Source organism: Hominiventricola aquisgranensis (genome assembly GCF_040096225.1).
Taxonomy (GTDB): Bacteria; Bacillota; Clostridia; order Lachnospirales; family Lachnospiraceae; genus Hominiventricola; species Hominiventricola aquisgranensis.
This window is the reverse complement of record NZ_JBBMFC010000009.1, coordinates 1-57,671: the sequence shown is the minus strand read 5'-3', so window position 1 is coordinate 57,671 and position 57,671 is coordinate 1. Positions and strand designations below refer to the sequence as shown.

The following is a 57,671-nucleotide window of genomic DNA, read 5'->3' as shown; positions in this document are numbered from 1 at the left end:
TAGAAAAATTACGGAAACCGCCATTGTCAAACGCAGCTATAATTTTCACACCCGTACTCTTTGCAATTTCATCAAACATATTCTGGGAATATGCTCCATCTAAAAACTCATAAAATTCTGCTCTATTTTCAAATGCATACGGTATTGTAAACACTTGAATATTAGGATAATAGTTTGATAAATCTGAATCACCTGCAGTACTACATTCAATAACTCCCTGCATACATTGTAAAAGTATTTCGGATGCATTTCCAAGTGAGCTATTTGTATAAATATTTACCGCTATTTTCCCCTCTGAGGCAGACTCTACATAATTTTTAAATGCCAGCTGTGCTGCATAATTAAAATTCATTACTGCATTAGTACCAATTGTTGTATACTCTGTTGAACTGCATGCAATGCTGATTGAATACTCCGCTGTTTTGCTCTCTGCTGGCTTCTCCGCAGCTGCTGCAACTGGCACACTTTGATAAATGAACAATATTACCATTGTCAATAACAGCGCCAATAATTTTTCCGGTTTCCTTTTCATGAGTAATAATCCCCCTTTTCTTGTCTGATGTCAGACATGTTTTGTTTTTTTATTATTTAGTAATTTCTAATATTTTTTCAATATCATCAACTACCTCATAAATATGTTCATACATAAGTTGTTCTGCTGATTTCTCATCCCGATTCTGAAATGCCCTGATAATTTGTCGATGACCTTCAGCTGCTTTTTCAAAATATTTCGTTAATACAAATCCCTTAATACGATATTCCGTATATGCGCTCTCAAATCGATTGTAAATATCTTCAAGAAGCACCATATTTGCAGTTTTTACAATCAAACGATGAAATGCCTCATCATATTCCAGTCGAGTTGTTATATCTGTTGCACTTGTGGCTTCATATGCCTGATTGATGGAAATAAGTTTTTCAATAACGTCATCTGTCACTTTTACTGCCGCTTTTTTTACAGCCAAACATTCTAAAGCGACACGTATTTCCACCAGATCCCTAAAAACTTCTTTCTTCGAGTGATACCACTGATCTATACCTTTAGATCTGGCATCTGTTGATAAAACGAAACTTCCTTTGCCTTTTACAATTTCAATCAGATTCTCTGCCTGAAGCATTTTTAGTGCCTCGCGTACAGATGAACGTCCGACCGAATATTCCTCAGAAAGCATTTTTTCACTTGGAAGTTTGCTTCCTTCACCATATTCTCCATTTTCGATTTTCTTTTTTATGTTTTCAACCAAATACGATGCAACTGAATTCCAAGAACTATATTTCATTTATCCCCTCTATCTTGTCTGACATGTGACATGTTTGTTATTAGCAGTATACCATACATAGAGCATTATTCAATCCATAAACATCACAAAAAACTTTTTCTTTTTTGTGCAAATTTCACGACAGCTATATATGCTAATTATCCCTCACATTTCCCGTTCCAGCCGGTTAATATTTTCAATTTTTCCGATCACCACGATCACATCCTCCGGCTCAAACTGATAATCCGGTGAGATCTCGATCATGGTATTATGGCCCTTCTGGATCGCGATAATATTCAATCCGTACTTTTTACGGAAATTACTGTTCATGATCGTCTCTCCGCACAGTTTATTCGGCACCAGGATCTGACGGATCTCCACACTGTTATCCAGCATAATATAATCCAGGAAATTGCTGCTGATCAGACGTTTTCCAAGGCGGATCGCCATATCCTTTTCCGGATAAACGACTTCCGCTCCGATTTTGCGGAGGACTGCTCCCTGTTCCGGGCTCATGGCCTTGGAGATGACCTTGGGCACTCCAAGCTCGAGCACGCTCATGGTGATCAGAATGCTTGCGTCGATCTGCTCACCTATGCACACCGCCACCACATCACAGTTCTGGATCCCTGTCTCCTTCAGGCTTTCCATATTGATGGTTTCTGCCACAAATGCATAATCCGTGTACTGGCGGATCGCCTTTACTTTATCTTCGTCCCGGTCAATGGCGATCACATCCTTGCCCGCCTCTGACAAAGTGATTGCCAGTGCGGTACCAAAACGGCCAAGGCCAATCACTCCAAAAGAACCTGCTGTCTGTTTATTTTTCATTTTCATCTTCTCCTCTATCCAATCATTACGGATTCCTCCGTATAACGTGTCTGCCGTTCCGGTCTGGTCACCCAGATCGTTACCATCGTCATCACACCCAGACGGCCAGTAAACATGATCAGGATCAATACCACTTTCGCCGCAAATCCAAGTTCCGGTGTGATCCCTGTGGAAAGTCCTGCCGTACTGAAAGCAGACACGACTTCAAACATGATCTGAACAAAATCAAACTGAGGTGCAAGCACGCACATCAGAAATGTGCCAATACATACCAGCGCCATGGATGTGATTACCAGCATTCCTGCCCGGAAGACATTTTCTCTGGGAATGCTCCTGTGAAATGCGCCTGTCCTCCGCTTGGAAAATTCGCTGCGGATCGCCTGCAACAACACAAAGAAGGTACTGGTCTTCACGCCACCTCCGGTAGAACCTGAAGATGCTCCGATAAACATGAGGATCATAATGACAAATAATCCTGCATTGGAAAACTCTCCCAAGGAGCAGGTGGAAAAGCCTGCCGTTCTGGCTGACATACTGTGAAAAAATGCCTGCATCCAGGTAAGATGATCTGTCAGCTTCAAAAGTAGTGTTCCGCTCAGTAAAAGTCCTCCACTGGTCACCAGAACCACCTTCGAATGCAGTGTTAATTTCTTAAAACTGCGGTTTCTGGCTACATCCAGAATCACCGGGAATCCAATACCACCTACGATGACCAGCGCACTGGTCACAATGTTCAAGAACATATCATCCCCATAGGGGATCAGATTCTGAAGCCCGCCCAAGATATCAAGTCCTGCATTGTTAAAGGATGCCACTGAATGAAATACACTGATCCCCACCGCATGTAAAAATGGATAATCTCTCGAAAAAACCAGAAAGCTCAAAAGTGCACCGGCCAGCTCAAATCCAAGTGTCATACAGAGCACCGCTTTCACCAGCTTCACCACACCTTTGTAGTTGTCTACATTCAATGCTTCCTTGGCCATAGTACGACTCTTGAAGCTGACCTTTTTACCCGCTGCGATCACAAGGCCTACACCCACAGATGATACTCCCAGACCTCCGATCTGGATCAGCAGTCCCATGATTGCCTGCCCAAACACAGTAAAATGATCTGCCGTATCAATAGTCACAAGTCCCGTCACACATACCGCACTGGTAGCTGAAAATAATGCATCCACCGGCTTCACCGTAACACCCTGACGCACAGACCAGGGCGTCAGCAACAGGCAGGTTCCTATCAGGATCACCATAGCAAAACCCATAGCGATCAATCGCCCTGGAGGCTGTTTTTTTATAAATGTTTTCATCATTTTGAATCCTCTTTTCTCTCTGTTGAAACCATAACATTCCACCATATGTTTGTCAACGAATGAAAATCTGAAGTTTTTATATTCATTTCCAACTCTTCTCAGACATAGTTTCTTCTCCATGGCAGATACTTTTCATATAACAAATGCGATAACGCAGATTCTACACATTTTATACAGCGAAAAATCACAAGGAGGCCACGCTTATGGATCACCGGATAAAACTTTATATAGAAAAGACCGGCATTCTGCTGGCTGTCTATCTATTACTGAAATACCTGCTTCCGCTGGTATTTCCTTTTTTTCTTGCCTGGCTGACAGTTTCATTGCTGGCATCTGCTTCCCGGCACTTTCACAGAAAACTGCTGCCCTTTACTGCTTCCGTCGTTGCCATGTTTTTCTTTTTCACAGCCGCCACACTCAAGCTCACCGGATGGCTTCTGCTGGAGCCATGTAAAGACCTGATCCCGGAGCTTCAGACGCAGCTGCAGACATGGATCAATGAATATGCTGATCTGGCAGACTGGATTCCTTCCTCCCTGTCTCTTCATCTGTCCACCGCCGTACCGCCTGTGTTATCCTGTGCATTTGGCATCTTTTTATATTTTATGGCTGTGATTCTCTTTGCCCACGACTGGCCGGATTTTCAACGTCTGCTGACACACCTTCCCTTTGCCAGGCCGCTTGAACACGCAGGTAAACGAATCGCCCAGTCCTTAAAGGGCTGGGCGCATGCGCAGATTCGTATTATGTTTGTCATTGTCCTGGAATGTACTGTCGGATACTGGCTCTTACACATCCCCGGTGCAGGACTGTGGGCGGTGCTTACCGGTATGGTGGATGCACTTCCTGTCTTCGGCACCGGCACCATTTTCGTCCCCTGGCTGATCCTTGTCTTCTGTCAGAAAGACTACACCTTTTTTGTATGGCTTCTCCTTCTTTACGGAATCACATGGCTGACGCGGGAATTGCTGGAACCCAAACTCTTAGGCGATGGTTTGGGACTTTTACCCGTCTGTTTTCTGATCTCCGTGATCGTCGGGTTAAAATTGTTCGGTGCTGCCGGTCTGTTCACCGGTCCCTTTGGCATCCTCTTTGTCAAAGAGCTGTGGACGGAACTGGAAATGTGGGATTCACTTCAAACTCCATCCGCTTCCCGGTGCGGGGATGAGAAAAGATAACCTTATATGCACACAGACAAAGCGGTCCACCTGCTTTTCCATATTTGGCATCTCCACAGATAGGCAGACCCGCATGTGACAACTGTACCCGGATCTGATGGTGCCGCCCCGTCAGAAGACGGATCCTCAGAAGTGTCTTCTCTCCATCTGATGCGAGCACCTCATAGTGAAGTTCGCTTCGTTTGCTGCCCGGGGTTCCCTCTTTGACCACTTTGGATGTATTGGTTCGACTGTCCTTCAACAAATAATCCACAAGTGTATCTTCTCTCTGCTCCGGTTTTCCACAGACCACCGTCTGATACCACTTTTCCATGTGGATATGATCCGTCACCTGACGGCTTAGATCTGCTGCTGACTTTTCATTTTTCCCAATCAGAACGATTCCTTCCACAGGCTGATCCAGCCGGTTCACCAGACCAAGATAAGGCTTTTTTTCTCCTCGCTCCAGCATCTCGTTGCGAAGAAGGCTCATCAGATCCGGTGTGGACACACGGGCACTTTGCACTGCAAATCCCGCAAACTTACAGACGACCAGGAGATCCTGGTCGTCGTATATGATCTTATATTTTTTCATTCTTACAGTCTCTTCAGAAGTTCTTCTCTCTGAGCCTCATAACCCGGTTTTCCAAGCAGAGCAAACATATTTTTCTTGTAGCTCTCAACACCCGGCTGGTTAAACGGATTCACACCCAGCATGTATCCGCTGACACCGCATGCGAACTCGAAGAAATAGAACAGCTGTCCAAGGGAGAACTCGTCCTGTGCCGGAATCTTCACCAGAAGGTTCGGTACATTTCCGTCTGTATGAGCCAGAATAGTACCGTTCATAGCACTCTTATTTACAAAATCAACGTTCTTTCCTGCCAGATAGTTCAGTCCGTCAAGATCAACAGCTTCCTCGCCCATCACGATCTCATCCTCACAGGTCTCTACTTCCAGAACGGTCTCATACATGATTCTGGAACCATCCTGAATGAACTGACCCATAGAATGAAGGTCTGCTGTCAGATCTACGGATGCCGGGAAAATACCCTTCTGATCTTTACCTTCAGACTCGCCGTAGAGCTGTTTCCACCACTCAGATACATAATGAAGACTCGGCTCATAGTTTGCCAGAACCTCTACTGCTTTGCCCTTCTGATGAAGAATGTTGCGGATCACTGCGTATTTCACAGCGTCATTCTCCTCAAACGGAGTATTCAGTGCCAGTTCACGGCCACTTGCTGCACCTTCCATCAACTTGGTAATATCAGCACCGCTGACTGCAATCGGCAGAAGACCTACTGCGGTCAGAACGGAGAAACGGCCTCCTACATCATCCGGTACTACAAAAGTCTCATAGCCTTCCTCGTCAGCTACGTGTTTCAGAGCTCCTCTTGCTTTATCAGTGGTTGCATAGATTCTCTTTGCAGCCTCGGCTTTGCCGTATTTCTTCTCCAGCATTTCCTTAAATACGCGGAATGCAATCGCCGGCTCCGTTGTAGTTCCGGATTTGGAGATCATATTGATGGAAAAATCACGATCACCGATCACATCCATCAGATCTTTGATATAGCGGGTGGAAAGGCTGTTTCCTACAAAATAAATCTCCGGAGTCTTACGAACTTCTTTGGATACGCTGTTGTAGAAGCTGTGTCTTAAAAATTCGATAGCTGCGCGTGCTCCCAGATAGGATCCGCCGATACCGATCACCAGAAGCACCTCAGAATCACTCTGGATCTTAGCTGCTGCCTTCTGGATTCTTGCAAACTCTTCCTTATCATAATCTACCGGAAGATCGATCCAGCCAAGGAAATCATTTCCTGCTCCGGTCTTTTCAACCAGTACTTTTTTTGCTACCTCTGCCAGAACTTTACTGTTCTCGACTTCTTCTTTGCTGATGAACTGTGCAGTTCTGGAATAGTCAAATGTTACTTTTGCCATGTTATTTCTCCTCTTCAACAATACTATATTTTTGCCGCATCTTATTGCTGTTAACACATGTCTATATTATCATTCTCTAAGTTTGAAAACAAGTAGTTCGATACATATTTCGTTACTGTTCACTCGTACCTCGTTCCAGTAACGATTCGCAGGCTCATTTAAAGTTTTGCTTCGCAAAAGGAGCCTGCTCACTCCTGAATCATGTTTTTACGCAGCCTGACAGCAAGTGTCTGGCTGCTGTGTGAACAGTAAATAAATCCTTGTTGACGAACATATGTTCTTATTCTATAATATTAAAAAAGCTTTTGACTCTAAAGCCATGCTTAACAGGAAAGGAGGCACCATCCATGACAGCACATACAGCTTCTTCCAAAGAACGGCTCTATGCCGCCATTGATCTGAAATCATTTTATGCATCCGTGGAATGCATGGACCGGGGACTTGATCCTCTGACTACCAATCTGGTGGTGGCGGATAAGAGCCGTACAGAAAAAACCATCTGTCTGGCAGTATCTCCTTCTCTGAAATCCCACGGCATCTCCGGCCGCGCCCGCCTGTTTGAAGTGGTCCAGCGGGTTCGTGAAGTGAATATTGAACGGCTTACTCATGTACCAGGCAGAATCTTTTCAGGAAGTTCCTCTGATGCGGCTGCGTTAGCGCTGGATCCCTCCCTGTCCATCGACTATATCGTCGCACCGCCCCGCATGGCTCGCTATATTGAAGTCAGTTCCAAGATTTATAACTGCTACCTTCAGTTCATTGCGCCGGAAGATATCCATGTGTACTCCATTGATGAGGTCTTTCTTGATCTGACCGATTATCTTCCTATGTATCATCTGACTCCTGATGAACTGGTGAAAAAGATGATCCTGGAAGTATTACGCAATACCGGGATCACCGCCACGGCAGGGATTGCACCCAATCTGTATCTGTGTAAGATCGCCATGGATCTGATGGCAAAGCATGTGCCTGCAGATAGAGATGGGGTACGCATTGCTCATCTTGATGAAGCATCCTATCGAAGACAGCTATGGAACCACCGTCCAATCACGGATTTCTGGCGCGTGGGTCCTGGCTATGCGAAAAAGCTGGCTCAATATGGCATGTACACCATGGGAGATGTGGCTCGCTGCTCCACCGGTGCCAGCTCGGATTTTTATAATGAAAATCTGCTGTACAAGCTCTTCGGCGTCAACGCGGAGCTTCTTATTGACCATGCCTGGGGATGGGAACCTTGTACCATCGAAGCCATCAAAGCTTACCGACCGGAATCCTCAAGCCTTGGATCCGGTCAGGTGCTGCAATACCCATACACCTATGAAAAAGCCCGGATCGTCGTCCGTGAGATGGCAGATGCTCTGTCCCTGGATCTCTTCTCCAGACATTTTGTGACAGATCAGCTTGTACTGACGATCGGCTATGATATTGATAACCTGTCTGATCCTGCGCGAAGATCCGCTTACCACGGAGAAGTGACTACGGACCGGTACGGAAGAAAAGTTCCCAAGCACGGCCATGGCACCATTCATCTGGCTGATTTTACCTCTTCCTCTGCCGAGATCATTGAAGCCGCCATGACACTTTATGATCGGATCACATCGCCTGCTCTGCTAATCCGCCGCCTGAACTTAAGTGCCGATCATGTGATACCTGAGGATCAGGTCAAAAAGGAAGAAACCTATGAACAATTAAGCCTGTTCTCTGATCCATCCAAGGAAAAAGCTGAAAAAATACAAAAGGAAGCTTCCAGAGAACGGGAACGCCGCCTTCAGACTGCCATGCTGGCCATCAAAGACCGATATGGAAAAAATGCGATCCTGCGAGGTACAGATCTGGAAGACGGCGCCACCACTATGGAACGAAATAACCAGATTGGAGGTCACAAAGCATGAACGATCCTTCGGATACTTATGAAGATATTATCAACCTGCCGCATCACGTTTCCCGCATCCATCCACATATGACACTGGAAGAACGGGCTGCTCAATTCTCCCCATTTGCCGCACTCACCGGCTATGAAGCTGCCATTGATAAGACACGAAGACGAGCACAGCAGGAGCTGGAAGAAGACCCCTTTACCAGAAGGCCCTATCACTGAGCAGGCGTGACGGCGAAACTGTCGATCACACCCCATTTTATCCCAGAAAGTCTGACAGAACTTCCTGAAATATTTTTTCTTCTTCTTTTTTGAGCGTTAATGGGATAGCTGTGGCATTCTTTTGGGCAGTCTTCTGTGCCTCATCATTGACCTGCCCATCTGCCAGTTTCTCTTTTTCACTGCGCTGTCCCTTGATTCCTTTGGCAAAGGAGTTCGCCGCATCTGTCTCTTTCTCAAATGCTTCATACACATGGATCTGCCTCGGATACAGCGTGTTGGATACATAGTCCAGCAGCAAAATGTGGATCTGCTCCCACAGGCTGTCTACTTCCAGCAAAAGCGACAGTCCCAATACAGCTGCTGCAGATCCCAGTGCCATCGTCCCCCGCTGCCACGTAAGTCCCTGTCCATATCCCAGCCAGTCCAGCAGTGCCACCTCGACTGCTCCCACACAAAGAATGATTCCTGCAAGGCGCTCCGGAAGATATCTCCACCTGGGCAGCGACACCCTCATCCGCTTTTCCTGACAGATATATTTCCGCACAAAAGTATCCCGGTCGCTGATCTCCACATGCACTTCATAGCTTTTCTGGAATTTCAGCGTCATCGCCCGAAGCATGCGCCCCTTCTCGCCTCCCTCAAGTGCCGCCTCCCGGCATACACTTCGAAATACTCTGCGTCTACATACTGCCAACAGGATTCCCCAGATCCCCAGCAGTATAAATTCGCCTCCGTTCTGTAATAATTCAAGAGCAGATACGACCACTCCCATTGAAAAAAATTCTCGCATAAAAAACGCCTCCCCTGACTTTTCGGATCTGGCTCTATTATACCAGACACCGATCAACCGGGAAGGCGATGTTATCGACGGATTCTGACAGGACTGCTGCCCCGTCGCCCCTCAGTCATCTTATTCTAAATATACTGCCCCATTACAGACGTGCTACAAAATTCTCTACCAGTGCCACACTATGCGCAATCGCCTGGCGCTCAAAGGTCGGATAGTCTACGGTTGCACTGTCATCTGCTTTATCAGAAATAGCGCGGATGATCACAAACGGAATAGAGTTCAGATATGCTGCCTGTGCAATGGCTGCTCCTTCCATCTCAGTGCACATACCACCAAACTGTGCCGTAATGCGGTTCTTCACCTGACGGTCAGAGATGAACTGATCTCCGCTGACAATTCTTCCGGCAAATACGCCAACCTCCGGAACGGCTTCCTTGCATGCGTCCTCTGCTGCTTTCACCAGTCTCTTATCTGCCTCAAAGCAGCTCACCGGCATCCGCGGGATCACACCCGGCTCATAGCCAAATCCGGTCGCGTCCATATCATGCTGAATTGCATCTGTCGATACTACGATATCTCCGATGTTGATCTCTGCTTTCAGAGAACCTGCAATACCTGTATTGATCACTGCATCCACCTGAAACAGATCTGCCAGGATCTGGGTACAGATACCCGCATTGACCTTACCGATTCCGCTGCGGACGATTACCACTTCTTTATTGCCCATCTTTCCTGCATAAAAATCCATAGACGCACGACTGGTCGTCTTCACATAAGTCAGCTTTCCACGAAGTGCCTCCACTTCTTCCTCCATTGCTCCGATAATACCGATTTTCTTTATCATTTTATTTTCTTTCTCCTTTGTAACAAAATAACCAGTTATTATGACGATTCTGATTAAGAATATAACACAAATTCAGAGTTGGGGGAATAGGGATTTTCAGTTGAACAGATTGCCAGGGCAATCGATATGAATATCAAAGATGTGGCAGCTATTGTTGCCGGAAAGGTTCCTTCGAATGTTTAAACAATTATAAATATCACAGTGTGGTCATTTTGACACATATCTGCTATACTATGTCCGTAGTTCTATTTTACAAGGAGGAATTCTGATGATTTACAAAACAAAAGGTGTCTGTTCACAGGCAATTGAAGTAGAAGTTGACGGCGATACGGTAAAATCTGTTCAGTTCGTGGGCGGATGCAATGGAAATACCAAAGGAATCGCGCAGCTGGTAGCTGGCATGAAGGTGGACGATGTGATTGCCAGACTGGAAGGAACCACCTGTGGCTTCAAGCCAACTTCCTGTCCGGATCAGCTTGCCAAAGCGCTGAAAGAGATCAAAGCGCAGCAGTAGTCCTGACCGCAGCTTAACCAAACCGACTGGTTATAGCCTAATCATGACGCGACGACATAAAGAGAGAGAGGATATTCCGACGCTTGCTGAAGGCGCCGGTATCCTCTCTCAATTTGTTTGCCTGTAAATGTTTTGTATTTGGATGATTTTACTTTTACGTTATTCTATTGTTTTTCTTTATTCAGTTGTCACGAACGCACATCAAAGCGGGCTGCGTCCGCGGTGCCAAGGCTGATGATAAGTTCTCCTCCGGCTCGCGCGTCTTCCATGGGAGTTCTCATATCTGCCGGTCTACGAGTGACTGATCTCCCACCGATCCATCTGTCCGTCTGCCTGCACATTCGGGGAAATGCGCCAGCAACCAAACATTCGCTGCCGCGTGTAGGCGGTTGCAGCAACGAGTTATGGATGATTGGAAATCTTGTAAGTTTGTTTGTGGTGCTTAGTTGATTGGGACTGCACTGGTACAAGTAGTCGTTGTTTCTACAATATCATCCTGAAAAACAGAATGTGCACCTGTGGTACGGTAATAATCACCTTTGGTGATCTTATAATCACCACTTCCCACTGTAACCATAGAATCATTGTATGCATTTCCGGTCCAATAATTCAATGTCCACCAACCATCTGTCCCATTTTCACTTTCATCAAGATAGATGCGAACATATAACCGATCACAATCATAATGAGCCAAAGTAGTTCCAGACGCCATAGCATAGCCGGATTTACTTCCTTTTTTCACCTTTGCAATTCCAGCTCTCAGGTAATCACCTCTGGCAATTCCATACCAGGTATCGGTAGCTTCCTCTTCCTGCACATCATATACATGATAGCCTGCCGGCTCATATTCTTCCGCTGATACAGGAGTACTGATGCCAACAGTTAATATACTGATGCCTGCAAGAAGTATCGCAAGTTGTCTTTTAACCAATGGTCTTCTCCTTTCCTTTTCTTTTTGTAGGCCTACATATATATAACGAGATAGCTGTTCTATTTTGACACCTTTATGCATTTTTTATAATAATATTTTCCAAAATTTTTTCAAATTCCTCCTGATCCATCATTACATCTATGGAATAATAAGTATTTAAGTATTCAAAAGAAGACTGCATATAAACATTTCCCTTAGAATCCTCATACTGATACACCGGAATTTCCATGGACATAGCTTCCGCATGAACTGTATCTTTTAAATCTCCATCCATCTTAAAATTAATACTGGATTCATTGTAGTCTTTACTAATATATACATGTATCGTACCAGATTCACAAATATATTTTAAAACAACTTCCTTTTCCTCTGTAATTCGATATTTTTTTAAAGTCATTCCTTTCGGTCGATATCCAAACCTAACAGGCAACACTCCCAACTGATCTTCTATCTCCTGGCAAACTTCTTCCTCGTCATATCCACCATAAATATTTTCCTCGCTATTATCCACAATGGTATTACTCTCGTCACCATTCTCCTTCTGGCTCACCACCGGCAGATACACTTTTTTACCGGAGCCGACCATACCAACTCCCAGTGCGAGAATTGCCACCAGAGCTGCGGCAAGGGCAGCGCGCAGGCGAATACGTGGACGACGGGCAGTTTTCGTATGATTCGATGCTGTAGATGTCTCAGTTGCACGGATCTCCACCACGTTACCCGCATCGTTAACCTCAGCATCGGATGGCGCACCTTCTGCTTTTGCAGCAGCTGCTTCACTCGTCGTCGATTCCTCAGCAGCCGCCTTCACATGGCTATGAGCTGGCACTTCCGGCGTCAGTTCCCTGGCACTCTCCATGTCATGTTCATCTTCTGCATCGACAAGTCCCAGTCGCTTTCGGATACTCTGCAGCTGGTCCATGGTTGCTTCTATATCTTTTAACTCTTCTGATTCCATGAGTTCTTTTATTCGTTTATCGGCCATACGGTCCACGTCTTCGCTGATCCGGTCATCCAGCCATTTTTCGCTGTCGTGATTCATCGTATATCTCCCATCGCGCTATTCTTGACTTTTCCCACCCATCACATATAATAATTACAGACTTCTGATATTTCCTACACAGGGAGGGTATTTTTATGAAACGAATTATTCTTACCGGAGGCGGCACTGCTGGTCATGTAACCCCGAATATTGCGCTGCTCCCCCGTCTGAAAGATGCTGGCTACGAAGTTTTCTACATCGGTTCCGTTGATGGAATGGAGAAAAAGCTGATCGAAGCCCAGGGCATCCCTTACTATGGTATTGCCACCGGCAAGCTCCGGCGGTATTTTGATTTAAAAAATTTCACGGATCCGTTCCGTGTAATCAAAGGTTTCACCCAGGCAATGCACCTGATGAAACAGTTGAAACCTGATGTTGTATTTTCCAAAGGCGGCTTCGTATCCGTTCCTGTCGTGATCGCTGCAGGACGCAAACATATTCCGGTCATCTGCCATGAATCCGACTTAACGCCGGGTCTTGCCAACAAGCTGACCATGCCGTCTGCTGCCAAGGTATGCTGCAACTTCCCGGAGACTCTGCAATATCTTCCACCGAAGAAAGCAGTTCTCACCGGCTGTCCCATCCGTAAAGAGCTTTCTGAAGGAAGCCGCGAAGCAGCACTGAAGCTCACTGGATTTTCTGCTGACAGACCAGTTCTGATGGTCATGGGCGGAAGTCTTGGTGCTACCGCAGTGAACAAAGCAGTCCGCGATGCACTGCCTGAACTTCTGAAAGACTGGCAGATCATCCATCTGTGCGGCAAGGGAAAACTGGACGAATCTCTGAAAGGCACTCCAGGCTATCTGCAGTTCGAATATGTGCAGAAAGAGCTACCTGATCTCTTTGCCCTGTGCGATCTGGTCATCTCCAGAGCCGGAGCCAATGCGATCTGCGAGCTTCTGGCATTGAAAAAGCCGACTCTTCTGATCCCGCTCTCTGCCAAGGCAAGCCGCGGCGATCAGATCCTGAATGCCCGTTCCTTCGAGCGTCAGGGCTTCTCCATGGTTCTGGAGGAAGAAGAACTGACAACAGAGAGTCTTCTCCATGCAGTCTCTGAGCTGAATGCTCACCGGGCAGATTATATTCATGCCATGGAAGCATCCCCTCAGTCCGATGCCATTGGAAAGATCTTACAGCTTCTTGAGGAAGTTACCGCTTAAGGTAACTTCCCTTTTTATTTTATCCATTTGGGTACTGTTCCTTGTACCGCTTTCGCAGCCATGCTCTTCCACGGCTTTTCCATTTACTGAACAGCTCTGGTTTCTGACCCAGCAGCTCACCGATCGTATTGTTATCCAGATCATACACCGTACTGAACACAATAACCTGATACCATGTGGGATTCACCTCCCGAAGCTGTTCCAGCACCAGAAGGTGTTCCGTCATGTTTTCTCTTGATACAAACCGATCCGACAGATCAATGGGATCGATCAGATCTTCCACATCCGGCACCGGAAGTCCCACAACCGTGCGTTTTCTTCCACTCTTCTTCATCAGATCCAGACACTGATGGGACGCTGTCACCAGCAGCCATGTTCTGGTCTTCTCTTCAGGAACCTTCTCATAGTTTTCGCCGAATTTATAAAAAGTTTCCTGAAGAACATCCTCTGCCTCATGCTTATCCTTCAGGTAGTCACAGCAATGCTTTAAGATCACTGTACCATATTTTACAAAGGATTCCGTAAGACGCCGATCCTTTTCATTCTTATACACGCTACTAATATCCCCGTTACTCTCCGTCCACCAGACGTTTTACCTCAGCCATGTCCTCTGGCGTGGTCTCGCCCGGCTCCCACAGAATACCAGCGTTGTCATTCTCATAACGCGGGATCAGATGCATATGGAAATGAAATACAGTCTGACCGGCAGCCTCTCCGTTGTTCTGTACCAGATTAAATCCGTCTGCTCCCAGCGCATCCTTCATCTTGCCAGCCATTTTCTTTGCCACCAGAATTGCCTTCTGTGCAGTCTCATCATCCAGTTCAAACAGATTTGCAAAATGATTCTTCGGCAGCAGAAGCGCATGTCCTCTTGTAGCCGGACCCAGATCCAGGATCACACGAAAGTCCTCATCCTCATAAAGTGTGGTGGACGGAATCTCACCATTGGCGATCTTACAAAAAATACAATTACAGTCTTTCATTTCCTAACATCCTTTCTATTCTTTCTAAAGAAATTTTATAATTTCTTTTCTATATAAAATGGCATTGTTTGTCGACATTTGTCGAACGAATTTTATTGCCATTTTTTGACATGTCTGCTATATTCTGATTCAGGGAGTGATACTATGATGACATACGAAGAACAGGAAAAAATTGAACGTCTGGTCGCAAAAGATGAAAATGCGCAGAAACTGATCACCGCGCTTCGCGACGATTACCACATGGCTCTGTCGCAGATCTCTCATGAGATCCGCAATCCGCTGACCTATATCGACAGTTCGGTACAGTGGATCCAGAAAATGCATCCGGAAGTAGAGCATTTTGAATTCTGGGACCAGATAAAAAGTGACCTGCAATATATGCGGGTCCTTCTCGATGATATCTCTGCGTTTAACAACGGAGACAAACTGAATATCTGCAAGATCGACCCTGTGGAATTTGCCTGTGACCTGAAGGATACGCTCCTTCCCGAGCTGCTGGCTCACCACATTCCGCTGCTGTTGAAGCTTGATAACACTTATCCTGATTTTTATGCAGATCCTGTCCGCCTGAAACAGGTATTTATCAATCTGCTCACCAACGCCATCGACTCCATTGAGGAACGAGGCCGGATCACATTGAAGATCTTCACCCACAACAAACGGATGCTGCTGGCAGTCCGTGACAATGGCTGCGGCATTCCTCCTGAGGATCAGGAATCTATCTTCCAGCCCTTCGTCACACACAAGGAACATGGAACCGGTCTGGGTCTTGCCATTGTGCGCCGTATCGTTGTGGCTCATGGCGGCACGATCCATCTGAATTCCACTGTCGGAAAAGGAAGCGAATTCCAGATCTATCTGCCGTTACTTCCTGCTCCAAGATTCTATTGACCGATAAACATCTCCAGCTTCCAGTCGGGATGCGGCCGGCATTTTTCTGAATCTGTATCTTCCAGAGAAATGTATTCCAGAAGCCGCTCCGGCTGCTGCAGAAGTTCTAATTTTCGCTCTCTGCCCAGTCGCTTGATCCGATATTCAATTCTCGCCGCCAGCGACCAGTCCTCTGTCTCCCATACCATCTCCAAAGTCTGGATCTGTCGGCTCTTCGTGTATTTTGCACCGTTTTTCTTCTTATAATAGTGCTCATTCATCCGATTCCCCAGATCCTTCGCAATTCCGGTATACAACGAATCGTCCTTACATCGCACCATATATACATATGCCATTCGGTGCTTCACCACGCTTCCTGCTATGTTTTCCTCGCAAGTATACGTTTATATTAGTCTACCTGCTGTAAAAAATCCAGTGTTTTTTCATAATTGCTACAATTCAGAGCCATGCACATGCCCGTAAATATGCGCCTCATGCTTGCATGATGGCACACATTTCGGTGCATGTATATGGCGAGAAGCCATACAGGAGCAAAAGTAAAGCCTCGAAGAGGCGATTTTGCGAATGTGGCTCTGAATTGTTATTCGATGTCCTATCTGTGCATGGCTCTGAATAGGTAACAAAAAAGAACACCGCCCCCGGGCTCTACATCCCAAAAACAGTGCTCTGCAATGCGCCTCCAGGGGCTCGAACCCTGGACACCCTGATTAAGAGTCAGGTGCTCTACCAACTGAGCTAGAAGCGCATACGGTATAAATTTGTGTTGTTCAGCGAACAAAACATATTATACGGTATGGTTACAAAAAATGCAACCCTTTTTTTATAATTTTTTTACTTTTTCTTCAGATTTCTTATCTGACCGCAATTAGCTTATGGATCGGATTGCCTTTAGAAGAGAATTTCTCCTCATATTCTGTCATAACGTTTCCCTGACACAGTTCCTCATCATGATGAAGGTCGTAGGTTACCGCATCCAGCTTCCAGCCAGCCTCCTTCACAGATTCCACTGAGAAATCGAACAGGGGGCGGTTGTCCGTCTTGAATTCCACTCTGCCATCTGCTTTCAGGATCACATTGTATCTTGCAAAGAATTCCTTACTGGTCAGTCTTCTCTTGGCATGGCGATCCTTCGGCCACGGATCGGAGAAATTCAGATAGATCCGGTCTACCTCTCCTGCCCCGAATACCTTTGTGATGGCTTCTGCGTCCATTCGCACAAAACGGATATTGGCAAGCGGTGTCTCCATCTCCGACATCTTCTCCAGTGCACGGATCAGCACACTTGAGTATTTCTCAATTCCAACATAATTGATATCCGGGTTCTTTGCCGCCAGTTCCATCAGAAAACGGCCCTTCCCCATTCCTATCTCTATATGAATCGGATGATCGTTTCCGAATATGTCATGCCAGCTTCCTGCACGCGTCTCTTCTTCATGTACCACATAGATACTTTCCTGAATCGCCTCACGGGATCCCTTTACATTTCTAAGGCGCATATGTTCCTCCCTTTCCTCTTTTCATTCTTTTTCAAACAGCATTTATTGTACACGATTGTAACGTGTCTGAAAAGGATTTTTTTCGCAAAAATATTATATTTATCTGAAAATATCCACATATTTTTGATATTTTAAGTGTCAAGCGTTTTACACAACTTTTTCCGAAACCTGTCTGTTTTATCAATAAATTACAAAACATCTGTTTTGTTTGCCTCTTTTTAGAAATCCTCCATTTTCCCCCAAAAATGTGGATAATGTGGATAACTTTGTGAATAACTCGATTTTACCTTATTTTTCAGGGTGCAAAATGTGGATATTATTGTGGGAAGTGTGGGGAAATCAGGAATAAGTTTTTTGTTCTTTCATTTTTTTGTGCATAATGTCTATCCATGAATTTGTCAATTCTTTTTTCATAAAAATATATTTGCAGATAATTTACATGAATTTTACGTCAATTCTTCCATCCACCATTCATCCATGTAAGCCGAGTTACAATGCCGTCGAAAAAAGGGCTGCCGCATGACTGCGACAACCCTTTATATAGGAAGCTATTTTCTTATTATCGTTTTGGATTAACCGAAGTATCTCTTCAGAAGACCTTCGAATGCTTTTCCGTGACGAGCCTCGTCTTTTGCCATCTCATGAACGGTATCATGAATTGCATCCAGGTTAGCTGCTTTTGCACGTTTTGCAAGATCAAATTTACCTTCGGTTGCACCATGCTCTGCTGCAACTCTCAGCTCCAGGTTCTTCTTGGTGCTGTCGGTAACAACCTCGCCCAGAAGCTCTGCAAATTTAGCTGCATGCTCAGCCTCTTCGTAAGCTGCTTTCTCCCAGTACAGACCGATCTCCGGATATCCCTCTCTGTGAGCTACACGAGCCATTGCCAGATACATACCAACCTCAGAACATTCGCCGTTGAAGTTTGCTCTCAGATCCTCAAGGATGTCCTCGCTAACGCCCTTTGCAACACCTACAACATGCTCTGCTGCCCAGGTCATTCCCTCTTCCTGCTTTTTGAACTTGCTTGCCGGAACTCCGCACTGTGGACATTTCTCCGGTGCCTGCTCTCCTTCATAAATGTAACCGCATACTGTACATACCCATTTTGCCATGATTTTGTTCTCCTTTTCTTTTTTGATTTATATTGCTTTATTGTTTTCTTTCTTAACAGTAATCATTACTGTTACCGTTATTATACCTAGTTGATTGCCTTTTGTCAATAGGTTTTTTTAATTCTCTGTTTTTTTACAATCCTTACAGATTCCATAGAATTCCATCCTGCATTCGTGGATCTCTCCGCCATCCCACAGCTTGTTCGCTTCAATGACCGGGCTATCCACCGGTACCATCATATCCATGACCCGTCCACATCTGCGGCAAACAAAATGATTGTGCGGTGTGACCCTGGCATCGAACCGGTCCGCTCCGTCTGTCGTGATCTTCTGAATCTCACCAATCTCTACTAATAAAGAAAGATTCCGATATATTGTTCCCAGACTGATATTCGGATATTCCTCTCGGATGCTGGTGTAGATCATATCCGCAGTCGGATGATCCTCACGTCCGCACAGGTAGTTCTTAATGGATTCCCGCTGTTTACTGTATCTCAGAACTGCCATTTGCATCCCTCCTTTAACGATATCAATAATTGTTACTGACATTATTATAGTATTTACCATTATAAATGTCAAGAAAATTAGTAATCATTTTCAAGCAAGCTTTCACCTGCTTTTTTTTATAAATCCGCATGGCTCTGAACGTTTGAAATATTAACATTTCGTAAACAAATCCCCGTTTAGTTGACAAATTACTACAACCTTGTTATACTTACCCTAGTTTTTGTAATAATTTTGTAATATTTTGAATAGAATTGTAAAATCTTGTATCAGGGGGTCTATTATGGCATTCAAGAAATCACTTTTACTTCTGGCAGTTGCCGGTGTATTTCTGATTCATCCTATGACAGCGGATGCATCTTCTATTTCACTGGCACTTGCAGGCGGAATCTCATCTTCACTAGATGAGTCATCTGCTACGGATGAAGATGTAGAATCAGTTGTCGCACAGACGGCAAAAGAAAATTATACCGGCCTTTGCATTGCTCAGGTCAATGATTATGTTAATGTTCGCAGCACAGCCAGCGAAGAGGGGGAGATCGTTGGTAAACTGTTCAACAATTCTGTCGGTGATGTAGAGGCATCCGAAGACGGTTGGTATTTGATCAATTCCGGTAATGTACACGGTTATGTAAAAGGCGAATATGTAGTGATCGGTGATGATGCTGAGGCACTGGCTGAACAGGTAGGCACCAGAGTTGCTACTGTTACTACCGAGACTTTAAGAGTTCGCCAGGAAGCTACTACAGATTCTTCTATCCTGGGTCTCATTCCCATGGGTGAGGAGCTGACAGTTCTGGATGAACAGGATGGTTTCGTAAAGGTATCCATCGAGGAAGGTGATGGTTGGGTATCCACAGATTTTGTAGATCTGAGAACAGATTATGTATATGCGGAGTCCAAGGAGGAAGAGGAAGCTCGTCTTGCCAAGGAAAAAGCAGAACGTGAAGCAGCACAGAAAGCAGCTGCCGCAGCAGAAGCCAAGAAGAGCAAGAGCTCCAAGAAGGAGTCTTCTTCTGAGTCTGTTGTGATCGGCGGAGGCAGTGGAAGTGTAGGCGGCAGTTCCATTGCAAGCTTTGCATCCCAGTTCGTTGGTAATCCATATGTATATGGCGGTACAAGCCTTACAAACGGTGCTGACTGCTCCGGATTCGTTATGAGTGTATATGCAAACTTCGGTATCGGTCTTCCGCACAGCTCCAGTGCTATGAGAAGCGTTGGATATGGCGTAAGCCTTGCAGATGCACAGCCAGGCGACATAATCTGCTACAGTGGTCACGTTGCTATCTATGTTGGTGGAAACACCATCGTACATGCCAGCACCGCTTCTACCGGAATCAAGTTCACTTCTCCGGTAAACTACAAGAATGTCCTTGCCGTACGTAGAATCTTCTAATTACATAAAAGTATAATGGAAGGCAGTTTCCGAAAGGGAACTGCCTTTTTGTTGCTGTTCAGAGCCATGCACATGAGCAAAAGTAAAGCCTCACAGAGGCAATTTTGCGAATGAGGCTCTGAACAGTAATATCTTTTTTAAATTCCTCTTGCATTTTCTTCTTTATATGTTATAATATGAATAAACCAAGACATAGTTTTTAATACTACATATCATAATATAGATTAACAAGGAGGAATTTATTATGACATTATCTATTAAAGATCCTGGAAGCGCATTGACTCATTTTATTGGTATGATCCTAGCCGGCTTGGCAGCTACCCCTCTTCTGGTTCTGGCAGCCAAGGACGGCGGCCGATATGCGGTACCTGCTCTGGCAATCTTTGCCGCAAGCATGATTCTTCTCTACGGCGCCAGCACTACTTATCATACCTTTAATATTTCTGAAAAAGTAAATAAAGTATTACGTAAGATCGATCATATGATGATCTTTATTCTGATTGCTGGAAGCTACACCCCCATTTGTGTGATCCCGCTGAGAGACACCGTAGGAATCCCTCTTCTGATCCTTGTGTGGGCTGTTGCCATTGCAGGCATGCTGATCAAGGCATTCTGGATCACCTGTCCAAAATGGTTCTCTTCCACCATCTACATTGCCATGGGCTGGCTGTGTGTGCTTGCTATGGTTCCACTGGTACAGACCCTTCCCACCGCCGCTTTTATATGGCTGGTGGCTGGTGGCGTGATCTACACCATTGGCGGTGTGATCTACGCCCTGAAGCTTCCGCTGTTCAATGCAAAGCATCAGTATTTTGGATCCCATGAGATCTTCCATGTATTTGTCATGGCTGGCAGCCTGTGTCACTATGTAACCATGTTCTATATTGCAAAGATGTAATGACACCAGAAGAAAAAGCTATGAATACCGCGATGTGCTTGCACATGAGCGAATTCATAGCTTTATTCTTTGCCCCCTTTATGAGCATAACAGGGAAGCGCAAGCTTCCCGATATGCGAATAAGGGGGTAACGATTGCGGGAGTGCGCAGCACGGAGCAATCGTAAAGGTGTCATTTTTATTTCGTTACTTACTCCAGAAAATCCATCGGATTCACCGGATCATCATCTTTCAGAAGCTGAAAATACAGGTTACTGCCTTCTAACGTATAGTATTTCGTTGGTTCTCCCACATAGCCGATCAGTGTACCGGCTTCAATGGTATCCCCTTCCTCAACAGTCAGGTCTGCAAGCTGTCCGTAGATAGCTTCGTATCCATTTCCCAGTTCCATAGTCAGCGTGGTTCCGGTCTCTTCATCATTCCGGATCTGGCTTACCTTTCCTCTTGCTGCGCTTCGCACTTCACTTCCAAGCTCCGCTGCGATCACCACTGCCGGGTGATATTTGTACTGATTCAGCGTGGAAAAATAGATGCTTTTATCCATGCTGTAGTTCAGAAGTACATCTCCATCCACTGGCCATCGCAGATGATTATCTGCTGAAAATGTCAGTGCCTTGCCTTCTACCAGATCAGAACCTGCAGCCACGGATTCTTCCTCCGCTGCCAGTTCCCCGCCATCGGCCAGTTCATCAGAGGACTGCACTTCCTCTGCCTGACCATTTTCAATCTGTGCAATCTCGATCTGCGTATCTTCCTGCTCTGTCTCTGCCAGTTCTGTCTGACCGATCTGCTCCACATCCTCTTCGGTTTCAATTTTTGCTTCTGTCTGTCCTGCTGCACCTCTGGAATTTGCTGTTTCCTTCTGATCCTGCTCAAGCTGAGCGGACTGTTCCTCCGGTGTCGGAGCCGCACTCTTCTGGTACTGATACACCCCATAGATTCCGGATAAGGAAAGCATGCAAAGGCACAGTGCGATCAGAAAACCTTTCTGATTTTTTTTACGCATACCATCACCTCTGGTCATATTTTTACCAGTTCAGGGAATGGTTATACACTGTGCATTTTTATAAAAACAAGAAAAAATATCCTGCCAGGGCGTTCCTTCCCGGATCCGGCGGTCTGCCGTATAGAGACTGATTCCAAATCCATGTCCCACACCTTTGATGGTGATGGTAAGCCTGTTGCCTGTATTGCCACCTGCTCCCGTTTTATCCGTCTTCGTTGTACCATCTGCCTTCATCCAGAAGCAGCTGGACGGAAAATGCAACAAAGACCGGAAGGCTTCCCCGGTCCAGGTCTGATCACCCAGGCTTACGGATTCTACATAACCTTCCGAATCCCTCTGAAACTCAAAATCGCCTAAGGTGATTTTCTGCTGCTTCGCCTGCTCATCCGCACTATCCGCGTCGTCTTTCCCAGCAATATCTTTGTCTGCCATTTCTGTGTAATCCATGCCCAGTGCCCGCAGTATTTCCTCCATACTCAGGGTACAGATCTGCACATAATCAGAGGCTTCTTTATCTTCCCTGCACTCCACAGAGAGCACATAGTCATAGCTGTCTCCAAGAAGCTTCCCATCTCTTGTATGTCCAACACTTAACTTATGAAATGGAAGTTCCCGATATTCTCCATCAATGGTCACTGCCATTCCTGATGTGCTCTCTATTGCCTGATAGATTCGCCCATATGGTTCTCCATAAAGTTCGGACAATGAGAGCTGTTCTATAGCCGACGATTCCCCCACACAAAACGCTTCCGTCCGATACAGCACTGCCAGCAATTTCAATGTATCATCACTCATCCAGGACAGATCTTCCGTGAGCATCTGCTGCAACACCTGATAATCCACCGGATCCAGCTGTTTTTCCTTATGGATTCCCTGTCTGCCATTGAGCAGAAGCACCATGGTAAATGGAAATGCTGTTGCCAGAAATATTCCTGCCAGAAACATTTTTACATAATTTTTCATACAAAAAGCACCTCTTCCCATTGTATGAAAAGAGGTGCCTGCATATACAGACGAATCTGTTGTTATTTATTTTGCTTCTTCCGGTAACTCAACTGTCACTTTGTCAAGTTTCCAGATATCATCTACATACTCCTGGATGGTACGGTCTGAGGTGAATTTTCCAGCATGTGCCACATTGAGCATTGCCATTCTTGCCCAGCCCTTCTCATCGCGGTATGCAGCTTCTACACGCTTCTGTGCCTCTGCATAGGAACGGAAATCCTTCAGGATGAAATATGGATCCGGACGGTTGTATCCACCGTCTACCAGCAGAGCATTGTACAGCTCGCGGAAACGCTCCGGATCATTCGGTGAGTACTCACCGTTGATCAGCTGCATCAGTACATGACGGATATCCTGATCGGTATTGAACAGCTGAGACGGATCATAGCCGCCCTGGTTCTCCAGTGCGATAACTTCCTCTGCACTCATACCAAAGATAAATGCGTTTTCTTCGCCAACTTCTTCAACGATCTCAACATTTGCTCCATCCATGGTTCCCAGAGTTACAGCACCGTTCAGCATGAACTTCATGTTACCGGTTCCAGAAGCTTCTTTGGAAGCTGTGGAGATCTGCTCAGATACATCTGCTGCTGCAAAGATCCACTCTGCGTTGGATACACGATAATCTTCGATAAATACTACTTTCAGTTTTCCATTGATAGAAGCATCATTATTGATCACATCAGCCACAGAGTTGATCAGCTTGATGGTCAGTTTTGCTCTCATATATCCGGCAGCTGCTTTTGCACCGAAGATAAAGGTTCTCGGATAGAAATCCATATCCGGATGCTCTTTGATCTGATTATACAAGTACATTACATGAAGGATATTCATCAACTGTCTCTTATACTCATGAAGTCTCTTAACCTGTACATCAAAGATGGAACGCGGATCGACATCAATGTTGTTGTGCTCTTTGATATATTTTGCCAGACGCACTTTGTTCTGGTATTTGATATTCATGAACTCATGCTGTGCTTTCTCATCATCCACGTACAGAGTCAACTCTTTGATCTTCGGCAGATCAGTGATCCACTCGTCACCAACATGAGCAGTTACCCATTTTGCCAGCAGCGGATTGCCGTGAAGCAGGAAACGTCTCTGGGTAATACCGTTGGTCTTGTTGTTGAACTTCTGCGGCATCATCTCGTAGAAATCTTTCAGCTCCTGTTTCTTCAGGATCTCTGTATGAAGTCTTGCAACACCATTTACAGAATATCCTGCGACAATTGCAAGATGAGCCATCTTAACCTGACCGTCCATGATAATCGCCATCTTCTTGACTTTCTCATAGTTGCCCGGATACTGCTCCTGAATCTGGTTTACAAATCTGCGGTTGATCTCCTCTACGATCTGGTAAATACGCGGAAGCAGTCTTGAGAACAGCTCGATCGGCCATTTCTCCAGTGCCTCTGCCATGATCGTATGGTTGGTATATGCACAGGTCTTAGTCGTTACATCCCATGCCTCATCCCATTCCAGACCTTCCTCATCCATCAGGATTCTCATAAGCTCTGCGACAGCCACGGTCGGGTGGGTATCGTTCAGCTGGAAGGTTGCCTTCTCATAGAACTTACGGATATCGGAATGTTTCTTCTTATATTTTGCGATCGCTTCCTGAACACTTGCAGATACGAAGAAATACTGCTGTTTCAGACGAAGCTCTTTACCTGCCATATGGTTGTCATTCGGGTACAGCACCTCTACCAGGTTACGTGCCAGGTTCTCCTGCTCAACAGCCTTCTCATACTCACCCTTGTCAAAACGGTCAAGCTCGAAGGAATTGATTGCCTCAGCATCCCAGATTCTTAAGGTGTTGATTACGTTGTTGCCATATCCGACGATCGGCAGGTCAACCGGAACTGCAAGTACGGACTGATAACCTTCCTGGATGAACATGTTTCTGCCATTGCGGTTCTCCACACGAACATATCCGCCGAATTTTACAGTCTTTGCATACTCCGGACGGCGAAGCTCAAACGGGTTGCCATTCTTCAGCCACATATCCGGTACTTCTACCTGATATCCGTCAACGATCTGCTGTTTGAACATACCATAACGGTAACGGATACCGCAGCCATAAGCTGCGTATCCCAATGTTGCCAGAGAATCAAGGAAACATGCTGCCAGTCTTCCCAGACCACCATTACCAAGTGCTGCGTCCGGCTCCTGATCCTCGATGGTATTGAGATCCAGTCCGATCTCTTCAAGTGCTTCCTTTACTTCATCATAGAAAGTAAGATTGATCAGGTTGTTGCCCAGCGCACGTCCCATCAGGAACTCCATGGACATGTAGTATACGATCTTCGGATCGGATTTCTCATATTCCTTCTGCGTTGCGATCCATGCATCCATGATCGCATCTTTTACAGCGTATCCGACTGCCTGAAAGATCTGCTGTTCGGTTGCTTCTTCGATCTCTTTACGGAAAAGTGTACGAACATTGTACTTCACGCTTCTGATGAAGAACTCTTTGTTAAAAAGTCTTTTGGCCATGTTATGCCTCCCATGTTAATTACTGTTTTTCCACTCCAAGTGTTACGGATTCACCATTGATGCTCCACTCTTTTGTATATCCTTTTACCTCGTCAAAACGGATATCTGATGCCATAACGTCGCTTAAGATTTCCTCACGGTATTCCTTCATGTAGCCTTCAATCTTCTGATTGCCCATGCTGTATACCACGATCTTGTCCATCACTTCAAATCCAGCTTCTTTACGCATGGTCTGGATCTTACTGATGATCTCTCTTACAAATCCCTCCTCAATGAGTTCCTCACTCAGATTTGTATCAAGAACGACTGTCACAGTGCTGTCTTCTTCTGTCACGTACCCCTCCATCTGTGCGGTATCAATGAGCAGATCCTCTTTTGATAATACCACTTTCTGTCCGTCAATGTCAAATGACAGGCTTCCGCTGTTGTCCAGCTCTTTCATAGCCTCGCGGCCATTGATCTCAGCCAGGTGTGCACGGATACCATTGAGAAGTTTTCCGTATTTCGGTCCGACAGTCTTCAGCTGCGGTTTGAAGGTGTAGCTGGTGAAATCACTTAAGTCCTCTTTGAACTCTACATTCTTCACATTCAGCTCATCTGCAACAACTTCCTGGAACATTGCATCCAGCGGACGCTCTGCACGTACATACATGGTTCCGATTGGCTGACGGTTCTTGATGTTAGCAGTATTTCTTGCAGCACGGCCCATAACAACGATATCCAGAACCTCTTCCATAGAAGCCTCCAGATCTTTGTCGATCATCTCAGCATCTACTGTCGGGAAGTCACACAGATGGATGCTCTCCGGAGCGGTCTTATCGATGCTGCATACCAGGTTGCGGTAGATCTCCTCTGTCATGAACGGGATCATCGGAGCTGCTGCTTTACAGATGGTTACCAGCGCAGTATACAGAGTCATATAAGCATTGATCTTATCCTGCTCCATTCCCTTTGCCCAGAAACGTTCACGGCTTCTTCTTACATACCAGTTACTTAAATCATCTACAAACTCCTGCAGTGCTTTTGCGGCTTCCGGAATGCGGTAATTTGCCAGGTTGTCATCAACTGCTCCAACGGTAGAATTCAGTTTGGACAGGATCCAACGATCCATAACCGTCAGGGATTTTTTATCTAAGGTATATTTGGTTGCATCAAAATTATCAATATTTGCATACAGTACAAAGAATGCATAGGTATTCCACAGGGTACCCATGAATTTTCTCTGACCTTCCTGTACAGCTTTGCCATGGAAGCGGTTCGGCAGCCACGGTGCACTGTTGATGTAGAAGTACCAGCGGATCGCATCAGCACCGTAGGTCTGCAATGCATCAAACGGATCTACTGCATTTCCTTTGGATTTGCTCATCTTCTGACCGTTCTCATCCTGAACATGTCCGAGCACGATAACATTCTCATACGGGCTCTTGTTGAAGAGCAGGGTAGACTCTGCCATCAGAGAATAGAACCATCCACGGGTCTGGTCAACAGCCTCGGAAATAAACTGAGCAGGGAACTGCTGCTCAAACAGGTCTTTGTTCTCAAACGGATAATGATGCTGAGCAAATGGCATTGCTCCTGAGTCAAACCAGCAGTCGATAACCTCCGGTACTCTCTTCATAGTCTTGCCACACTTCGGGCAGGTGCAAGTGATCTCATCAATGTACGGACGATGAAGCTCAACAGTCAGAGCTTTCTCATTGCCGCTCAGCTCTTTTAACTGCTCACGGGAACCAATTGCTTCCTGATGTCCGCAGTCTTCACACTGCCATACGTTCAGCGGAGTTCCCCAGTAACGGTTACGGGATACACCCCAGTCCTGAATGTTCTCCAGCCAGTTTCCAAACCGACCTTTACCAATGCTCTGCGGGATCCAGTTTACAGTCTCGTTATTGCGTACCAGATCATCACGCACTGCCGTCATCTTGATGAACCAGGATTCACGTGCATAGTAGATCAGCGGAGTATCACATCTCCAGCAGTGCGGATAGCTATGCTCAAATTTTGGCGCATCGAACAGAAGTCCCTTTGCATCCAGATCTTTGAGCACCTCCGGATCTGCTTTCTTTACAAACAGACCTGCAAACGGAGTCTCTTTTGTCATATCACCTTTTTCATCTACGAACTGTACAAACGGAAGATCATATTTACGGCCAACCTGAGCATCGTCTTCACCAAATGCCGGAGCAATATGAACAACACCAGTACCATCGGTCAGAGTTACGTAGGTATCACATACTACATAATGACCTTTCTTGTGCTGCTTTGCAGCCAGATCTGCTGCACACTGATACAGTGCCTCATATTCTTTGCCTTCCAGATCCTTACCTTTGTAGGTCTCCAGTACTTCGTAAGCAGCCTCACCGTCTTTTGCCAGTTTGCCAAGTACGGTATCCAGAAGTGCGGATGCCATATAATATACATATCCGTCAGCAGCTTTTACTTTTGCATACTCCTCGTTCGGGTTTACACAAAGTGCCACGTTGGACGGCAGAGTCCACGGTGTAGTGGTCCATGCCAGGATATATGCATCCTCACCTTTTACTTTGAAACGTACCACTGCGGAACGCTCTTTTACATCTTTGTATCCCTGTGCCACCTCATGGGAAGACAGAGGAGTTCCACAACGCGGGCAGTACGGAACGATCTTGAATCCTTTGTACAGGAGTCCTTTGTCCCAGATCGTCTTCAGTGCCCACCACTCGGACTCGATGAAGTTGTCATCATAGGTAACATACGGATTATCCATATCAGCCCAGAAACCAACGGTACCGGAGAAATCCTCCCACATTCCCTTGTATTTCCAGACACTCTCTTTACATTTGGTGATGAACGGATCCAGACCATACTGCTCGATCTGCTCTTTTCCATCCAGACCCAGAAGCTTCTCAACCTCCAGCTCTACCGGCAGTCCGTGGGTATCCCAGCCTGCTTTTCTCGGAACATAGTAGCCTTTCATGGTACGGTATCTCGGAATCATATCCTTGATAACACGGGTCAGCACATGACCGATGTGCGGCTTACCATTTGCGGTAGGCGGTCCGTCATAAAAGGTATATGTCGGGCAGCCTTCTCTCTGCTCCATACTTTTCTTAAATGTGTTGTCTTCTTTCCAGAACTCTTCAACTTCTTTTTCGCGCTCTACAAAGTTCATGTCGGTGTTTACTTTGCTGTACATGCTTTTGTTACCTCCTTATTCCTATGTTATGACATCTGTTTCGTTGTAAAATATATATCAGAGAGTCACTTTGTGACTCTCTGCGCGCCCGTGCGGGCACGTAAGTGCATATTCAACTCCGCACGGGTCGCATCCCGCGGCTTTTTTGTATAGCAGGGAATATCTTTTCCTGCTATACAAAAAAGCCCCGTCCCTGCAACAGGACGGAGCCTAATAGCCCGTTTATAAACCACCTCTTACAACATACTGTCATATGCGTTCCCGATAACGGAGGGAATACCGTCGAAGCCTACTTTCTTCTTCCTATATAATATAGAAGAAACTCCTCTTCAGCCCGAGGCTCGGAAGTGATCTTCGGAAATCCCTGTACTCTCACCGGGCTCACACCCATCCCGGTTCGCTGCGCATTTCCAGTGGTTCCTACTGTCTTCGTCATAGCCGTTTACACAAGTGCAATTATAAGTGCGGTTGACAGCATTTGTCAAGGCTTTCACTGATATTCCGGGGATTTTTTAACATTTATTTCTGATGATGTTTGGTCACTTTTTTGTCGATGGTCAGCACTTCCCCTTCCGGTCTATAGGAAATCTTCACATAAGTATTCATCGCCGGACAACCTGCCTTCGCGGCAACCAGCTGGCAGTTCTTCACGATCTCCATCAACTGATCATAGTCACCTTCGATGGAGGTCTCACATGGTCCTACATAATAAAAAAGTCCTGTGGATTTAATATAATCGATCACCGCATCTACGATACGAATCACTTCCTCGTCATCTGTTACGGTGGGCAGTACCTGAATTGCTACGCTTGCGTTCATTATCTTCTCCTCCTTAAAATTATAAAAAACGCATCTGCCACAAGACAGATGCGTCTCGCTCTAATCAGCATTATACGAAGGATTTTTTAATTGTCAATGCTAAAAGTATCAGAGTATAGATGAAAAAACAGATAAATTTCTTTACTGATAGTTTAGAAATCAGTAGCTAAAACTTTTCCCATATGATATGATTTATATGTTACCGCCTCCTATACTGGTACAGAAGGGAGGTGCTAGTTGTGGAAATAGTAATATCTCTTATTGTTGCTGTCACGGCAGGCGTGATTAGCCATCTCATCTGCAAATGGTTGGACAACAACAAATAGCCGGTAACCAACCTATGGCTTAAACCACCATACCAAAACGGAATAGAAAACCCCCGGAACGCCATCCGGGGGTTTTCGTTTGCTTGCCAGTCGTGGACTGGTAATATCTCTTAGCCTATCGGCATTATAGCATATGCATTTTTCTTTTGCAATATTCACTTTTAGATCTCTACCAGCTCCGGCTCTTTTTCTGCTCTGAATATTGGATCTTTTTTCAGGATCTTATATACGCCGACGGTAATGATCGGAAGCATATACAAAAGCATAAATCCGTAAGACAGTGCCGTGTAGCCTTTCTCGATCAATGCAATGATACCAAATTTAGACATGACACAGGCTGCCACAAGGATCAGAACTGTCACGATTGCCTGATATTTACGGTTCATTTCTTTTTTGCCGCACTCTGCCAGTTCTACGTTTACACGGCCAAGCAATGCATGGATCACACCAGTAGATGTCTCGATCAATGTCCAGCCCATAACAACACCAAAGATAATGGAGAAAAATCCAGGTGCGCCGACTTTTCCGATCATGATAAGCCACGGGATCTCTGCTCCAAGCACCTCAGCATCCGGATAAAAACTCATCATTGCAAAATAGGTCAAAAACCACGGAATCGTCATCAGAAGTCCGGCGATCAGTCCGCTGACAACGCCTTCTTTTCTGGTCTTCTGTCTCTTCAGAGAAAACATGGATGGCGGATATACCACCAGGTTATATGCTACATAGATCACACCTGTCCACAAAACAGGAAGGATTCCAGTCTCGCCGGTATAACTCATATCACCAGTAGTCAACACCTGGCCGATATTTTTGTAACCATTCATAATGACCATGCCACTGAATACGATATAGCCAACATAAAGAACGACGGTTCCCCAGGTTTCAAAACGTTCAATGATAGAATCACCAAAAAAGATCAATCCACCAGTTATCGCTACAAGGAGCACAACGCCAGCCCAGTAGTTCAAGCCTGTAGTCTGCTCTACGATCAAACCACTGGCTGAAGCCATGATCGAAATGACAAGGATCATACACAAAATATACACCACGTCAAATAACGGCCACAGCGGTCCGATCAGTACCTTGATCATACTCTTATAATCGTAAGTCTTATAGACTCTTGCCACTTCAAAAGTAAGTACTGCCAGGATCGCAAAACCGATCATGATTCCAATTCCGGCGATCCATCCTTTCGCTCCGTATTTTGCTCCGTAAGATACGATCTCACGTCCTGTTGCATAGCCACCACCGATCAATACTGACTGCAGAAGTAGGCCTGATTTTCATTTTTTATCAATAGAAGTCTGTAAAACCATAATTTTTTCAGTTTCTTATTAAATTGTGAACTTTTCCACTGTTCCCTTGCACAGCTTATGTAAATCAACTATAATATTGAATGATTCAGAGTTTTGCAAGCCTCACAGGTGTGTTTTGTAAATATCTCTGCATCGTCAAATAAAAATATAACGAGGTAACACATGAAATTTTTTAATAGATTTGCTGTATCCCTTCTGGCATCTGTGCTCTGTGCAAGCACCCTGTTCGCCATGCCGGTAGATGCAAAAAAAACAACCAAACGGCGGCAGCCGACACAGGCAGAGCTTGCCGCAGCTGCAGCACTTCAGGCCGCGATTGACGAACGCTACAACAAGGAAATAGAATCCAACTCATGGGAGAACTGGCCAGCCGGTCCACAGGTCTATGCTGAATCCGCCATTGTCATGGAAGCATCCACCGGAACGATCCTGTATTCCAAAGCCATTGATGAACAACATTACCCGGCAAGTATCACCAAGATCATGACTGTTCTGCTGGCACTGGAGAACTGTGACATGGATGAAGAAGTCACCTTTTCTCACAATGCGGTCTATTCCATTGATTATGGAAGCAGCAGCATTGCCCGTGATGAAGATGAGGTGCTTACGGTTGAAGAATGTCTTTATGCTATCATGCTTGAATCCGCTAACGAGTGTGCCAATGCCATTGCTGAGCACATCTCCGGTTCCACCGAAGCATTTGCAGACCTTATGAATCAGCGTGCTGCTGAGCTTGGCTGCACCAACACGCATTTTGTCAATCCCAGTGGTCTGCCAAATGAAGAACATTACACATCTGCCCATGATATGGCACTGATCACACGGGCAGCTGTCAGTCACGAAGAATTTCGTAAGATCAGCGGCACTTCCCGTTATGTCTTACGTGCCACCAACAAGAAGTCTGAAGAACTGTTGATGAATAATCATCATTATATGATCTCCGGCTACAAAACCTCCAAATATCTGGATGATACGGTATTTGCCGGTAAGACTGGTTACACAGAGGCAGCGTTGAACACCCTTGTCACCTGCGCCACCCGAAACGGCATGGATCTGATCGTGGTCACTATGAAGAGTCAGGGAACCGGCGAAAAAGGTGTTCCCATTTACCCCGATACGACCAATCTTCTGAATTATGCTACGGAGAATTTTCAGAAAGTAAATATTTCAGAAAATGAAGCCAACTTCTCCATCGGACAGGGACAGCTCTTTGACACAGGCACCTCCATCTTCGGAAGCACCACTCCGATGATCGAGATGGATACAGATGGGTATGTAGTCCTTCCTAACAGTGTTGATTTTTCTGCTGCATCTCCAAGCCTGGAGTTTGTGGATTCTCCGGATTCTGATGTGGTCGCTGTCCTTCGCTATCAGTTCGATGGTCAGACTATCGGATCTACAGATCTGACACTGGCAGAACCTGCTGTTCAGGATTTCCAGTTCCAGAAGACCGGTGAGGAAGACGAAGAACAGGCACAGGCTGAAGCAAAACCATCCACACGGCTGATCAAGATCAATCTTCGAATCCTGATCTATATAGTTTCCAGTGTTGCCGCTTTACTTCTGCTGTTCGTATTATTTAAGAAACTTAGCAAAGCTTATCATTTTGACATGAGTTTTCTTACCCGCTGGAGACGGAAGCGGGCTGACCGCAATTCCTTCTCCAATGCAAATCGAAAACGTTATAAGAGTCGGAAGAGAAGAAAAAAAGATAACTGGTTGAAATGATTTTGATAAATATAACAAGATGACAGGGCTGCTGCTCCATAGATGTGTGAATCATCAACTATGGAACAGCAGCCCCGTTTTATTTACTGACTTTATTTTGTTCTAAACAATGAAAGGATACCTATAATGAGCAGGATCGGAAATGCCAGATATAAAAGTCCGCCAAATACCATTCCCAGCAGGATCACCGGAAGAAATACAATCGTGATCAGCAACTTGGAAATACTCCACGCTGCCCGCATACCGAAGAAAAATAATTTTCCAAAAATACCAAACAGAAAAATAAAAAATAATAACTCTAACACCTTTCACAACTCCTCTTGTGCACATTTCTCTTGTTATCCAAATCATCATACTCAATATTATGGTGATTATCAATAGGTTTCTTTCTGAATTTATATGGGAAACCCCTGAAGAACAGGTTCCTTATAAAGATAATTCCTCTATTTTCCTCACCACCCAGTAAAAGGCACATACAAATATAACTCCTTTTATCACAGACGTGAGGGTCAGTGCCCACCAGACACCCAGAAGCTTCAAGGAGGTTGCCGTCAGCAGAATCGCCAGTGGGATTCTGGCACTGGTCAGAAGGATACTGATCACGCTGCACAGATGTGTCTTTCCAAGGCCAGACAGGGCACCGACTGTCATCAATTCTACACATAAGAACGGTTCACTGAAACCAACGATGATCAAATATCCGACCGATGTATCAATCGCTGATGGCTCATGGAAGAACACACCGGAGATTGGTTCCGGCAGAAATACAAAGACCAACATGATCAGACAACCCCAGATTCCAACAGTCCACAGAGATGCCCGATACCCTTTTTTTACTCGATCCAGCTTCTCTGCACCATAATTCTGAGCTGTAAATGCATTCAATGCGGAAGCAAATCCATCTGCAGTATTCCATGAAATGGACTCAATCTGTCCACCGACCCGCTGGGTGGCAATCGCTTCCGCACCAAATCCAGACACCATTCTTGTCAATACCATGGAGATCATACAATATGCCATTCCCTGCAGAGCTGTCGGAATTCCGATCCTGCAGATCCCTCTCAGGGAATCCCAGGAAATTGCTGCAAATATATGCGTTCCTTTTAATACATTTTCTTTTTTTCGAATCATGATTCCGCCGACGAGAATACTCATAACGATAAACTGTGCTGTCACAGTTGCAATCGCTGCTCCTGTCACTCCCAGGGACGGAATCGGTCCTGCTCCCAGGATCAGCAACGGATCCAGAATCATATTTGTTGCCAGCCCGATCAGATTTGCTACAAAGGGTGTTCTGGAATCCCCCTGCGCAGTGTAGATTCCCGTCAACGTAAACGTCACAAAAGAGAATACGATCAGTCCACAGGCGATTTTCGTATAAGAAAATGCGGCTTCCAATGCTTCTGGATCCGTCAGCTGGAAAAATCCAACCAATGGTTTAATAAAGGTCAGAACCACTGCCGCAAATAAAAGCCCGGAAAAGACAGACAACTGTACAGCTGTCTGCGCATATTGATGAGCCCTTTTTGGTTCACCACGTCCAATATACTGTGCCACCTGCACCTGTCCACCCATACGTGCCATGGATGCAAGCCCCTGGGACAGCCAGGTAAACATTCCTCCTACACCGACTCCTGCCACTGCTTTTGCTCCCAGCAATCCGATCCATGCCATATCCGTAATATTATATAAAGTTCCCAAAAACGAAGATGCCATAATTGGAATCGCCAGCTTCGTCAATGATTTCAAAATAGGTCCTTTTGTTAAATTCCCTTCCACAAATACCTTCTCCTACATTTTCCTGTCACAGCACACCGTAACTCTGTTTTTCCCGTCCACAGTACAAGTAAACAGACTCAAGGGCCACTCGTTTAATTTCTATTCATTGATACTGCCTTAAGAAAAATCACAATTCCAATGCAGAATAAAATTGCGATCATTCCGACACCCATGCTGATATTTCCGGTAATCTGGGATACTATGCTGACAATGGTTGTCCCGACGAACGATGCACCTTTCCCACATATATCCATGAGGCCAAAATATTCACCTGAATGCTCTTCCGGAATGATCTTGGTAAAATAAGATCTCGAAAGTGCCTGGATTCCTCCCTGAAACATTCCTACGAGAATCGCAAGGATCCAGAACTGGAGCTGCGTCTTCAGAAAGACTGCAAAAATGGCGATTCCCAGATAGGCAAAGATACACACGGTGATCAGCTTCTCTGTTCTGATCCTGTATGACAAATTACCGAAAATAATTGCACAGGGAAACGCAACGATCTGTGTTACCAGCAGTGCAAGAAGCAGTCCTGTACTGTCAAGTCCTAATGCCGATCCATAGGCAGTCGCCATATCAATGATCGTATATACACCATCAATATAAAAGAAAAATGCAAGCAAAAACATAAATACCTGCTTTTCTTCTTTCATATTTTTAAAAGTTTCTCCTAATCTCTTAAAGCTCTGCGCGATCGCATGGGGCTTTTTCTCTACATAGTATTTCTGTTCATAATTTTTGAGCAATGGCCAAGACATGAGCAACCACCATACCGCCACGAGCACAAAGGCTATTCCCATAGCTGTTTCCATACGGATCCCAAGCGTATCTGAACCTAACACGATCACCAGGCACAGCACAAAGGGCACACAGCTTCCAATATATCCCCACGCATATCCTTGCGACGATACATAATCCATACGTTCTTCATCGGTTATATCGCTGAGCATGGAATCGTAAAAGATCAGACTCGCTGAAAATCCCACCTTAGCGATCAAAAACACGATCAGAAACGCCATCCATTGAACCATCAGTCCCAGAAGAGAACAGGCGATCGTACCTATTAATATAGAGATCATAAATATCGGTTTTTTATAACCCTTCGTATCCGCAATCGTTCCCAGGACCGGCCCTAATATGGCAACGATCACAGTACATATGGAAGCCGCATATCCCCAATAAGCGAGATAATCAACGTCCGAAAGTCCTGCCTTACCTGCCAGATAATTAAAATATATAGGAATGATCGTAGCTACCAGCAGAACAAATGCCGAGTTTCCTACATCATACAAAATCCATCTTTTCTCTTTTCCATTCAGCTTCATTTTTTGATATCTTCTATCTGCCTTTCTTTTATTTTCATGCTATAACCCTAATGCTATCTATTATAAAGTAAAATAGCAGACAGTCAATTCCTTCCTAGAAAAACACTTGATGAGCGGACAAATGGATACCATTCACAGACTATAGAAGAAACCAAGGCAGCCCATATATGGGCTGCCTTCATTTGTTATGCTTACTATTTTATGACTTTTCGTTCAAACACATACTCCGTCTCCGATGACAGATTTCCTCTGAAAGTATATCCAAGTCTATCAAACTTTTGTATATCTACAGGATTTTCAATACTATTCTCTGCCATGAATCTGACCATTTCTCCGCGGGCCATCTTCGCATAGGTTCCTTTTGTCACCAATTTATCACCTGACAATTCGCAGAATGTAATCGTGATGTAATTGTCTTTATCCGATAGATATCTTTCTATGCATTTTGAATATTCTTTAGATGCCAGATTTATGATCGTCCTGCTGTCATCAATTACTGAATGATATAACCGGTCCCCCCAGTAATCATATAGATTTGCTGTTTCTTCAATCTCAGCTTTTGCCTGCATTTCAAGGCGATAAGGAGTCACACCATCCATCGGTTTTAAAACGCCATAAAACGCAGACAGGATTCTTAAATGATTTTGCAGATACTCAAACTGCTGGATTTCAAACACAGATGGTGCCATATATTGAAACGCAATCCCTTCATATGCTAAGACAGCCGGAGTAAGTCTGTTATAAAGATCCATATTTTCCAATCTGTTAAAGTTCTGCTCTGCAATCTTGTCATTACATTTCCAGATAGCTTTCAGTTCCTCTTTTGATTTGCTTTTCATCCAGCTCAATATCTCTGCTGTCTTATCGATAAAGACTGGCAGTTCAACCGGCGCTATGTTATCTGTATCTACAATCATCTTTTTTGCAGGTGATAAAATAATCTTCATTATGACAGTTCCTTGAGCATGTTTTCAGGATCATCTGCTGCCTTTACTTTATCATTGGCTTTGATAATAATCCCTTGCTCATCAATAAGATATGTAGTTCTTACCACACCCATAGAAACCTTGCCATAATTTTTCTTTTCTTTCCATACATCATATGCTTCGATCACCTTACGCTCTGGATCTGCCAAAAGTGTAAATGCTAATCCATATTTTTCCTCAAATTTCTTGTGAGAAGCTACAGAATCCTTACTCACCCCAAGAACAACTGCCCCTTTCTCAGTGAATTGAGGATAACGCTCTGAAAAACCACATGCCTGTTTTGTACAGCCTGCCGTGTTATCCTTTGGGTAAAAATATAAAATCACTTTTTTTCCTGCATAGTCACTTAATTTATGTATTTTTCCATTCTGATCCGGCAATTCAAAATCCGGTGCTTTGGTTCCTGTTTCTAACATTTATGATTCCTCCGCTTCTGTATTTTCTACCTGTTTTCTTGTTCTCTTATTACCTGAAATCATTTTATGTCCAGTGTACATGGACATGATCATACATATAAGAGTGCTGCACGCAAAATACCTATGGCTTGTTTTAGATCCTTTATATCCAGTATAAAAAGTTCCAATCATAGTAATTAACGCTCCGACTGACCAATACTTATGTGCTTTCATTATATACCTCCAAATTGATTAAGTTATTTCCAAATCGGTTTATTATTTTTTGCTATTCTTCTTAATGACAGCTATGGCTTCCACATCCATGCTCACCACATGTATGTTCTTCTCCGTGGCTGTGCTCATGGTGGGAACACTTCACATCTGGATTATAATCAAGTGTATTATTGATAAAAGCTTCTACTGCTTTATCCGCATCTCCTGAAACTCCGCCAAAAAGCTTAATGCCTGCTGCCGCTAACGCAGTCTGAGCACCTCCTCCGATTCCGCCACAGATCAAAACATCAGCATTTAATGCATTAAGAACTCCTGCCAATGCACCATGTCCGCTTCCATTCGTATCTACTATTTCTGAATGTACCACTTTTCCTTCCTCTACATCGTAGATCTTAAATGTCTCTGTGTGTCCAAAGTGCTGGAAAATCTGTCCATCTTCATATGTTACTGCTATTCTCATGATACCTTCTCCTTTTTCCACTGCATATTTTTGATAAAGTTCCTGCTCGTAACAGCCTCCAAGGCTGCAGTTACTGCTCTGACCATCACAGATTCTGAAATCCCCGCCCTCGATTCTGAGCGGATGTCCATCTATGAGTGCATCTGCTATTTTCTTCCTGGCAATCTCGTAAATCCGTTGAACCGTTGTTCTTGCGATCTGCATAGATACTGCGCACTGCTCCTGGCTATAACCGTTCTTGTCCATAAGACGAATTGTCTCGTACTCATCTACCGTCAGAACAATGGGTGTCTTTTTCTCAGTATCATCTGCAGGAAGAAATTCTAAAACATTCGGGAAATGACAGACTTTTCTGCATTTTACGGGTCTTGGCATAAACTGCTCCTTTCTGGCTTTTTTTATATATTACCCTTATAAAAGACATATGTCAATTACGTGATTGACGCATCTAAAAAAAGCAAGTATACTATGTTCATAAAGGAGATAACCGTTATGAGCTTCGAAAATTATTTTCCGCTATGGAATGACTTAAATGTAGCACAGAAAAAACTGATTTCAGACAGCTTGCTCACACAGCATGTGAAAAAAGGAACCATCATTCACAACGGAAACCTGGATTGTACCGGATTATTACTGGTAAAATCCGGGCAGCTTCGAACTTACATACTTTCAGATGAAGGACGGGAGATTACACTTTACCGTCTGTTCGATATGGATATATGTCTTTTATCCGCCTCATGTATCATGCGATCTATTCAGTTTGAAGTAACGATTGAAGCAGAAAAAGATACTGATCTTTGGATCATCCCTGCTGATATCTATAAGGGCATCATGAAGGAATCTGCTCCCGTGGCAAACTATACCAATGAGTTAATGGCTACCCGTTTTTCTGATGTCATGTGGCTGATTGAACAAATCATGTGGAAGAGTCTGGATAAACGTGTTGCTTCATTTCTTTTAGAAGAAACCTCTATTGAAGGAACAAATGAACTGAAAATCACTCACGAAACCATCGCCAACCATCTTGGTTCCCACAGGGAAGTTATCACTCGAATGCTCCGATATTTTCAAAGTGAGGGGCTTGTCAGACTCTCCCGCGGCAAAATTACCATCCTTGATTCGGAAAGACTGAAAACACTACAAGGATCATAAAAATATTTTGTTTATTTCTAATAATCCATGCCACATGCATATGCCCTTTCGATCAGCGCACGATCATTAACCACTGCATCATAGAAGCGGAATCCGCCGGAGAAGTTGTACGTTTCATAACCGCTTCCTTCCAGAATACGGCTGGCAATATAACTGCGCAGTCCACTTTGGCATATCAGATAAACAGGCTTTTCCTTCTCAACTTCATTGATACGTTCCCTCAGTTCATCTACAGGAATATTTTTGAATCCATCCACATGGCCCCTGTTAAATTCACCTACAGTTCTCACATCCAGCAACACTACATCTTTATCTTTAGAAATCTTGTCCATATCTTTCAGATGCCATTGTTTTAAGATACCTTTTGCTATATTGTCTATCATGAATCCGGCCATATTTACAGGATCTTTGGCAGAGGAATAGGGCGGTGCATATGCAAGATCCAGATCTTTCAGCTGGGTCGCCTTCAGCCCTGCATGAATTGCTGTTGCCAGCACATCAATACGTTTATCAACTCCTTCATATCCAATAATCTGAGCACCAAGCAAACGATACGTCTCTTTTTCAAAAACCACCTTCATGGTCATCACTTTTCCACCAGGATAGTAACCGGCATGACTCATAGGAGAAAGGATTACGGTATCTACCTCTAATCCTGACTTTTTAGCATTGGTTTCATTGATACCAGTAGTGGCTGCTGTCATATCAAACACTTTGATAACGGAGCTTCCCTGACTACCCAGGTAACGACTATCACCGCCACAAATATTATCAGCAATGATCCTTCCCTGTTTATTGGCGGGTCCTGCTAAAGAGATTAACGCATCATTGCCAGTAACATAATGTTTTACCTGAACTGCATCACCTGCCGCATAAATATCCGGTACAGAGGTTTCCATTCTGTCATTCACTACAATACTTTCCTTGATGCCAAGTTCCAGACCAGCTTCTTTTGCTAATGCTGTGTCCGGTGTAACTCCGATCGCCAATACCACCATGTCAGCCTGGAGAGATAAATTATCTTTGAGCAGAACCTCTACTCCATTATCTTTTTCTTTAAATCCTTCTACTGTATAGCCCAGTACCAGTGTTATCCCATGCTTTCTCATTTCATTATGGATCATGGATGCCATATCCGGATCAAAAGGATTCATCAGCTGCTTAGGCCGTTGGACAATTGTCACATCCATGCCAAGCTCCCTCAAATTTTCTGCCAGTTCCAGACCAATAAAGCCACCCCCAGCCAATACAGCCGATTTTGGATGATTCTTATTTATATATTCCTTTATCCGAAAAGTATCTTCTACCGTACGAAGTGTAAAAAGTTTATCAATGCCTATTCCAGGAAGTCTTGGCTGTGTTGGCTTTGCACCTGGAGAAAGAATCAGCTTATCATAGTTTTCTTCAAATATTTCACCTTTTTCCAAATTTTTCACCGAAACTGTTTTACGGTCCGGATGTATGGAAATAACTTCATGATGTATCTTCATATTAATACGAAATCGTTGAAAGAAACTCTCTGGTGTCTGCAGGGTAAGCTCTTCCGGATCTGTGATCACATCTCCAATATAATATGGAAGTCCACAGTTTGCATACGATATATATCCGGATCTTTCAAATACAGTGATTTCAGCTTGTTCATCCAATCTGCGTATTCTTGCTGCAGCTGTAGCTCCTCCGGCTACACCGCCTACGATTACTACCTTCATCTTATCTTTCTACCTTTCCTGTGTGAGCAGCAGTGTCATTGAAAAGCATTCCCAAAATTGCATTCTTAGGTCTCGCACCTGAAACCTGTTGAACAATCTTCCCGTTCTTTATGACCACTAAAGTTGGGATGCTCGTAATACCAAATTTACTTGTCAGTTCAGGCTGCTCATCCACATTGATCTTTCCAACTTTGATATCCTCACGTTCACTTGCAATCTCCTCTATGATAGGAACTACCATACGGCAAGGAGCACACCAAGAAGCCCAAAAGTCCAAAAGAACAGGTTTATCGGCATTCATTACTTCATTTTGAAAATTATTTTTATTAATATTCATTGCAGGCATTTTACAATTCCTCCTATCTTTTCTTTGTTGCTTTATTATAGTCTGAATTTCATTTCTTTTCTGTGATAACATCACCATACCACTCATTAATGCCACCGAACTCTATCATGCTGGTAACCCTTTTCCCTATATCACAATCCCCACTTTCAGGTGGAAATATCCACCCCAAATACAAAAAAGCAGCAATGACTTTTTCAATCATTACTGCTTAAAATGAGAATCTCCATAAAGGGAACTATAAATGTTACAAACTGGAAATTATTTAATTCTCTGTGTACCTAATTGTAATTGTTCAACTGCTATTTTTGCTTTATTGTCATCTTCCTTTTGAAGATTTTCTATTTCCGAGCTCCGAATAGTCAAAATGATTTCGTCCCCCACCTGTAAATCATCAAGTGTTATATCTACAACATCTTGTGTATCATAATTACAATAGATCATAGGAATTTGGGAACAATCAATAAGACAATCATCTCCTAAAACACCTTCTTCTCCGCTATCTTTTGTGGTTATGATTTTATTTTCTTTATCAATTTCTGTTATTATCGCATTGACACCTAAAGTAAGTGGTTCGTTTGTTTGTTGTCCAGAACACGCAACTAAAGTAAACACACAAATAAATATACATAATGCCATTATCATTTTTTTCATCATAAGTTCCTCCAAATTCCGATTTTGTGACATTTTGCAATACTTTACGAGGTTTTCTCTGTAAACGTCAAATGCAAAATACACTATATAATGGCACTGCCTTTATCCCATTTACCATTCCAAAATTTCTTGCTGAAATCCGGATTGCATAAACCGGAGCATATTTTTCCATATAAACCATCATACTTTTTGCTTTCACATGATTTCCGGCTTTACATTCCACCGGAATTACATGACTATCTTTTTGTATCAGGAAATCTACTTCTGCAGTATTATCTGATTCCCAATAATGAAGATCATAGCCATTCGTTTTCAGTGCGATTGCAACATAGTTCTCTGTCAGTATACCTCGAAAATGCTCTGTCTCCTTACCTTGTAGTGCCTCCAGAGTCATTCTCAGTCTGGCAGACATAATACCCATATCACTATAATATAATTTGAATGCACTCACATCCTGATATACTGCAACCGGATAAAATCCCTGACTGCATTTCATGCACTTATTCACAATTCCGGCCCGAATCAGCCAGTCGATTGCATCTCCGTACTGAGATGCCCGTGCGCCTGATTTTATCAACTTATACTGAAATTTTTTGGTCTCTCTTGCCAACTGTGCCGGAAGGGAATCATATGCTTCAAAAATTCGTACCGTATCTGACTGATTCGCATATTTAGTCATGTCAGCAATATAAGAATTTAATAACATCTGCCGGATTTCTGTCTGCTCTATAGGACTGTCTTTTGCAAGATCGGCTTTTACCGCTGCAGGCATCCCACCCACAATACAATAATGATAAAATTCCTGCATAGCCTCCTCATGGAGTATTTCATCCAACGGCTGGTTGTTTTCATAATGTTCCCGGATCGTATCGGCAAGCATCTGTTTTCCCTTTGCCCATAATACCTCTTCCAGATCCATCGGATACATGGTCAGCATCTGAACTTTGCCTACCGGAAATGAATATTTTTCCCGGTTCACTGCTACACCCAACAGGCTTCCTGCAGCCATCACATGGTATTCCGGGGCCTCTTCCGAAAAATATTTTAACGAAGTTAATGCTCTTTCACACATTTGAATTTCATCAAATATAATAAGTGTATTTTCAGGTACAATCTTCGCCTGATAATATTTTTCCAAAACAGATATCACATGATCTGCATGAATATCTGTCTCAAAGTATTTTCCGATTCTTTCATCCGTTTCAAAGTTTACATAGATTGTATTCTTGTAATACAATGCCCCAAACTCACGCATTTCAAAAGTTTTTCCGACCTGACGTGCACCGTAGATCAGCAATGGCATTCTACCATTTAACATATTTTTCCATTCATATAGCTTTGATGTTATTTTACGTTTCATGCGTATGCATTCTCCTTTCTTTAAAATATTTTGTATGTTTTAATGTATTATATTACATTTTTATATATGAATCAATGTTCTATTTTACACCAAATATTAGATATCTCATATTATTAAATAAATATTGTATCATTCTTATAAACTGAATATTATAAAATCGCAGTCCAAAACAGGGCCATCTTTTAACTGTAATACTTTATTCGTGAATTTCCAGGGGTAGATTGTCAGGGTCATAAAAGAATGTCATTCTTTTGCCTGTGTAAATATCGAGTCTGATCGGCTCAGTTATGATGCCCCTTTTATTCAATTCTCTTACGGTATTATCGACCGAGTCTACAGCAAAGGCAAGATGCCGGAGACCGTAAGCCTCTGGATAACTGGGGCGCTTCGGACAATTTTTAATGATAAACAGTTCTAATTCCATCTCATCGAGTTGAAGATCAATTTTGTAATCATCACGTTCTGGTCTGTAATTTTCTCGAATAATAGAAAAACCTAACAGATCCACATAAAAGTGCTTTGATTGCTCATAGTTGCTCCCAATAATGGCAATATGATGAACTTTTTTCAAATTCATGGTGTATTTACCTCTCTCCTACTTTGTTTGAATACATGAAATATAATATCATAAGAACACATGATATCCTTTGATTCCTGTCTACTGTTAATGGCACCAAACTCATTGCGGCTACCTCTCGTCAACTTCCAATTTATCACTTTGTTTATGCTGCAAATTATATCACATCGGTTTTTGAAAAACTACTTCTATAAATAAGGGTAACCCGAAGGCTGCCTCAGACATCAAGCCTATCCTGTCGACAACGATAGGGCAAGGACATCCTCCCCTGCCTTCCGCTTTCCTGCAAAAACCCCCTTGGAGCCTTGCGGTTCTCCAAGGGGGTTTTTAGGGTGTCAAAGAAAAAAGAGAGGGTAGAAGATCTCTTTTTTCAGGTATTGGCGATACTTTGCAAATAATACGTTTGGCTTAATCCCGATTGCCCAGCTGCTGAAGGTGCTTCATGGAGCCATAGAGCTTATTCATTCGGGCATCGTCCTGGGCGTCATAAAAGCTGATCTTGCCAGCCGTAAAGTCCTTGGCCACCTCCAGAACAAAGCGGGCCGCCTCCTCGATGTCCTCCATGTGGGAGCAGCCGGTGCCGCAACCAGGAACCATCATCTCGGTAGTGATGGCCACGCCCACTACCGGAGCCGCCGTGCAGGTGCAAGGCTGCATGATGCTGTTGATGTGGTGAACATCGTTGCCGTAAGGGGTGATATCCTGCATATTCACCGGGAACACATAGGGAAGCTTGCCGGTGGTGCGCTGCATGATGTCCAAAAGATCCTCCGAAGCCCGAAGAATGTAGCCCTGCTTCACCGTCTGGGAGATGGCAAAGCCCCGGGTGTTGATGATGCGGTTACCCTTAGTGGTGTCGATGGAGAGGATAGCGTCCAGCTCCGGGGATACCTCCTCCTCATTGACCTGATGCATCTCAACGGGAGATCCCATGAATGGCACCGGATGATGAGGCTGAGTGGGAGCATCGGGGCAGATGTGAGTGGAAATGAACACATCGCCCTTGAGGCAGTCGCCCTTCTTACGCATATCGATGAGTTTGGCGGCCACCGCCAGAGCGGCCAGGGCGCCATCGCCATCAGACACATAGCCCACCACTTCCGGTCTTGCGCCCAGACCGCCTAAGCGGCCCAGGATGCCGATGGTAGGATAGCTGCCGCCAACGGTCTTTCCCTCGGTGCCGGGGATGCGGACCTTTACCATGTCGGTTTTCCCCTGAGGACCCTCCAGGGCATAGGTCTCTACGGAGACCTCCGGATCAATGGCCTGCAGGAAGGCCTTTACGATCTGGCCGTTGGCCTTGGGATCGTCTAAAAGCTCAAAAATATCAATAATCTGTTTATTTAGCATGATGTATTTCCCCTTTCATCAATTCTGCCGCCTCTGCGCGCCGCAGGGCGAAAAGCGTCATCAGGCCCTCGCAGAGCACCGGATCCATCACCGGGATGCCCAGAGCCTCCTCCAGAGAAGGTGCGATGCCGATGGTGGACATTCCTGTGCAGCTCAGGGCAATGACATCTGCCCCGGCAGCCTTTTGCTCCCGACCCTTTTCTACGGTTTTGGCGAAGCCCTCCTCCGTCATCAGATCCAGGGTGCTTTGGATGCCCTGACCCTTTTCGCAGGACACGATCTTATCCCCAAACAGCCGCCGATAGGCCTTGGGAGCGGCATCCAAAATACCAAGAACTGCAGGCCTTTCGCCGAAGAACAGCGAAAGTGTGGCCACACTCTCCCCTGCGCCCACCACTGGGATGGGCAGTAGTTTGCGGGCTTCCTCTACGCCAGGATCACCGGCACAGCTCACGATCACAGCATCAAAACCCTCGCGGTATATCTCCTCCGCCAGAGCCACCACCTTGGGAATGGACTGGCGTTCCGTCTCCTCGTCATGCACCCCTTCAAACTGCTCCGAAATGCACCGGGAGGTCACCTGAAACATGGGGTAATAGCGCTCCAGCAGCTTGCCGTGGCAGTTGAGTACCGTCTCATCCTCCGTGGTAAGCACCCGGATCACACCCACTTTGTACGTCTTCACAGCTTAATTCCTCCACAAATTATGATTAAAATGTGATTTTTGTGTCAAATAAGGTATTCCCCGTCTCGCATGACCAGCACATCATCTAAATAGAGGGTGGGATTTTTTATAATACCGTCCATATGGCAGGTGGCCTTGTTGGTGCCTCCGAAATCATCGTTGGTACCAAAGGCCACATGGATGGTGTGGTAGGCCTTTTCATCCTCCAGGAGAATACCCCTGAGCCGGGCGGCATAGTTGGCACCGATGCCCAGCTCACAGAGGGTGGCATTGGCCTCGCTCTCTCGTAGAACACTCAGCTTGTCGGCGTCCTGACCCTGGATGTCCACCAGCTTGCCGTCTCGCACGGTGAGCTGGATGGGGGAGCCAAGAAGGCCGATGTCGCCAAAGGAGCCATCTACCACCACAGAGCCGTTGCTGCCGTTTTCTATCGGAGCAATGTACGCCTCTCCGGAAGGCAGATTGCCGCTGTTGCCCTTGTGGCGGAAAACGCCGGTGCTGGCCACGCCCCGGCGGCCCTTCAGATCCAATGTCAGGGTATGGCCGTCCTTTTGGATGGTGGCGCTATCAGCCCGGGAGAGCATCTCCGTAAGTCGCAGAGTGAACTGCTCCACCTGCTCATAATCAGCGGTCATGGCTCCGGTGAGGAGCATCTCATCAGTGATGCCTGGCATGGTGGCCACCCGGCATCCGTTGGCCGAGGCCTGCAGACGGGCATTGGTGTGGGTGATGGACACGCTCATGGGACACACGGCGGCATCACTTTGCATCAGCGCATCGCAGACGATCTGAGGAGGCTCTTCCCCGGACACCTGCATAGGCTCGATGCAGACCAGCGTGGAGTGCGCGCCCAAGGCTTCGGCGGCACAGTGAAAGTCTCGACCGATGTCCAGCTTATTCGTATCGGTGATTACGGCAAAGCGCTCGCCCTTTTTCAAGTGCAGGGAGGAGCGCAAAACCGATTGCAAAAGTTCAATCCTATTCATATTCCAATACCTCTCACAACTCTTGAGCCCTATCCTCAAAGAGATAGGGCTCAAGACGATAAGACTTTTTCAAGCAGCTCAGCCCTTGGCAGCGCGCTTGTTGAACAGTGGATAGATCACCATGTTGCACACAAAAGCCACGATCACACCCACGATTGGGGTAGGCACCACGCCAGCCAGCTTCACCAGGGCGGGCACTCCCAGGCCAGTGGGAGCAGCAGTCATACACAGACCCATGAAGATGGCCAGGAACCAGGAGATGATACCGCTCCAGTTCCAGTCAGCCAGCTTCTTCTTCTCGATGAGCTCAAACTCATAGCCGTTCTTGTTCAGGAAGAAGAAGTCGGAGATAACCACACCGGCCATAGCGGGGATAGTAGCGGTGAGGATGGAGAGGAAGGACAAGTAGTGATCAACCAAACCAATGGCGGAGAAGGCAATGCTGATAATGCCCACGATGAGGGTCAGCAGCCATCTTTTATACTTGATCCTGGTGCCAGCCAGCACATTGGCCACGCCCAGCACGGAGGAATAGAGGTTGTTGTCGTTGGTGGTCCACTGGGCCAGAATGAGCACGATGGCCGCCACAATACCCAGGTTCAGCTCGCCGAGCATAACCTCCACAATGTTCCAGTTATTGAAGGAGTAGGTAAAGATGGCACCCATGAGCAAAATAGGCACATAGCCAAAGAAGTAGCCCAGGATGCAGCCGCGGATGGCGTCCTTGCGTGTCTTGGAATAGCGGGTAAAGTCAGAGACGATCACCACGCTGACGGCATTGTTGCCCACTACGGAGGCGATACCCACCGTCAGGGGGATGGCGACGCCCACAGGACCCTTTGAGGTGATGGAGGCAAAGGGAACCCGTGCCAGGGTGATGCCAAGAGCCGCCATAGCAAGTACAAACAACAGCGGAACAGCCACATTGGAAAGAGCCTTGATGCCCTTGTAGCCCACGATGGCGGTGATCATCATGGCGGTGCCACCGATGATGGTCCACACTACCTGAGGTGCAGTGTGGATGCCCAGGTATCCCTCCAAAAGGGTCACCACCGTTTGTCCGAACATATCGGCCTGAAAGCCGAACCAGCCGAACAGCGAAAAGGCCACCACGATACCGAATATCTTAGAGCCCTTGATGCCCAGGGAAAAACGTGAGTTCATAGCGGAGGCCAGATGGGTCTGGGCACCCACGATTCCCATGAAAATAGCCAAAACAGTAAGAATAGCGGAGCCCACAAGGATAGCGATGATGCTCTGGCCAAAGCTCAGGCCGTTAGCCAGGATGCCGCCGGTCTGAATGGCTGCCAGACAAAAACTCGCACCGATCCAGACCGCGCCCTGGCTGAGCCAGGACATATGCTCCGAGTCAGGTACCGGCGTTGCCTCATAGTCGTTGAGGACTTCTTTTTCTTTTACAGGTGTATTATTCTTTTCCACAGTTGGTTCCTTCCTTTCAGAGTTTCTTAGCGATAAGTTGATAACTGTCTGGTCTGCGGTCCTTCAGGTAATCGATCTCCTGACGGTTTTTGGCAGTGGAGGCCAGATCCAGGTCCGCATAGACGATCTCCTCTTTTTCCCCGGTACATTCTGCCACCGTGGTACCACGGCTGTTAGCTACCTTAGTGCCGCCGAAGAGATAGGTCTCCCCCTCCTGGCCAAAGCGGTTCACCGCCGCCACATAGCACAGGTTCTCCAGAGCTCTTTGTGCCACATTGATATCCCAAATATCTTTGTCCTGTACCCGCCAGGCACTTGGCATAAAGATTACCTCTGCACCCTGAAGCATCAGGAGTCGTGCCACCTCAGGGAAGCCCGCGTCATAGCAGATCATGATGCCTATCTTGCCGTACTTCGTGTCGAACACAGGGATGTCGTTGCCCATGCGGAAGTGGAAGCGCTCCAGGCTGTATAGATGGTGCTTATCGTAGCAGCCGGCCACATGGCCTTCATCGTCAATGAGGACCGCCGAGTTGAAATACACGCCCTTGACCTCTCTTTCTGTGGCCACCGGGGCAATGACATAGCAGCCATTCTCCTTGGCAGCCTGACAAAGCTTAGCGATACGGGGACCATCCAGGCGCTCGGCGGTCTCCGGAAGCCGCGGTCCCACAATATCCAGGTTGTAACCGGTGCTGAAAAGCTCCGGGAAGCAAACGATCTTAGCTCCCTGGCTTGCCGCTTGGGCAATCATGCCGCAGGCTTTTTCCACATTTTCATCCGGGCAGTTCAGCTTGCTTTGGAACTGCACCAACGCGATTTTTACATTGTTATCCATTTCTACCCTCCATGTTATGCAAAATGCACACAAAACAAATCCTGTCCATTGTTGGAAGACTTTATTTCTGTAAAAAAAATGATATACGATTTTCCCAGTCGCCGTCAATGTTCAATCCTGCGCAAAATTGCCCTCCTCATTGTGCATCAAGCACAACGAAAAGGGCAATTCGACTTTACTATGGTTCTTAGAAAAAACGGCTGATATGAAAGACCATGTGCAGGAATAGAATCGTCTCCGGGTCGTCTAAGTTCAGGCCCAGAAGGGCCTCTATCCGCCGCAGGCGGAAGGAGAGTGTGTTGCGGTGCAGTCCCATCGTCTCCGCCGCCTTGGTCTTGATACCCAGGCAGGAGGTATAGACCTCCAGGGTCTCGGTGAGGCTGGCGTCATTTTCCGCATCGTAGCGACGCAGGATCTCCAGAGTGTCCTGATAATAGCTCCTAATATAGGGGTTATCGACACAATGGCGGTAGGCCTGCTCCTTTATGAGGTCCCCGGCGAAGAAGATCTGCCCACTTTTGCCGATGATCCGGGCGATGTCCACCATGCTCCGTTCCTCGGTGTAGGCATCCGCCAGATCCAGATAGTCCGAGATATGGTTGATGACGCTGATAGTGAATGAGAAGCCCGTCAGCTCCTTAATTTGGCTACAGCTGGTATTGATGGCGTTAAGCACCTCCTTTGGCTGCGCATATTCCGGGAAGATACACACGAAGCTGTCACTTTGCGACACCACCACGCTCTGTGGCATATAAGTCCTGAGGCACTCGGAAACCAGAAACTTTTTCTCCAAGATATCCTGCTCGGAAAGTCCGGCGATGGCCTTCTTGAAGCTGCATATGTCCATGCAGATCATGGCCAGGGGCGGCCGGGGCCAGTTGAGTTCCTCGGTTCGGTAGGTCAGCTCCTTGTGGGTGGAGATGTTGCGCAGTACCAGATCCAGAAAAAGAGCCGTGTTGAGCTGGTTGACATTGTCACGGATGCTGTCCCGTTTGGAGAATTCCAGGGCCGCTGCCGTGACGGAGTGGTCCAGAATGATCATCTGCATCTCGTTGAGGGCAGCCACCGGGCAAAATACCAGCATGTAGCCCCTTACTGCCTCGCGGACGGTCACCGACCGGCTGAACACGGTGTATCCTTTGGCCTCCCGGGGACAGCGCTCCGCCGCACTGCCCTGTCCCAGCACCTCCTGGAGGATGTAATCCTCTAAGTCCTCGAAGTTGTCTGGTATATGGCTGGCGGCCAGGATCTCCCCTGCGCCATCGACGATGGCCGCGGGCATCTGCAGCAACTTGGAGAGCACGGCGGCAATCTTTCCGAAACCGCCATCGGAGAGCTCGATTTCCGTAAAGCGCTTGTGTATCTTTTCGGAAAATTCCATGATCTCCACCTGGCGGTTGGTCAGCATCCGCACCACAGGCATAACCATCTCTGTTGTGGGCATATCCGAGGGCATCTCGAACAGAGGCAGCCCCAGACGCTGGGCCAGAGCAATGTCAGTGTCCTTGAGCTCACCCAAAAACCGGGTCTTGATAGCCAAGGCGGCGGCCTTGCCCTTGGTCAGGGTCTCCAGCAGGTAGGGGATGGCATTTTCATCGTCCCGCAGGGCGTAGCCGGTAGTGATGAGCAGCTCGCCGCTGCGCAGCCAGGGCTCAATGTTCGGCACCTCCATGCAGTCCACGCAGGTAATGGCGTTGTCAAGCCCCGCCTCCCCTGCCAGAAGCCGGCATTTGCTCAGGCCACCGGTTTTCATCGCTTCACGAACAGTCAGCATTGTTGTCTCCTACTTTCTTGCAATCTTTGCTCTGATTTTACGATACCCACCTCTAAATTGCAAATAATAACGATAACATTTTTTACTCCTTCTGAAACTCATTCTGATATGTGTCTTTCATTTTTTCTGTTATAATAAACATATCCGAGTAACACTATGAATTATTACTAAAGGTAAAGGAGGCAGTAGTAATATGAGAATTGAAAACTTACAAAATGAAAACAGAAAATTTGCAAAAAGTATTGGAAACTTCCATGTACTTGAATATGTACAGGATGCCAGTGTATCACCGATGAATGCAATGAACGAATATTTTATGAGCAAAATGGGGGTCAGAAGAAGACAAGTTGTTATTGATATTGATAAAGACCATTCTGCTATTATCCAGGCCGGTGCCATGCAATGGATGGGCGGAAATGTACAAGCTACATCTGGCGTAAAAGGCATCGGAGATCTCCTTGGAAAAGCGATCAAAGGTGCCGTTACAAAAGAAACCGCAGTTAAACCGGAATATGTTGGTGAAGGCTGCCTGGTATTAGAACCGACATACAAATATATTATCCTTGCAGACATTGGCAAATGGGGACCAGCCGGAATGACAATTGAGGATGGCATGTTTCTAGCTTGTGATGCAAATGTAAATAGTAAAGTTGTAGCCAGAAAGAACCTTTCATCAGCCGTATTAGGTGGCGAAGGGCTATTTAATCTGAGTTTACAGGGCAATGGTATAGCTGCACTGGAATCTAATGTTCCTGAAGATGAATTGATTGAAGTCATATTGGAAAATGATGAACTGAAAATTGATGGAAATCTTGCTGTATGCTGGTCATCAAATCTTGAATTCACCGTAGAAAGATCTACGAAAACACTTGTAGGATCTGCAGTTAGCGGTGAGGGTCTGGTAAATGTTTATCGTGGAACAGGACGAGTACTGATGTGTCCGGTCGCACCGACAACTTCCTTGTTTGAGTCCACCAACACCATGGCAGCTAAATCAGCAGCTAAATCCAGCAATACATTTGGAAAGTAGCGTAAAACACATTCTCTCGTAACCAACAAACGCCGGTATAGGATTATAAAAATCCTGTATCGGCGTTATTAATTGCTTTATTGATTGTGGTCATTTTATTTTCTTCATTCAAATGAACTGCTTATCATCAATGCAAACTTGAACTTTACAAATCATTTCATCTTTAACTGCTCAAAATGTTAACGCGATTTTCCTATGCCTACTATGTAATTTAAGATTAAGCTACACATCCAACAACTCGATTAACTTATCAAGAAATGCCTCTTCCCCTAATGTATTAATTTTGAAAAATACAGCTTGGCTTCCTCCCGCTGTAATTGCGGAAAGTTGTACTGGATCTTTGTCATTTTGAAAAAGTGTAATATTAAGACTCACTCTGTTTCCTCCAGCATAGCTGTAACGCTCAAAAACACGAACGCTGCAACGCGCAGTTCCACTTCGAAAGTCACTGGCATCTTCTAGCGTTGCTGACATACTGCCATTTATTATTCCGCTTTCAATTTTAGAAAGCAACTGATCAAAATCTTCATTTATATATCTTTCTATTTTTGCCATGCACAACACTCTCCTCTCAACTATCTACACTGAATTTTTTTAGTTCTATTTCTAAGCAAAATAGTCTAATCGCATGAACTACTCTAAACCAAGTGTTATATATTGAGCTAATATTGCATTTATATTTTCTTTCTCTTCAGCCGTTACAGGTAAGTTCTGATTGTTTTTTTCGTCATTGAATGTTCCACATTCCGAATGATAGTAATATGTTCTTTCATCAATTATAAGTTTGCAATCATTAGCACAATCGGCAGTCCCTTCTGTATTCCAAGTGCCGTTTCCAATAATGTCTGCTATTATTTTTACTTCTTCTTCGGTCAAATCACAAATTTTATCTTCATCTATATGAGAAATTGTCCCACTTATACTTTCAACATTCGCTTGCTGTGTCTGCTCTGTTTCACTGGAGACATTTTTATCAATCTCTGAAATATCTGAAACATCACCATCTCTTACAGGTTCTCCACTGCCAGTTGCTTTATCACAAGCAACTACTGACAACATACAAATTAATACCAAAAATAATGCCAATACCCTTTTCATAAGAATACCTCCTTAAAATCTCGATTGGCTTAATTATATGATCCTTTCCTCCAAACCCAAAAGCCATAAACAATCACATACAATGCCGTAATAATTCCTAAAGACATTAGATTACTTACATCATATTCTCTAAAAATATTGACCAGCTCCACAAGAACCCTGTGTGCGGCTTTTTTCTGTCCTTCAGAATAATCTATTCTACTTTTCAAATCTTCATCTTTTATCATTTGATAATTTCCTTCATTAGAACGGCTTCTGCCATTTCTTCCCCACGGCCCTTTAGCTGCATACAATCTAAATAAATCTGTACCGGCGACACAACAAGTGACTCCTCAATTTTTCTGCTGTCTTTGATATAAGAATCATTTTCCAATGGAAAAATTACTACGTTGGAGCCACTACTCACTTCCTTCATCTCCAGATAAGCGATTGCTTCCTGAATATCCTCCGGTGCCAGATACATATGAACTTTATTATACCGGATAACAGGGGCATAACGGACCCCGCCGGAAAAACCCGTCAGGTAAGATTCAATCCCCATATCCTTTTTCAGAAATTTCAGTTTCTTTTCCAAAATAGAAACATTATCCAGACTGTAAAGTGCATACGCAGATGCTTCCTTTTTACCATAAATCCTGCTCCACTCATATAAGAGTGCTTCCGGCTCCCTAAGCATATATCCGTCCTTTGTTTTTTCTGCCCATGCATTCTCTTGTAGAAAATTCATTACCTTTGATACCTGTCCGATACTGCAGTCTACTTTTTCCGCCAGATACTTTAGCTTCCATACTCTTGTAACATCTACAAACAGTTCCCTCAAAATAAGTGATGATACCACAGAAGAACGTTCAAATATAGCCGCTGCCTTATATTCTTTCGGTCTGGGATTTTTATTTCCTTTTTCAGACAAATATATGGAGTGTCCTACAAACCAGCAATTTCCTGCATAATCAAAATACCCCATTTCATTCTGCTCACATATTGCGGCAGTACGCTCTGATACATATGGAGAAACTAAAATTCTCATACCTTGTTCCATGCTCTGCTTTTCTATCAACTGCATAACCGTGGATGGAAATACCTGATTTACCACACAGGCATTTAACAAAAATTCATAGCCGTTATCCATTTCTACAGATGCAACAAAACCATCCTCTGTTCTTTTTACAACTTCATACTTTTGAACATTAGGAAGTTTTAAAAATTTATTTTCGACACATTCCAATCCGTATCTATCTGTTTTCACTTTAATCACCGCTTTCACTCTTTTAGTGAAACTAATTATAACAGTGAAACTTTTATGAGTCAACTGCTCATTTTACTCTTTCCATATATTTGTGGTTGTTCTGAGTGTTGCGACCCTCCCAATTATTTTTTATCATAATTTACTTTTATTTAGCCCTAATCCAGACTTATCAAATTTTCTGACCTATAGGTCATGTAGTCATCCCAGGCATCATCATAATCACCGTCATAGACAGAATAAAACTCTGCAAAGGAGATGGGATAGATTCTGATTTCATCACCTCTGCCACGGAACTCGGTTACAATATCGCTGGATAAGAACTTAGAGTTGCTTCCGGTGACATACACATCAATATTGCTCATGCGGAGCAGGCTGTTCAGCACTTCCTCAAATCGTGGCATAAACTGCTTATCTTTTCGCAGGGTCAGCTGCTGTAGGTAAGCGTCTCTTTTAATCTCCATCGTTACACTCCCCATTTCTGTGTATCCGCACATTTTTATGTAATATGACAAAATTAATTTGATGAAATTTTTGATTATGATGTCAAAAATCAGTCTGCTATATCGTTATTATAGTTAAGCTGCAATTTCCGGATTCATATTCTCTTTCTTCTTCAACTGTAAAAGGTGGGCGCTTACGCTCCCACCTCTGCACTTTTATTCAATTACTATGTCAGATACTTATTCTTCTTCTAAACCACTCTTTTTCCTTACATAGAATATGGCTCCAATAACAATCAGCATAATACAGATACCTATAATAATGATTATCGTATTATTCCATGCATATTTTGAAGTGCTGTCATCTGTCTTAGGCGCAGGAATGGTTTCATCAGCTTTGTTGTCTGCCTGACCGTTATCACTCATAATCTTGGTATCAACAACAATCGTGTAATCTGATGCATGGGTAAATACAAGTTCCACATTTCCATCCGAATCAATCTGTCCGGCGCTGATAAATTCCAGTTCTCCGGTCTGTTCATTGTAGTAGAACAGGTTCGCATACAGTCCTGCATTCTTTGATTTCATGTTGACGGTCAGTGTGGCTGTAAATCCAAACTCTCCGTCATAAGCAAGAGTCAGATTCAAGGAAGAATGTTCCCCGGTCACGTTATTGATCACATCCACAGGAATGGATTTTCCGGCGTCGGCTCCGACTGTCACATCAAAATCAATATCTCCAGCTGCATCAGTAATATCCTTTCCATAAATCTTCCAGGAAAGGCCATTTCCCATATCCAGAACAAGTGTTGTATCTTTGCCCTTGATACTGTCAATTACATCTTTCGGTACTACAGTTGTTCCGTTCATTGCAACCGTTACCGTATCGCCTGCCTTAGCTTCTTCAAGCTGTGGCTTGATAACATCCCAGCCTTCCTTGCCGCTGTCATCCTTGATGTATGGCTTAATTGAAGTACCATTGTCCTTACCATTATCCGTATCAGGCTGTGGCTTCTGATTCTGATTACCATTGTCTGTGCCAGACTGCGGTTTCTGGTTTTGGCTGCCATTATCCTTGCTGCTGTCATCGGACTTTGGATTCTGATTTTCATTACCATTATTTTTACTGCTGTCATCGGACTTGATCTTAGCGATAGACTGTGTGTAACTGTGTCCGCACTTGGTGCAGGTGTAGGTTCTGACTCCTTCCTCGGTTGTCGTCGGCTGCTTTGTTACGGTTGCTTTATAATTATGTCCCAATGCCGCCAGCTCTTTACCAGTTCTCAGAAGTTAATCACAATCCGTACAATAGATGATGGCTTCCCATCTCTCCCTTGGAGCTATTCGTTTCTTCTCTGCATCGGTCTTTTGTTATAAGGCGGCATCTGCGCTCTATCTGCTTATCATCGCTGTGCTTGCCATTCACAGAGGAGAAAAACGGAGCAGGCCGATCTTCTATGCTGTGGCAGCCGCAACCTGCGCCTTTATATGGGATTGCCTTCTGCCGGTTTATGAGCCGGTTATCGGCGGTTGGTTTGTGGAATGGGGCAGCTTTTTCATAGCAGCAGCCATCGGCTATTCCCTCTGGCGCGATGTGATAGAAGGATATGGAAACAGCCTGATTTTCCAGGAAGAACGCAAGCAGGTCATCCGTCAGTTCTCTATGCAGACCGAATACAGCCGTCAGGTTTCTGAGGCAGCGGCAGAAAACAGAAGGCTGATCCACGACATCAAACACCATCTGCGTACCATAGACCGCATGGCCTCTGAACATGGGCAGACAGAGATCTGCTCCTTCCTGTTACAGGTTGAGGAACAGGTTGCGGCAACATCGGGTCACTCCCATGTTGCGTTCTGTAAAAATCCCGTTGTAAATGCGCTGATTGAATACTACTACGGCATGGCGCAGACACAAGGGACAGAATTTCAGGTGCGGCTCGATCTTCCCGATCAGATGCCGCTTACCGATGTGGAACTGTGTACGGTGCTGGGCAATCTTTTGGACAATGCCGTGGAGGGGTGCAGCCGCCAAAAGCAAGGGGTGCGCCGCATTTTCATTGCAGGCGAAACCAGAGGCAATATGTACTTTTTGAAGATTGAAAACACTTACGACGGTCTGGCCTTGCAAGAGGGAAAAACATTCCTCTCCCGAAAGGGTACATCTGATGATCATGGAATCGGGCTTTCCTCTGTCCGAAAAATCATTGAAGGCCATGGCGGTGATCTCGATCTTGTTCCCGGTGAGAAATCCTTTCTTGTTGGAATTACAATACAGATGTAAAAACTGTTTTTTGAGGCGCATTCAGATAACATAGGCAAGACCTGATGGATGGACTTTGCCCGGAGGGTGTGGGGTATCCCAGATTTGGGATACCGTAGGCGAGCAGTACCCCTGTGATTATCGCTGCTGTTGTCGTTTCTTTTTCAGATTCTCTTCCTGGTTCCAACTCTGCTGTGCCGCATAGAAGGATTCCACGTTTTGCTTTGCAATCTGATAATCCCGCATCTCTTTTTTTATTTTTTTGTACTCACTGTAGCCGGATTTTCGGTAGGCGATATAGGTATCTCTGGTCTTGGAATAATTGATGATATGGGTTTTGATTCGTTCCTCCTTTTGTGGTAAAAAAAATAGCGCCTTAACCTTTTGGCTAAAGTGCTATGTAAATTTATTATTAAATTGCGTGTGAATCAAATAAACTGGAATTTGGTGTGTGCTTTATAAATTTTTTCCAATCCACTCAAGTTCGTTCATGGAATCCTTATTTTTTTCA

58 protein-coding genes, 1 tRNA gene and 1 pseudogene (1 of these 60 running past the window's edge) are annotated in these 57,671 nt (G+C 45.0%); 12 read left to right on the top strand and 48 right to left on the bottom strand.

Annotated features, from left to right (window positions below):
* The 4 genes from WMO62_RS06635 to WMO62_RS06620 all read right to left on the bottom strand — a co-directional run.
* A protein-coding gene (locus WMO62_RS06635) for a DctP family TRAP transporter solute-binding subunit (protein WP_349144212.1) crosses the window boundary here: on the bottom strand, positions 1-532 show its beginning. It extends 704 nt beyond the left edge of the window; only the first 532 of its 1,236 coding nucleotides appear in the window; the start codon lies at positions 530-532; the stop codon falls past the left edge of the window.
* 52 nt (positions 533-584) lie between these two features.
* Positions 585-1,280, bottom strand: a complete 696-nt coding sequence (locus WMO62_RS06630) for a FadR/GntR family transcriptional regulator (RefSeq protein ID WP_349144211.1) — start codon at positions 1,278-1,280, stop codon at positions 585-587.
* 144 nt (positions 1,281-1,424) lie between these two features.
* Entirely contained in the window at positions 1,425-2,090 is a 666-nt protein-coding gene (locus WMO62_RS06625) for a potassium channel family protein (RefSeq protein ID WP_118759960.1), read from the bottom strand.
* A gap of 14 nt (positions 2,091-2,104) precedes the next feature.
* Entirely contained in the window at positions 2,105-3,403 is a 1,299-nt protein-coding gene (locus tag WMO62_RS06620; protein ID WP_353963420.1) for a TrkH family potassium uptake protein, read from the bottom strand.
* A gap of 203 nt (positions 3,404-3,606) precedes the next feature.
* Between WMO62_RS06620 and WMO62_RS06615 the strand changes: the two genes are divergently transcribed.
* Positions 3,607-4,581 carry an AI-2E family transporter gene (locus WMO62_RS06615; protein ID WP_349144210.1) on the top strand — a complete coding sequence of 325 codons (975 nt, stop codon included), beginning with the start codon at positions 3,607-3,609 and terminating at the stop codon, positions 4,579-4,581.
* Here WMO62_RS06615 and WMO62_RS06610 read toward each other — a convergent pair.
* Positions 4,499-5,155, bottom strand: coding sequence for an RluA family pseudouridine synthase (locus WMO62_RS06610; RefSeq protein WP_349144209.1), 657 nt, complete (start codon positions 5,153-5,155; stop codon positions 4,499-4,501). The genes WMO62_RS06615 and WMO62_RS06610 overlap by 83 nt on opposite strands.
* Positions 5,156-5,157: 2 nt before the next feature.
* The gene (locus WMO62_RS06605) at positions 5,158-6,504 is read right to left on the bottom strand and encodes a glucose-6-phosphate isomerase (protein ID WP_349144208.1); all 1,347 of its coding nucleotides are present in this window, start codon (positions 6,502-6,504) and stop codon (positions 5,158-5,160) included.
* Between the two features lie 347 nt (positions 6,505-6,851).
* Between WMO62_RS06605 and WMO62_RS06600 the strand changes: the two genes are divergently transcribed.
* Positions 6,852-8,396: a Y-family DNA polymerase gene (locus WMO62_RS06600; protein WP_349144207.1), complete on the top strand. Its 1,545-nt coding sequence runs from the start codon at positions 6,852-6,854 to the stop codon at positions 8,394-8,396.
* Positions 8,393-8,602 carry a hypothetical protein gene (locus tag WMO62_RS06595; protein WP_118438799.1) on the top strand — a complete coding sequence of 70 codons (210 nt, stop codon included), beginning with the start codon at positions 8,393-8,395 and terminating at the stop codon, positions 8,600-8,602. Before WMO62_RS06600 ends, WMO62_RS06595 begins: the two co-directional genes overlap by 4 nt.
* Positions 8,603-8,639: 37 nt before the next feature.
* Here WMO62_RS06595 and WMO62_RS06590 read toward each other — a convergent pair whose 3' ends face one another.
* Both WMO62_RS06590 and WMO62_RS06585 read right to left on the bottom strand, forming a co-directional pair.
* Positions 8,640-9,392 carry a hypothetical protein gene (locus WMO62_RS06590; protein WP_349144206.1) on the bottom strand — a complete coding sequence of 251 codons (753 nt, stop codon included), beginning with the start codon at positions 9,390-9,392 and terminating at the stop codon, positions 8,640-8,642.
* Between the two features lie 142 nt (positions 9,393-9,534).
* Positions 9,535-10,236 (bottom strand): 5'-methylthioadenosine/adenosylhomocysteine nucleosidase, encoded by a 702-nt coding sequence (locus WMO62_RS06585; protein ID WP_118438845.1) that lies wholly within the window; start codon positions 10,234-10,236, stop codon positions 9,535-9,537.
* 268 nt (positions 10,237-10,504) lie between these two features.
* On the opposite strand from WMO62_RS06585, the gene WMO62_RS06580 reads away from it, so the two are divergent.
* Positions 10,505-10,750 (top strand): TIGR03905 family TSCPD domain-containing protein, encoded by a 246-nt coding sequence (locus WMO62_RS06580; RefSeq protein ID WP_118716749.1) that lies wholly within the window; start codon positions 10,505-10,507, stop codon positions 10,748-10,750.
* A gap of 442 nt (positions 10,751-11,192) precedes the next feature.
* Here WMO62_RS06580 and WMO62_RS06575 read toward each other — a convergent pair whose 3' ends face one another.
* Both WMO62_RS06575 and WMO62_RS06570 read right to left on the bottom strand, forming a co-directional pair.
* On the bottom strand, positions 11,193-11,681 hold the full coding sequence (locus tag WMO62_RS06575) for a DUF6147 family protein (protein ID WP_118716747.1): 489 nt from the start codon (positions 11,679-11,681) through the stop codon (positions 11,193-11,195).
* Between the two features lie 73 nt (positions 11,682-11,754).
* Positions 11,755-12,723 carry a DUF4367 domain-containing protein gene (locus tag WMO62_RS06570; RefSeq protein WP_349144205.1) on the bottom strand — a complete coding sequence of 323 codons (969 nt, stop codon included), beginning with the start codon at positions 12,721-12,723 and terminating at the stop codon, positions 11,755-11,757.
* Between the two features lie 95 nt (positions 12,724-12,818).
* On the opposite strand from WMO62_RS06570, the gene murG reads away from it, so the two are divergent.
* Complete coding sequence (gene murG / locus WMO62_RS06565) at positions 12,819-13,883, top strand: undecaprenyldiphospho-muramoylpentapeptide beta-N-acetylglucosaminyltransferase (RefSeq protein ID WP_147601064.1); 1,065 nt, start codon at positions 12,819-12,821, stop codon at positions 13,881-13,883.
* A 19-nt stretch (positions 13,884-13,902) separates the two neighbouring features.
* On the opposite strand, the gene WMO62_RS06560 is transcribed toward murG, so the two are convergent.
* Positions 13,903-14,436, bottom strand: coding sequence for an RNA polymerase sigma factor (locus WMO62_RS06560; RefSeq protein WP_349144204.1), 534 nt, complete (start codon positions 14,434-14,436; stop codon positions 13,903-13,905).
* Between the two features lie 16 nt (positions 14,437-14,452).
* Positions 14,453-14,866, bottom strand: coding sequence for an HIT domain-containing protein (locus WMO62_RS06555; RefSeq protein ID WP_178756899.1), 414 nt, complete (start codon positions 14,864-14,866; stop codon positions 14,453-14,455).
* A gap of 144 nt (positions 14,867-15,010) precedes the next feature.
* Between WMO62_RS06555 and WMO62_RS06550 the strand changes: the two genes are divergently transcribed.
* On the top strand, positions 15,011-15,757 hold the full coding sequence (locus WMO62_RS06550) for a sensor histidine kinase (protein ID WP_349144203.1): 747 nt from the start codon (positions 15,011-15,013) through the stop codon (positions 15,755-15,757).
* Here the strand turns inward: WMO62_RS06550 and WMO62_RS06545 are convergent.
* The 5 genes from WMO62_RS06545 to WMO62_RS06525 all read right to left on the bottom strand — a co-directional run bounded on the left by WMO62_RS06545 (position 15,751) and on the right by WMO62_RS06525 (position 18,875).
* Positions 15,751-16,092: a GIY-YIG nuclease family protein gene (locus WMO62_RS06545; protein ID WP_349144202.1), complete on the bottom strand. Its 342-nt coding sequence runs from the start codon at positions 16,090-16,092 to the stop codon at positions 15,751-15,753. The genes WMO62_RS06550 and WMO62_RS06545 overlap by 7 nt on opposite strands.
* A 337-nt stretch (positions 16,093-16,429) precedes the next feature.
* Positions 16,430-16,502, bottom strand: a tRNA-Lys gene (locus WMO62_RS06540).
* A 106-nt stretch (positions 16,503-16,608) separates the two neighbouring features.
* Positions 16,609-17,253 carry a tRNA (guanosine(46)-N7)-methyltransferase TrmB gene (gene trmB, locus WMO62_RS06535; RefSeq protein WP_117498722.1) on the bottom strand — a complete coding sequence of 215 codons (645 nt, stop codon included), beginning with the start codon at positions 17,251-17,253 and terminating at the stop codon, positions 16,609-16,611.
* A gap of 572 nt (positions 17,254-17,825) precedes the next feature.
* On the bottom strand, positions 17,826-18,368 hold the full coding sequence (locus tag WMO62_RS06530; protein WP_117498720.1) for a rubredoxin-like domain-containing protein: 543 nt from the start codon (positions 18,366-18,368) through the stop codon (positions 17,826-17,828).
* Between the two features lie 117 nt (positions 18,369-18,485).
* The gene (locus WMO62_RS06525; RefSeq protein ID WP_349144201.1) at positions 18,486-18,875 is read right to left on the bottom strand and encodes a Fur family transcriptional regulator; all 390 of its coding nucleotides are present in this window, start codon (positions 18,873-18,875) and stop codon (positions 18,486-18,488) included.
* 280 nt (positions 18,876-19,155) lie between these two features.
* On the opposite strand from WMO62_RS06525, the gene WMO62_RS06520 reads away from it, so the two are divergent.
* Positions 19,156-20,268, top strand: coding sequence for a C40 family peptidase (locus tag WMO62_RS06520; protein ID WP_435390465.1), 1,113 nt, complete (start codon positions 19,156-19,158; stop codon positions 20,266-20,268).
* A 244-nt stretch (positions 20,269-20,512) separates the two neighbouring features.
* Complete coding sequence (gene trhA / locus WMO62_RS06515; RefSeq protein ID WP_349144200.1) at positions 20,513-21,166, top strand: PAQR family membrane homeostasis protein TrhA; 654 nt, start codon at positions 20,513-20,515, stop codon at positions 21,164-21,166.
* A 189-nt stretch (positions 21,167-21,355) separates the two neighbouring features.
* Here trhA and WMO62_RS06510 read toward each other — a convergent pair whose 3' ends face one another.
* From WMO62_RS06510 to WMO62_RS06480, 7 genes are all read right to left on the bottom strand, one after another.
* Complete coding sequence (locus WMO62_RS06510) at positions 21,356-22,171, bottom strand: peptidoglycan DD-metalloendopeptidase family protein (protein ID WP_349144199.1); 816 nt, start codon at positions 22,169-22,171, stop codon at positions 21,356-21,358.
* Positions 22,172-22,201: 30 nt separating this feature from the next.
* Entirely contained in the window at positions 22,202-23,134 is a 933-nt protein-coding gene (locus WMO62_RS06505) for a hypothetical protein (protein WP_349144198.1), read from the bottom strand.
* 66 nt (positions 23,135-23,200) lie between these two features.
* On the bottom strand, positions 23,201-25,672 hold the full coding sequence (locus tag WMO62_RS06500) for a glycogen/starch/alpha-glucan phosphorylase (RefSeq protein WP_349144197.1): 2,472 nt from the start codon (positions 25,670-25,672) through the stop codon (positions 23,201-23,203).
* Between the two features lie 19 nt (positions 25,673-25,691).
* A complete protein-coding gene (gene ileS / locus WMO62_RS06495) occupies positions 25,692-28,847 on the bottom strand; it encodes an isoleucine--tRNA ligase (RefSeq protein WP_117499905.1) in 3,156 nt (1,051 codons plus the stop codon).
* A 289-nt stretch (positions 28,848-29,136) separates the two neighbouring features.
* Complete coding sequence (locus WMO62_RS06490; protein ID WP_349144196.1) at positions 29,137-29,283, bottom strand: hypothetical protein; 147 nt, start codon at positions 29,281-29,283, stop codon at positions 29,137-29,139.
* An 83-nt stretch (positions 29,284-29,366) separates the two neighbouring features.
* The gene (locus WMO62_RS06485; RefSeq protein ID WP_349144195.1) at positions 29,367-29,666 is read right to left on the bottom strand and encodes a thiamine-binding protein; all 300 of its coding nucleotides are present in this window, start codon (positions 29,664-29,666) and stop codon (positions 29,367-29,369) included.
* 487 nt (positions 29,667-30,153) lie between these two features.
* On the bottom strand, positions 30,154-31,251 hold the full coding sequence (locus tag WMO62_RS06480) for a YkvI family membrane protein (RefSeq protein WP_349144194.1): 1,098 nt from the start codon (positions 31,249-31,251) through the stop codon (positions 30,154-30,156).
* A 222-nt stretch (positions 31,252-31,473) separates the two neighbouring features.
* Between WMO62_RS06480 and WMO62_RS06475 the strand changes: the two genes are divergently transcribed.
* Entirely contained in the window at positions 31,474-33,039 is a 1,566-nt protein-coding gene (locus WMO62_RS06475; RefSeq protein ID WP_349144193.1) for a D-alanyl-D-alanine carboxypeptidase family protein, read from the top strand.
* Between the two features lie 92 nt (positions 33,040-33,131).
* Here the strand turns inward: WMO62_RS06475 and WMO62_RS06470 are convergent, their stop codons facing one another.
* From WMO62_RS06470 to WMO62_RS06440, 7 genes are all read right to left on the bottom strand, one after another.
* A complete protein-coding gene (locus WMO62_RS06470) occupies positions 33,132-33,344 on the bottom strand; it encodes a hypothetical protein (protein ID WP_117499902.1) in 213 nt (70 codons plus the stop codon).
* Between the two features lie 121 nt (positions 33,345-33,465).
* Complete coding sequence (locus tag WMO62_RS06465) at positions 33,466-34,818, bottom strand: MATE family efflux transporter (protein WP_349144192.1); 1,353 nt, start codon at positions 34,816-34,818, stop codon at positions 33,466-33,468.
* Positions 34,819-34,910: 92 nt separating this feature from the next.
* On the bottom strand, positions 34,911-36,143 hold the full coding sequence (locus WMO62_RS06460) for an MFS transporter (protein WP_349144191.1): 1,233 nt from the start codon (positions 36,141-36,143) through the stop codon (positions 34,911-34,913).
* 194 nt (positions 36,144-36,337) lie between these two features.
* Complete coding sequence (gene yaaA / locus WMO62_RS06455) at positions 36,338-37,090, bottom strand: peroxide stress protein YaaA (RefSeq protein ID WP_349144190.1); 753 nt, start codon at positions 37,088-37,090, stop codon at positions 36,338-36,340.
* Positions 37,090-37,545: a thioredoxin-dependent thiol peroxidase gene (bcp, locus tag WMO62_RS06450; RefSeq protein ID WP_117499891.1), complete on the bottom strand. Its 456-nt coding sequence runs from the start codon at positions 37,543-37,545 to the stop codon at positions 37,090-37,092. The genes yaaA and bcp overlap by 1 nt, the downstream gene beginning before the upstream one ends.
* On the bottom strand, positions 37,546-37,758 hold the full coding sequence (locus tag WMO62_RS06445; RefSeq protein WP_349144189.1) for a DUF6219 family protein: 213 nt from the start codon (positions 37,756-37,758) through the stop codon (positions 37,546-37,548). It lies immediately after the preceding gene.
* Positions 37,759-37,819: 61 nt separating this feature from the next.
* Positions 37,820-38,593 carry a NifB/NifX family molybdenum-iron cluster-binding protein gene (locus tag WMO62_RS06440; RefSeq protein ID WP_349144188.1) on the bottom strand — a complete coding sequence of 258 codons (774 nt, stop codon included), beginning with the start codon at positions 38,591-38,593 and terminating at the stop codon, positions 37,820-37,822.
* A gap of 93 nt (positions 38,594-38,686) precedes the next feature.
* Here WMO62_RS06440 and WMO62_RS06435 point away from each other — a divergent pair, with 93 nt between their 5' ends.
* Positions 38,687-39,370, top strand: a complete 684-nt coding sequence (locus WMO62_RS06435; protein WP_349144238.1) for a Crp/Fnr family transcriptional regulator — start codon at positions 38,687-38,689, stop codon at positions 39,368-39,370.
* A 17-nt stretch (positions 39,371-39,387) separates the two neighbouring features.
* On the opposite strand, the gene WMO62_RS06430 is transcribed toward WMO62_RS06435, so the two are convergent.
* The 11 genes from WMO62_RS06430 to WMO62_RS06380 form a co-directional block, all read right to left on the bottom strand.
* Positions 39,388-41,079: an FAD-dependent oxidoreductase gene (locus WMO62_RS06430; RefSeq protein WP_349144187.1), complete on the bottom strand. Its 1,692-nt coding sequence runs from the start codon at positions 41,077-41,079 to the stop codon at positions 39,388-39,390.
* 1 nt (position 41,080) lies between these two features.
* Positions 41,081-41,497, bottom strand: a complete 417-nt coding sequence (trxA, locus tag WMO62_RS06425) for a thioredoxin (protein ID WP_435390467.1) — start codon at positions 41,495-41,497, stop codon at positions 41,081-41,083.
* Positions 41,498-41,683: 186 nt separating this feature from the next.
* Complete coding sequence (locus tag WMO62_RS06420; protein WP_118322827.1) at positions 41,684-42,079, bottom strand: hypothetical protein; 396 nt, start codon at positions 42,077-42,079, stop codon at positions 41,684-41,686.
* Between the two features lie 64 nt (positions 42,080-42,143).
* Positions 42,144-43,436, bottom strand: coding sequence for an AAA family ATPase (locus tag WMO62_RS06415; protein ID WP_147602544.1), 1,293 nt, complete (start codon positions 43,434-43,436; stop codon positions 42,144-42,146).
* Between the two features lie 196 nt (positions 43,437-43,632).
* The gene (gene gloA2 / locus WMO62_RS06410) at positions 43,633-44,013 is read right to left on the bottom strand and encodes an SMU1112c/YaeR family gloxylase I-like metalloprotein (RefSeq protein WP_008402179.1); all 381 of its coding nucleotides are present in this window, start codon (positions 44,011-44,013) and stop codon (positions 43,633-43,635) included.
* Between the two features lie 408 nt (positions 44,014-44,421).
* Entirely contained in the window at positions 44,422-45,363 is a 942-nt protein-coding gene (locus WMO62_RS06405) for a DUF1177 domain-containing protein (protein WP_349144186.1), read from the bottom strand.
* Complete coding sequence (locus WMO62_RS06400; protein WP_349144185.1) at positions 45,353-46,048, bottom strand: aspartate/glutamate racemase family protein; 696 nt, start codon at positions 46,046-46,048, stop codon at positions 45,353-45,355. Before WMO62_RS06400 ends, WMO62_RS06405 begins: the two co-directional genes overlap by 11 nt.
* Positions 46,049-46,092: 44 nt before the next feature.
* Positions 46,093-47,034: an aminopeptidase gene (locus WMO62_RS06395; protein ID WP_349144184.1), complete on the bottom strand. Its 942-nt coding sequence runs from the start codon at positions 47,032-47,034 to the stop codon at positions 46,093-46,095.
* A gap of 78 nt (positions 47,035-47,112) precedes the next feature.
* Positions 47,113-48,474 carry a purine-cytosine permease family protein gene (locus WMO62_RS06390; protein WP_349144183.1) on the bottom strand — a complete coding sequence of 454 codons (1,362 nt, stop codon included), beginning with the start codon at positions 48,472-48,474 and terminating at the stop codon, positions 47,113-47,115.
* A gap of 16 nt (positions 48,475-48,490) precedes the next feature.
* The gene (locus tag WMO62_RS06385; RefSeq protein ID WP_349144182.1) at positions 48,491-49,312 is read right to left on the bottom strand and encodes a nitrilase-related carbon-nitrogen hydrolase; all 822 of its coding nucleotides are present in this window, start codon (positions 49,310-49,312) and stop codon (positions 48,491-48,493) included.
* A 187-nt stretch (positions 49,313-49,499) separates the two neighbouring features.
* Positions 49,500-51,086 (bottom strand): PucR family transcriptional regulator, encoded by a 1,587-nt coding sequence (locus tag WMO62_RS06380; RefSeq protein ID WP_349144181.1) that lies wholly within the window; start codon positions 51,084-51,086, stop codon positions 49,500-49,502.
* 193 nt (positions 51,087-51,279) lie between these two features.
* Between WMO62_RS06380 and WMO62_RS06375 the strand changes: the two genes are divergently transcribed.
* On the top strand, positions 51,280-52,116 hold the full coding sequence (locus WMO62_RS06375) for an AIM24 family protein (protein ID WP_117499883.1): 837 nt from the start codon (positions 51,280-51,282) through the stop codon (positions 52,114-52,116).
* Between the two features lie 222 nt (positions 52,117-52,338).
* Here WMO62_RS06375 and WMO62_RS06370 read toward each other — a convergent pair whose 3' ends face one another.
* The 6 genes and pseudogenes from WMO62_RS06370 to WMO62_RS06345 form a co-directional block, all read right to left on the bottom strand.
* Entirely contained in the window at positions 52,339-52,671 is a 333-nt protein-coding gene (locus WMO62_RS06370) for a DUF6054 family protein (protein WP_118596648.1), read from the bottom strand.
* A gap of 78 nt (positions 52,672-52,749) precedes the next feature.
* Entirely contained in the window at positions 52,750-53,214 is a 465-nt protein-coding gene (locus tag WMO62_RS06365; RefSeq protein WP_117499881.1) for a hypothetical protein, read from the bottom strand.
* A gap of 29 nt (positions 53,215-53,243) precedes the next feature.
* Positions 53,244-53,441 carry a hypothetical protein gene (locus WMO62_RS06360; RefSeq protein ID WP_349144180.1) on the bottom strand — a complete coding sequence of 66 codons (198 nt, stop codon included), beginning with the start codon at positions 53,439-53,441 and terminating at the stop codon, positions 53,244-53,246.
* Entirely contained in the window at positions 53,438-54,469 is a 1,032-nt protein-coding gene (locus WMO62_RS06355; RefSeq protein ID WP_349144179.1) for a type IV toxin-antitoxin system AbiEi family antitoxin, read from the bottom strand. The genes WMO62_RS06360 and WMO62_RS06355 overlap by 4 nt, the downstream gene beginning before the upstream one ends.
* A gap of 176 nt (positions 54,470-54,645) precedes the next feature.
* A pseudogene (locus tag WMO62_RS06350) lies at positions 54,646-54,882 on the bottom strand (AAA family ATPase); the annotation flags it as partial.
* A gap of 258 nt (positions 54,883-55,140) precedes the next feature.
* Positions 55,141-56,160: a hypothetical protein gene (locus WMO62_RS06345; protein ID WP_349144178.1), complete on the bottom strand. Its 1,020-nt coding sequence runs from the start codon at positions 56,158-56,160 to the stop codon at positions 55,141-55,143.
* Positions 56,161-56,212: 52 nt separating this feature from the next.
* On the opposite strand from WMO62_RS06345, the gene WMO62_RS06340 reads away from it, so the two are divergent.
* Positions 56,213-57,181 (top strand): sensor histidine kinase, encoded by a 969-nt coding sequence (locus tag WMO62_RS06340; RefSeq protein ID WP_349144177.1) that lies wholly within the window; start codon positions 56,213-56,215, stop codon positions 57,179-57,181.
* Positions 57,182-57,671 lie beyond the last annotated feature (490 nt).

What these genes read in the sequence shown, in the direction of transcription:
- trxA (WP_435390467.1), bottom strand. Translation starts at nt 41,497, where the DNA reads ATGTTATCACAGAAAAGAAATGAAATTCAGACTATAATAAAGCAACAA.
- WMO62_RS06385 (WP_349144182.1), bottom strand. Translation starts at nt 49,312, where the DNA reads ATGGATAACAATGTAAAAATCGCGTTGGTGCAGTTCCAAAGCAAGCTG.
- WMO62_RS06530 (WP_117498720.1), bottom strand. Translation starts at nt 18,368, where the DNA reads ATGGCAAAATGGGTATGTACAGTATGCGGTTACATTTATGAAGGAGAG.
- WMO62_RS06360 (WP_349144180.1), bottom strand. Translation starts at nt 53,441, where the DNA reads ATGATAAAAGATGAAGATTTGAAAAGTAGAATAGATTATTCTGAAGGA.
- WMO62_RS06485 (WP_349144195.1), bottom strand. Translation starts at nt 29,666, where the DNA reads ATGAACGCAAGCGTAGCAATTCAGGTACTGCCCACCGTAACAGATGAC.
- WMO62_RS06405 (WP_349144186.1), bottom strand. Translation starts at nt 45,363, where the DNA reads ATGCTAAATAAACAGATTATTGATATTTTTGAGCTTTTAGACGATCCC.
- ileS (WP_117499905.1), bottom strand. Translation starts at nt 28,847, where the DNA reads ATGTACAGCAAAGTAAACACCGACATGAACTTTGTAGAGCGCGAAAAA.
- WMO62_RS06620 (WP_353963420.1), bottom strand. Translation starts at nt 3,403, where the DNA reads ATGATGAAAACATTTATAAAAAAACAGCCTCCAGGGCGATTGATCGCT.
- WMO62_RS06590 (WP_349144206.1), bottom strand. Translation starts at nt 9,392, where the DNA reads ATGCGAGAATTTTTTTCAATGGGAGTGGTCGTATCTGCTCTTGAATTA.
- WMO62_RS06510 (WP_349144199.1), bottom strand. Translation starts at nt 22,171, where the DNA reads ATGCGTAAAAAAAATCAGAAAGGTTTTCTGATCGCACTGTGCCTTTGC.
- gloA2 (WP_008402179.1), bottom strand. Translation starts at nt 44,013, where the DNA reads ATGAATTTGAAAAAAGTTCATCATATTGCCATTATTGGGAGCAACTAT.
- WMO62_RS06460 (WP_349144191.1), bottom strand. Translation starts at nt 36,143, where the DNA reads ATGAAGCTGAATGGAAAAGAGAAAAGATGGATTTTGTATGATGTAGGA.
- WMO62_RS06415 (WP_147602544.1), bottom strand. Translation starts at nt 43,436, where the DNA reads ATGAAACGTAAAATAACATCAAAGCTATATGAATGGAAAAATATGTTA.
- WMO62_RS06610 (WP_349144209.1), bottom strand. Translation starts at nt 5,155, where the DNA reads ATGAAAAAATATAAGATCATATACGACGACCAGGATCTCCTGGTCGTC.
- trhA (WP_349144200.1), top strand. Translation starts at nt 20,513, where the DNA reads ATGACATTATCTATTAAAGATCCTGGAAGCGCATTGACTCATTTTATT.
- WMO62_RS06595 (WP_118438799.1), top strand. Translation starts at nt 8,393, where the DNA reads ATGAACGATCCTTCGGATACTTATGAAGATATTATCAACCTGCCGCAT.
- WMO62_RS06430 (WP_349144187.1), bottom strand. Translation starts at nt 41,079, where the DNA reads ATGAAGGTAGTAATCGTAGGCGGTGTAGCCGGAGGAGCTACAGCTGCA.
- WMO62_RS06380 (WP_349144181.1), bottom strand. Translation starts at nt 51,086, where the DNA reads ATGCTGACTGTTCGTGAAGCGATGAAAACCGGTGGCCTGAGCAAATGC.
- WMO62_RS06395 (WP_349144184.1), bottom strand. Translation starts at nt 47,034, where the DNA reads ATGAATAGGATTGAACTTTTGCAATCGGTTTTGCGCTCCTCCCTGCAC.
- WMO62_RS06505 (WP_349144198.1), bottom strand. Translation starts at nt 23,134, where the DNA reads ATGAAAAATTATGTAAAAATGTTTCTGGCAGGAATATTTCTGGCAACA.
- WMO62_RS06615 (WP_349144210.1), top strand. Translation starts at nt 3,607, where the DNA reads ATGGATCACCGGATAAAACTTTATATAGAAAAGACCGGCATTCTGCTG.
- WMO62_RS06340 (WP_349144177.1), top strand. Translation starts at nt 56,213, where the DNA reads ATGATGGCTTCCCATCTCTCCCTTGGAGCTATTCGTTTCTTCTCTGCA.
- WMO62_RS06555 (WP_178756899.1), bottom strand. Translation starts at nt 14,866, where the DNA reads ATGAAAGACTGTAATTGTATTTTTTGTAAGATCGCCAATGGTGAGATT.
- WMO62_RS06440 (WP_349144188.1), bottom strand. Translation starts at nt 38,593, where the DNA reads ATGCCAAGACCCGTAAAATGCAGAAAAGTCTGTCATTTCCCGAATGTT.
- WMO62_RS06445 (WP_349144189.1), bottom strand. Translation starts at nt 37,758, where the DNA reads ATGAAAGCACATAAGTATTGGTCAGTCGGAGCGTTAATTACTATGATT.
- WMO62_RS06545 (WP_349144202.1), bottom strand. Translation starts at nt 16,092, where the DNA reads ATGGCATATGTATATATGGTGCGATGTAAGGACGATTCGTTGTATACC.
- WMO62_RS06570 (WP_349144205.1), bottom strand. Translation starts at nt 12,723, where the DNA reads ATGAATCACGACAGCGAAAAATGGCTGGATGACCGGATCAGCGAAGAC.
- WMO62_RS06475 (WP_349144193.1), top strand. Translation starts at nt 31,474, where the DNA reads ATGAAATTTTTTAATAGATTTGCTGTATCCCTTCTGGCATCTGTGCTC.
- WMO62_RS06420 (WP_118322827.1), bottom strand. Translation starts at nt 42,079, where the DNA reads ATGATGAAAAAAATGATAATGGCATTATGTATATTTATTTGTGTGTTT.
- murG (WP_147601064.1), top strand. Translation starts at nt 12,819, where the DNA reads ATGAAACGAATTATTCTTACCGGAGGCGGCACTGCTGGTCATGTAACC.
- WMO62_RS06550 (WP_349144203.1), top strand. Translation starts at nt 15,011, where the DNA reads ATGATGACATACGAAGAACAGGAAAAAATTGAACGTCTGGTCGCAAAA.
- WMO62_RS06585 (WP_118438845.1), bottom strand. Translation starts at nt 10,236, where the DNA reads ATGATAAAGAAAATCGGTATTATCGGAGCAATGGAGGAAGAAGTGGAG.
- WMO62_RS06500 (WP_349144197.1), bottom strand. Translation starts at nt 25,672, where the DNA reads ATGGCCAAAAGACTTTTTAACAAAGAGTTCTTCATCAGAAGCGTGAAG.
- WMO62_RS06625 (WP_118759960.1), bottom strand. Translation starts at nt 2,090, where the DNA reads ATGAAAAATAAACAGACAGCAGGTTCTTTTGGAGTGATTGGCCTTGGC.
- WMO62_RS06630 (WP_349144211.1), bottom strand. Translation starts at nt 1,280, where the DNA reads ATGAAATATAGTTCTTGGAATTCAGTTGCATCGTATTTGGTTGAAAAC.
- WMO62_RS06600 (WP_349144207.1), top strand. Translation starts at nt 6,852, where the DNA reads ATGACAGCACATACAGCTTCTTCCAAAGAACGGCTCTATGCCGCCATT.
- WMO62_RS06375 (WP_117499883.1), top strand. Translation starts at nt 51,280, where the DNA reads ATGAGAATTGAAAACTTACAAAATGAAAACAGAAAATTTGCAAAAAGT.
- WMO62_RS06490 (WP_349144196.1), bottom strand. Translation starts at nt 29,283, where the DNA reads ATGACGAAGACAGTAGGAACCACTGGAAATGCGCAGCGAACCGGGATG.
- WMO62_RS06435 (WP_349144238.1), top strand. Translation starts at nt 38,687, where the DNA reads ATGTTCATAAAGGAGATAACCGTTATGAGCTTCGAAAATTATTTTCCG.
- yaaA (WP_349144190.1), bottom strand. Translation starts at nt 37,090, where the DNA reads ATGAAGATTATTTTATCACCTGCAAAAAAGATGATTGTAGATACAGAT.
- WMO62_RS06525 (WP_349144201.1), bottom strand. Translation starts at nt 18,875, where the DNA reads ATGGCAGTTCTGAGATACAGTAAACAGCGGGAATCCATTAAGAACTAC.
- trmB (WP_117498722.1), bottom strand. Translation starts at nt 17,253, where the DNA reads ATGCGCCTTAGAAATGTAAAGGGATCCCGTGAGGCGATTCAGGAAAGT.
- WMO62_RS06370 (WP_118596648.1), bottom strand. Translation starts at nt 52,671, where the DNA reads ATGGCAAAAATAGAAAGATATATAAATGAAGATTTTGATCAGTTGCTT.
- WMO62_RS06520 (WP_435390465.1), top strand. Translation starts at nt 19,156, where the DNA reads ATGGCATTCAAGAAATCACTTTTACTTCTGGCAGTTGCCGGTGTATTT.
- WMO62_RS06580 (WP_118716749.1), top strand. Translation starts at nt 10,505, where the DNA reads ATGATTTACAAAACAAAAGGTGTCTGTTCACAGGCAATTGAAGTAGAA.
- WMO62_RS06605 (WP_349144208.1), bottom strand. Translation starts at nt 6,504, where the DNA reads ATGGCAAAAGTAACATTTGACTATTCCAGAACTGCACAGTTCATCAGC.
- bcp (WP_117499891.1), bottom strand. Translation starts at nt 37,545, where the DNA reads ATGTTAGAAACAGGAACCAAAGCACCGGATTTTGAATTGCCGGATCAG.
- WMO62_RS06365 (WP_117499881.1), bottom strand. Translation starts at nt 53,214, where the DNA reads ATGAAAAGGGTATTGGCATTATTTTTGGTATTAATTTGTATGTTGTCA.